Annotated in this window: 52 protein-coding genes and 1 pseudogene (2 of these 53 cut by a window edge); 27 read left to right on the forward strand and 26 right to left on the reverse strand. The window is 41.0% G+C overall.

Annotation, left to right across the window (positions count from 1 at the left end):
• On the forward strand, positions 1-579 hold the final stretch of the coding sequence (locus FK004_RS12845; protein ID WP_108737615.1) for an amino acid permease. The gene continues 1,368 nt to the left of window position 1, outside the view; the window shows 579 of its 1,947 coding nt (coding positions 1,369-1,947); its start codon lies beyond the left edge, outside the window; it ends in the stop codon at positions 577-579.
• A gap of 191 nt (positions 580-770) precedes the next feature.
• On the opposite strand, the gene FK004_RS12850 is transcribed toward FK004_RS12845, so the two are convergent.
• Positions 771-2,948 carry a S9 family peptidase gene (locus FK004_RS12850; protein WP_108737616.1) on the reverse strand — a complete coding sequence of 726 codons (2,178 nt, stop codon included), beginning with the start codon at positions 2,946-2,948 and terminating at the stop codon, positions 771-773.
• 173 nt (positions 2,949-3,121) lie between these two features.
• Positions 3,122-4,345 carry an aminotransferase class I/II-fold pyridoxal phosphate-dependent enzyme gene (locus FK004_RS12855; protein WP_108737617.1) on the reverse strand — a complete coding sequence of 408 codons (1,224 nt, stop codon included), beginning with the start codon at positions 4,343-4,345 and terminating at the stop codon, positions 3,122-3,124.
• A 228-nt stretch (positions 4,346-4,573) separates the two neighbouring features.
• Here FK004_RS12855 and FK004_RS12860 point away from each other — a divergent pair, with 228 nt between their 5' ends.
• The 3 genes from FK004_RS12860 to lpdA all read left to right on the forward strand — a co-directional run bounded on the left by FK004_RS12860 (position 4,574) and on the right by lpdA (position 8,058).
• On the forward strand, positions 4,574-5,032 hold the full coding sequence (locus tag FK004_RS12860; RefSeq protein WP_108737618.1) for an Lrp/AsnC family transcriptional regulator: 459 nt from the start codon (positions 4,574-4,576) through the stop codon (positions 5,030-5,032).
• A gap of 116 nt (positions 5,033-5,148) precedes the next feature.
• On the forward strand, positions 5,149-6,495 hold the full coding sequence (gene nhaA / locus FK004_RS12865) for a Na+/H+ antiporter NhaA (protein ID WP_108737619.1): 1,347 nt from the start codon (positions 5,149-5,151) through the stop codon (positions 6,493-6,495).
• 156 nt (positions 6,496-6,651) lie between these two features.
• Entirely contained in the window at positions 6,652-8,058 is a 1,407-nt protein-coding gene (gene lpdA, locus FK004_RS12870; RefSeq protein WP_108737620.1) for a dihydrolipoyl dehydrogenase, read from the forward strand.
• Positions 8,059-8,132: 74 nt separating this feature from the next.
• On the opposite strand, the gene FK004_RS12875 is transcribed toward lpdA, so the two are convergent.
• A complete protein-coding gene (locus FK004_RS12875; protein WP_108737621.1) occupies positions 8,133-8,681 on the reverse strand; it encodes an N-acetyltransferase in 549 nt (182 codons plus the stop codon).
• A 170-nt stretch (positions 8,682-8,851) separates the two neighbouring features.
• On the opposite strand from FK004_RS12875, the gene pabB reads away from it, so the two are divergent.
• Genes pabB through FK004_RS12890 form a run of 3 tightly spaced genes read left to right on the forward strand, consistent with a single transcriptional unit; the run spans position 8,852 to position 13,508 of the window.
• Positions 8,852-10,150 carry an aminodeoxychorismate synthase component I gene (gene pabB / locus FK004_RS12880; protein WP_108737622.1) on the forward strand — a complete coding sequence of 433 codons (1,299 nt, stop codon included), beginning with the start codon at positions 8,852-8,854 and terminating at the stop codon, positions 10,148-10,150.
• A gap of 23 nt (positions 10,151-10,173) precedes the next feature.
• Complete coding sequence (gene tilS / locus FK004_RS12885) at positions 10,174-11,490, forward strand: tRNA lysidine(34) synthetase TilS (protein WP_108737623.1); 1,317 nt, start codon at positions 10,174-10,176, stop codon at positions 11,488-11,490.
• On the forward strand, positions 11,490-13,508 hold the full coding sequence (locus FK004_RS12890; protein WP_108737624.1) for a protein-disulfide reductase DsbD family protein: 2,019 nt from the start codon (positions 11,490-11,492) through the stop codon (positions 13,506-13,508). The genes tilS and FK004_RS12890 overlap by 1 nt, the downstream gene beginning before the upstream one ends.
• Positions 13,509-13,541: 33 nt before the next feature.
• On the opposite strand, the gene FK004_RS12895 is transcribed toward FK004_RS12890, so the two are convergent.
• The 4 genes from FK004_RS12895 to FK004_RS12910 all read right to left on the reverse strand — a co-directional run bounded on the left by FK004_RS12895 (position 13,542) and on the right by FK004_RS12910 (position 18,048).
• Entirely contained in the window at positions 13,542-14,615 is a 1,074-nt protein-coding gene (locus FK004_RS12895; protein WP_108737625.1) for an alanine/ornithine racemase family PLP-dependent enzyme, read from the reverse strand.
• A gap of 21 nt (positions 14,616-14,636) precedes the next feature.
• Positions 14,637-15,071: a GNAT family N-acetyltransferase gene (locus tag FK004_RS12900; protein WP_108737626.1), complete on the reverse strand. Its 435-nt coding sequence runs from the start codon at positions 15,069-15,071 to the stop codon at positions 14,637-14,639.
• A gap of 355 nt (positions 15,072-15,426) precedes the next feature.
• On the reverse strand, positions 15,427-16,782 hold the full coding sequence (locus FK004_RS12905; RefSeq protein WP_108737627.1) for a CoA-disulfide reductase: 1,356 nt from the start codon (positions 16,780-16,782) through the stop codon (positions 15,427-15,429).
• A 12-nt stretch (positions 16,783-16,794) separates the two neighbouring features.
• Entirely contained in the window at positions 16,795-18,048 is a 1,254-nt protein-coding gene (locus tag FK004_RS12910; protein WP_108737628.1) for a cation:proton antiporter, read from the reverse strand.
• A 245-nt stretch (positions 18,049-18,293) separates the two neighbouring features.
• Here FK004_RS12910 and FK004_RS12915 point away from each other — a divergent pair, with 245 nt between their 5' ends.
• Positions 18,294-18,728 carry an META domain-containing protein gene (locus FK004_RS12915; RefSeq protein WP_108737629.1) on the forward strand — a complete coding sequence of 145 codons (435 nt, stop codon included), beginning with the start codon at positions 18,294-18,296 and terminating at the stop codon, positions 18,726-18,728.
• 5 nt (positions 18,729-18,733) lie between these two features.
• Positions 18,734-19,531, forward strand: coding sequence for an META domain-containing protein (locus tag FK004_RS12920; protein WP_108737630.1), 798 nt, complete (start codon positions 18,734-18,736; stop codon positions 19,529-19,531).
• A 60-nt stretch (positions 19,532-19,591) separates the two neighbouring features.
• Here FK004_RS12920 and FK004_RS12925 read toward each other — a convergent pair whose 3' ends face one another.
• The gene (locus tag FK004_RS12925; protein ID WP_108737631.1) at positions 19,592-19,993 is read right to left on the reverse strand and encodes a glyoxalase; all 402 of its coding nucleotides are present in this window, start codon (positions 19,991-19,993) and stop codon (positions 19,592-19,594) included.
• A 72-nt stretch (positions 19,994-20,065) separates the two neighbouring features.
• The gene (locus FK004_RS12930; RefSeq protein ID WP_108737632.1) at positions 20,066-21,328 is read right to left on the reverse strand and encodes an OmpA family protein; all 1,263 of its coding nucleotides are present in this window, start codon (positions 21,326-21,328) and stop codon (positions 20,066-20,068) included.
• Positions 21,329-21,453: 125 nt separating this feature from the next.
• Here FK004_RS12930 and FK004_RS12935 point away from each other — a divergent pair.
• The 3 genes and pseudogenes from FK004_RS12935 to FK004_RS12945 all read left to right on the forward strand — a co-directional run bounded on the left by FK004_RS12935 (position 21,454) and on the right by FK004_RS12945 (position 23,663).
• Positions 21,454-22,806 (forward strand): annotated as a pseudogene (locus tag FK004_RS12935) (NAD-dependent succinate-semialdehyde dehydrogenase).
• A gap of 11 nt (positions 22,807-22,817) precedes the next feature.
• Positions 22,818-23,255, forward strand: coding sequence for an NUDIX domain-containing protein (locus tag FK004_RS12940; protein ID WP_108737633.1), 438 nt, complete (start codon positions 22,818-22,820; stop codon positions 23,253-23,255).
• Positions 23,256-23,270: 15 nt separating this feature from the next.
• Positions 23,271-23,663 (forward strand): acyl-CoA thioesterase, encoded by a 393-nt coding sequence (locus tag FK004_RS12945; RefSeq protein WP_108737634.1) that lies wholly within the window; start codon positions 23,271-23,273, stop codon positions 23,661-23,663.
• Positions 23,664-23,668: 5 nt separating this feature from the next.
• Here FK004_RS12945 and FK004_RS12950 read toward each other — a convergent pair whose 3' ends face one another.
• The 3 genes from FK004_RS12950 to nhaA (FK004_RS12960) are packed head-to-tail and all read right to left on the reverse strand — an operon-like array spanning position 23,669 to position 26,562.
• On the reverse strand, positions 23,669-24,931 hold the full coding sequence (locus FK004_RS12950; protein ID WP_108737635.1) for a mechanosensitive ion channel family protein: 1,263 nt from the start codon (positions 24,929-24,931) through the stop codon (positions 23,669-23,671).
• Entirely contained in the window at positions 24,932-25,201 is a 270-nt protein-coding gene (locus tag FK004_RS12955) for a DUF3817 domain-containing protein (RefSeq protein ID WP_108737636.1), read from the reverse strand. It lies immediately after the preceding gene.
• Positions 25,202-25,227: 26 nt separating this feature from the next.
• The gene (nhaA, locus tag FK004_RS12960) at positions 25,228-26,562 is read right to left on the reverse strand and encodes a Na+/H+ antiporter NhaA (RefSeq protein ID WP_108737637.1); all 1,335 of its coding nucleotides are present in this window, start codon (positions 26,560-26,562) and stop codon (positions 25,228-25,230) included.
• An 86-nt stretch (positions 26,563-26,648) separates the two neighbouring features.
• Here nhaA (FK004_RS12960) and FK004_RS12965 point away from each other — a divergent pair, with 86 nt between their 5' ends.
• On the forward strand, positions 26,649-27,161 hold the full coding sequence (locus FK004_RS12965; RefSeq protein ID WP_108737638.1) for a DUF6155 family protein: 513 nt from the start codon (positions 26,649-26,651) through the stop codon (positions 27,159-27,161).
• On the opposite strand, the gene nfi is transcribed toward FK004_RS12965, so the two are convergent.
• From nfi to FK004_RS12980, 3 genes are read right to left on the reverse strand one after another with little or no spacing between them, the layout of a single operon-like run.
• A complete protein-coding gene (nfi, locus tag FK004_RS12970; RefSeq protein WP_193844340.1) occupies positions 27,162-27,878 on the reverse strand; it encodes a deoxyribonuclease V in 717 nt (238 codons plus the stop codon).
• Positions 27,878-29,101, reverse strand: coding sequence for a DUF763 domain-containing protein (locus tag FK004_RS12975; RefSeq protein WP_108737639.1), 1,224 nt, complete (start codon positions 29,099-29,101; stop codon positions 27,878-27,880). Before FK004_RS12975 ends, nfi begins: the two co-directional genes overlap by 1 nt.
• A 58-nt stretch (positions 29,102-29,159) precedes the next feature.
• Positions 29,160-29,840 carry a Crp/Fnr family transcriptional regulator gene (locus FK004_RS12980; protein WP_108737640.1) on the reverse strand — a complete coding sequence of 227 codons (681 nt, stop codon included), beginning with the start codon at positions 29,838-29,840 and terminating at the stop codon, positions 29,160-29,162.
• 106 nt (positions 29,841-29,946) lie between these two features.
• On the opposite strand from FK004_RS12980, the gene FK004_RS12985 reads away from it, so the two are divergent.
• From FK004_RS12985 to FK004_RS13020, 8 genes are all read left to right on the forward strand, one after another.
• Positions 29,947-32,376: a heavy metal translocating P-type ATPase gene (locus tag FK004_RS12985; RefSeq protein ID WP_108737641.1), complete on the forward strand. Its 2,430-nt coding sequence runs from the start codon at positions 29,947-29,949 to the stop codon at positions 32,374-32,376.
• Positions 32,377-32,474: 98 nt separating this feature from the next.
• Positions 32,475-32,654, forward strand: a complete 180-nt coding sequence (gene ccoS, locus FK004_RS12990) for a cbb3-type cytochrome oxidase assembly protein CcoS (protein WP_108737642.1) — start codon at positions 32,475-32,477, stop codon at positions 32,652-32,654.
• 8 nt (positions 32,655-32,662) lie between these two features.
• Positions 32,663-34,861 carry a cytochrome-c oxidase, cbb3-type subunit I gene (gene ccoN / locus FK004_RS12995; protein WP_108737643.1) on the forward strand — a complete coding sequence of 733 codons (2,199 nt, stop codon included), beginning with the start codon at positions 32,663-32,665 and terminating at the stop codon, positions 34,859-34,861.
• Between the two features lie 2 nt (positions 34,862-34,863).
• Entirely contained in the window at positions 34,864-35,043 is a 180-nt protein-coding gene (locus FK004_RS13000) for a CcoQ/FixQ family Cbb3-type cytochrome c oxidase assembly chaperone (protein WP_108737644.1), read from the forward strand.
• Between the two features lie 24 nt (positions 35,044-35,067).
• Positions 35,068-35,988 (forward strand): cbb3-type cytochrome c oxidase N-terminal domain-containing protein, encoded by a 921-nt coding sequence (locus FK004_RS13005; protein ID WP_108737645.1) that lies wholly within the window; start codon positions 35,068-35,070, stop codon positions 35,986-35,988.
• 6 nt (positions 35,989-35,994) lie between these two features.
• Complete coding sequence (gene ccoG, locus FK004_RS13010) at positions 35,995-37,413, forward strand: cytochrome c oxidase accessory protein CcoG (protein WP_108737646.1); 1,419 nt, start codon at positions 35,995-35,997, stop codon at positions 37,411-37,413.
• Between the two features lie 27 nt (positions 37,414-37,440).
• Positions 37,441-37,890 carry a FixH family protein gene (locus FK004_RS13015; protein ID WP_108737647.1) on the forward strand — a complete coding sequence of 150 codons (450 nt, stop codon included), beginning with the start codon at positions 37,441-37,443 and terminating at the stop codon, positions 37,888-37,890.
• Positions 37,891-37,897: 7 nt separating this feature from the next.
• Positions 37,898-38,602 (forward strand): sulfite exporter TauE/SafE family protein, encoded by a 705-nt coding sequence (locus tag FK004_RS13020; RefSeq protein WP_108737648.1) that lies wholly within the window; start codon positions 37,898-37,900, stop codon positions 38,600-38,602.
• A gap of 4 nt (positions 38,603-38,606) precedes the next feature.
• Here FK004_RS13020 and FK004_RS13025 read toward each other — a convergent pair whose 3' ends face one another.
• From FK004_RS13025 to kdpB, 5 genes are all read right to left on the reverse strand, one after another.
• Positions 38,607-40,328, reverse strand: coding sequence for a HAMP domain-containing sensor histidine kinase (locus tag FK004_RS13025; RefSeq protein ID WP_108737649.1), 1,722 nt, complete (start codon positions 40,326-40,328; stop codon positions 38,607-38,609).
• Between the two features lie 108 nt (positions 40,329-40,436).
• Entirely contained in the window at positions 40,437-41,564 is a 1,128-nt protein-coding gene (locus tag FK004_RS13030) for a histidine kinase (protein ID WP_108737650.1), read from the reverse strand.
• 18 nt (positions 41,565-41,582) lie between these two features.
• Entirely contained in the window at positions 41,583-42,674 is a 1,092-nt protein-coding gene (locus tag FK004_RS13035) for a porin (RefSeq protein WP_108737651.1), read from the reverse strand.
• A gap of 2 nt (positions 42,675-42,676) precedes the next feature.
• On the reverse strand, positions 42,677-43,237 hold the full coding sequence (locus FK004_RS13040) for a K(+)-transporting ATPase subunit C (RefSeq protein WP_108737652.1): 561 nt from the start codon (positions 43,235-43,237) through the stop codon (positions 42,677-42,679).
• Positions 43,238-43,418: 181 nt separating this feature from the next.
• A complete protein-coding gene (gene kdpB, locus FK004_RS13045) occupies positions 43,419-45,488 on the reverse strand; it encodes a potassium-transporting ATPase subunit KdpB (protein WP_108737653.1) in 2,070 nt (689 codons plus the stop codon).
• Between the two features lie 149 nt (positions 45,489-45,637).
• On the opposite strand from kdpB, the gene FK004_RS13050 reads away from it, so the two are divergent.
• Positions 45,638-45,994: a four helix bundle protein gene (locus FK004_RS13050; protein WP_108737654.1), complete on the forward strand. Its 357-nt coding sequence runs from the start codon at positions 45,638-45,640 to the stop codon at positions 45,992-45,994.
• A 124-nt stretch (positions 45,995-46,118) separates the two neighbouring features.
• On the opposite strand, the gene kdpA is transcribed toward FK004_RS13050, so the two are convergent.
• From kdpA to FK004_RS13065, 3 genes are all read right to left on the reverse strand, one after another.
• Positions 46,119-47,810, reverse strand: a complete 1,692-nt coding sequence (kdpA, locus tag FK004_RS13055; RefSeq protein WP_108737655.1) for a potassium-transporting ATPase subunit KdpA — start codon at positions 47,808-47,810, stop codon at positions 46,119-46,121.
• A 36-nt stretch (positions 47,811-47,846) separates the two neighbouring features.
• On the reverse strand, positions 47,847-47,924 hold the full coding sequence (locus tag FK004_RS19705) for a potassium-transporting ATPase subunit F (protein ID WP_108738841.1): 78 nt from the start codon (positions 47,922-47,924) through the stop codon (positions 47,847-47,849).
• Between the two features lie 84 nt (positions 47,925-48,008).
• Entirely contained in the window at positions 48,009-48,290 is a 282-nt protein-coding gene (locus FK004_RS13065; RefSeq protein WP_108737656.1) for a DUF7674 family protein, read from the reverse strand.
• Between the two features lie 269 nt (positions 48,291-48,559).
• Here FK004_RS13065 and FK004_RS13070 point away from each other — a divergent pair, with 269 nt between their 5' ends.
• The 3 genes from FK004_RS13070 to FK004_RS13080 are packed head-to-tail and all read left to right on the forward strand — an operon-like array spanning position 48,560 to position 51,111.
• Positions 48,560-49,120, forward strand: coding sequence for a TetR/AcrR family transcriptional regulator (locus tag FK004_RS13070; protein WP_108737657.1), 561 nt, complete (start codon positions 48,560-48,562; stop codon positions 49,118-49,120).
• A gap of 51 nt (positions 49,121-49,171) precedes the next feature.
• Entirely contained in the window at positions 49,172-49,987 is an 816-nt protein-coding gene (locus tag FK004_RS13075) for an oxidoreductase (protein WP_108737658.1), read from the forward strand.
• Between the two features lie 32 nt (positions 49,988-50,019).
• On the forward strand, positions 50,020-51,111 hold the full coding sequence (locus FK004_RS13080; protein ID WP_108737659.1) for an MBL fold metallo-hydrolase: 1,092 nt from the start codon (positions 50,020-50,022) through the stop codon (positions 51,109-51,111).
• A 1-nt stretch (position 51,112) separates the two neighbouring features.
• Here FK004_RS13080 and FK004_RS13085 read toward each other — a convergent pair whose 3' ends face one another.
• Positions 51,113-52,468 carry a sigma-54-dependent transcriptional regulator gene (locus FK004_RS13085; RefSeq protein ID WP_108737660.1) on the reverse strand — a complete coding sequence of 452 codons (1,356 nt, stop codon included), beginning with the start codon at positions 52,466-52,468 and terminating at the stop codon, positions 51,113-51,115.
• A gap of 210 nt (positions 52,469-52,678) precedes the next feature.
• Entirely contained in the window at positions 52,679-54,103 is a 1,425-nt protein-coding gene (locus tag FK004_RS13090; RefSeq protein ID WP_108737661.1) for an L-serine ammonia-lyase, read from the reverse strand.
• Positions 54,104-54,468: 365 nt separating this feature from the next.
• On the opposite strand from FK004_RS13090, the gene FK004_RS13095 reads away from it, so the two are divergent.
• Together FK004_RS13095 and dnaK are read left to right on the forward strand one after the other, a co-directional pair.
• Positions 54,469-55,449 carry an endo alpha-1,4 polygalactosaminidase gene (locus tag FK004_RS13095; protein WP_108737662.1) on the forward strand — a complete coding sequence of 327 codons (981 nt, stop codon included), beginning with the start codon at positions 54,469-54,471 and terminating at the stop codon, positions 55,447-55,449.
• A gap of 139 nt (positions 55,450-55,588) precedes the next feature.
• On the forward strand, positions 55,589-57,481 hold the full coding sequence (dnaK, locus tag FK004_RS13100) for a molecular chaperone DnaK (RefSeq protein WP_108737663.1): 1,893 nt from the start codon (positions 55,589-55,591) through the stop codon (positions 57,479-57,481).
• A gap of 68 nt (positions 57,482-57,549) precedes the next feature.
• Here dnaK and FK004_RS13105 read toward each other — a convergent pair whose 3' ends face one another.
• Positions 57,550-57,671, reverse strand: partial view of an alpha/beta hydrolase gene (locus tag FK004_RS13105; protein WP_108737664.1) — the 3' portion only. It continues 733 nt past the right edge of the window; 122 of the gene's 855 nt are visible here — the last part of the coding sequence; its start codon lies off the right edge, out of view; the stop codon is at positions 57,550-57,552.

The following is a 57,671-nucleotide window of genomic DNA, read 5'->3' on the forward strand; positions in this document are numbered from 1 at the left end:
ATCAATTCGAAATTCATCGTTCCGGTTGCATTGATTCTGGGGCTTGTATTTGCGTTTAGCTATAACAAAACAACAACCATGGCTTTTATCAATAATGAACGCCAGGTTTTTGATCCTTCCGCGATTGTAACGTCACTCGATAAAAACCAGGCCGATGCGGTATACCAGCATTTGGTAAGCCTGGACAACGATAATACCACTGCTACCACACCCGATTTAGAGCATATTTTAAGCCGTTACAAGCAGAGTGGGGAATATGGAAGTGTCGTAGATTCATTACCGATTACCGAACAGCAAAAATATGAAACAGGATTTAGCCTGTTCAAACATAAAATTCCAATGTGGATATTCCTGATTTCCCTTATTGGTATCTCCTATTGGGCTATCCGACGCAATCTTTCCCTGATTCCACTTTTAGGGCTGATCTGCTGCCTTTATATGATGGCGGAACTCAGTGTATGGAATTGGATTTATTTCACCATCTGGCTGTTGATCGGACTGGTCATTTATTTCAGCTTTAGCCATAAAAACAGTAAACTGAATACCATTGCTGTTGATGTTACATCCTTTTCTTTATAAAACAAGTAGCAATGATCAATACAAAAAGAACCCGCCAATAAGCGGGTTCTTTTTGTATCCAAGCAGATGTAAGGGGAGCTGCATGTAATTGCAATTGATAATGTGCAAGCTGTTTAAAGGTTGGATTACAGGATCACAGCATATAAAAAAAATCCGTTTCGGTGAGGAAACGGATTTTTTAGGATTGCAAATTACTTTTTCAAATGCAGGTCAAAATAATTGGCTATTTTTTGGTTCAGGTGTACTCTGTCTTTACCTCTAACATTATGTTCATGGGTAGGGTACAGGAAGTAATCAACCTGTTTTCCTGCTTTGATACAGGCTTCTATAAATTCCATACTATTTTGTTGTACCACTACATTATCCTGGGCACCGTGAATTACCAATAGGTCTCCTTTTAACTGGGCAGCCTTTTCGATAACATTTGCTTTTTTATACCCTTCCGGATTCTCCTGAGGCATATCCATATAGCGTTCGCCATACATTACTTCATAGTAATCCCAGTCACATACCGGACCACCTGCAACACCTACTTTAAAAGTGTCGTTTTGGTTCAGCATCAGGGAAATAGTCATGAATCCACCAAAACTCCATCCGTAAACACCAATTTTATCCGGATTTACAAAGCTTTTGGATTTTAGGAAATCAATCCCTTTCATTTGATCTGCCATTTCATTCTGGCCGAGGTTACGGTGAATTACATGTTCGAAATCACGGCCTCTGGCATCGCTACCACGGTTGTCTAACGTGAAAACCACATAGCCATTTTGTGCCATATAATAATCAAATAGCGTAGCTCCTCCTAATAGGTTGTTGGTAACCAATTGTGCATGTGGGCCACCGTATACGTAAACCATTACAGGATATTTTTTTCCTTCTTCATAATTTGCAGGATAGATCAGTCGTCCGTTCAGGGGCGTTTTTCCATCTGCGGCAGTAATGGTTACCAGTTCCATTTTTGGCAATACCGTTTTTCCGGCATACGGATTATCAGCTTTAACCAGTACAGTAGCTTTTTTGGATTTGATATCAATGATTGCTACTTCATTTGGTGTAGTTGTACTCGTGTAGGCATCTAAAATCAATTCACCATCACTGCTTACAGTGGGAGCATGGGTTCCAGAAACTGTGGTAAGTTGGGTTGTTTTTCCCGATTTAAGGTCTACTTTATACAACTGGCGGTCCAGTCCGTTATTGGCAGTTCCGATGTAAAATACATTTTTAACCGCCGTATCAAAGTCCAGCAGTTTTTTCACTACAACCTCATTATAACCCAATTTGCGTAGCTGTTTTCCATCGGTATTGTACAGGTACAATTGCTCATACCCATCTTTTTCAGTACGGTATAGGAATTCTGAGTCACGATTTGGTAAAAAGGTAAGGTCATGCAGCGGTTCTACATAAGTAGTTGCTTTTTCTTCAAACAGCGTTTTAACGAGTTCCCCGGTTGCTGCATCATATTTGTTCATTTTCAGGTGATTCTGTTCCCGATTCAACACACCAGTGTATACATATTTTCCGTTGGGATCCCAGGTTACTGTAGTCAGGAACTGCTCTTTTGGTTCGCCTGTTTTCAAAGTGATTGCTTTGCCGGTTTTTACATCGTAAACGACCAGGGTCACTTCTTCACTTTTCATACCCGCCATTGGATATTTAATATCCTTAACTTCTGCCATCCTTTGCCCAAAATCAATCAGCGGATAGTTTTTTACCATTGTTTCATCCTTACGGTAATACAACAGTTTGTCATTTTTTGGGCTCCACCACATTCCTTTGTCAATACCAAATTCCTGGCGGTGTGTGTAGTCACTTCCATTGACAATACCGGCATCCGTATCCTGGGTTACAGGCGTAGTTTTTCCCGTTTTATCGGTAATACGGATATTGTTTTTCTCCAGCCATGCTGCATAGTTCCCATCGGTAGAAATACTTTGGTTTGCTGCTTCCTGTGGAAATGCAAAAGCATCGGTAATTGTTTTATTCGCCACATCAAATGCGACAGTATAAGCTAAATTTTTACCGGTAACCTCTAAGAGTAGCGTGTTTTTATCTTTCCACTCGTACGTGTAAGGAAACATCCTCAGATTGAATTCATCGGAAGGGAATTTCTTTTTTAGTAAGGCTTGCAATTCATCTTTGGTTACCAATACACTTTCTGTCCATTGGTTGTCCTGGCTTTTGGTGAGCAGGCTGGAATAGCGGCTGTCTAAGTAGGTGATGGCTTTGGTGTCCTTGCGCCATTTCCCGGCAACCAGGTTTTTTGGTGCAAATGCCTGGTATTGTCCTAAAGTGGCCTCTTCAATGGTTAAGTTTTTTTGTGCAAAAGTTACTGAACCAAGGAGTAGGAACAGTAGTGATATTTTTTTCATAATAAAAATTTAATGGGCTAATTTACTCAAAAGATGCAAGGCGGCAAAACCCCATTACTCAAATAATTGCCAATTGTTTTTGGGGTTCGTAAATTGATCCAGAGGTTACAGTACTGAAAAAGCCCATTGGAATTTTCCAAATGGGCTTTAGAGATAGTGGTTGGGTTAGGGTACTACGAGTTTGTTTTTTCTAAACTGTGTAATACATTAAGTTCTGTCATGCATTGTTTCATCATGTCATACGTACGTTGAATGTCGTTGTCAAGGCCGATAGAGAAACGGATCAATCCATCTGTAAGCCCCATTGCTTCCTGTTCTTCCAAAGGAATTTCACTGGAAGTAGAGGTACCCGGTGCGCTGAATAATGTTTTGTAGAATCCTAAGCTTACGGCAAGGTAGCCCAGGTTGCGTTCCTGCATTAATTCCATCAGTTCATTGGCTTTGTCAAGGCTGCCCACATCAATTGTCATCATGCCGCCAAATCCGTATTCCGGATTGATCATGCTTTTGTATAATTCATGGCTTGGGTGACTTTTCAAGCCTGGATAAACCGTTTTTAAACCGTCTTTTTCAAATTTCTCTGCCAGGAATAATGCATTGTGGCTGTGTTGTTTCATTCGGATGTGCAAGGTCCTCATGTTTTTCATGACACTGGCAGAGCGAAGGCTGTCCATAGTTGGGCCTAATAACATACTGGCTCCGGAATTTACATTCTTCAGGTCATTGATGAATTCCTGGCTTGCACAGGTTACACCGCCTACAGTATCACTGCTGCCGTTGATGTACTTGGTAAGGCTATGGATCACGATATCAGCACCCATTTTTGCCGGTGCTACAGATAAAGGTGAAAAAGTATTGTCTACAACCAGTTTCAGGTTGTGTCTTTTGGCAATTTTTGAAAGGCCTGCAATATCAGCTACTTCCAAAAGGGGATTACTCACGGTTTCACAATACAAGACTTTAGTTTGCGGAGTGATCGCAGCTTCCACTATATCCAGCTTTGTAATGTCTACAAAAGATGTTTTGATGCCGAAACGAGGCGTGAAATTTTTCAGGAAAGCATAAGTACCGCCATAGATTGTCCTACTGGAAACAATATGGTCTCCCGAGCTGCACAATTGTAATAATACGGGTGTGATCGCACCCATTCCCGAAGCAGAAACATTAGCGGATGCGGTACCTTCCATTGCAGCCAGTGCTTTATCTAAGTAAAGGTTGCTTGGGGAAGAATGTCTGGAATAGAGATAACAACCTTCTGCATTTCCTTCAAAGGTATCAAACATGGTTTTTGCCGAAAGAAACGTGTAAGTGGAAGAGTCAGAAATGGAAGGGTTTACTCCGCCAAATTCGCCGAAGTACTGCAAATCCTGAATATTATCTGCTGGATTGAATTTCATAAGTATAGTCGTTTAATAGTTTTAGTATGAAAATGCAGGAAACCGTTAATGGGATATTTCCTGATTTAATAATCAAATTAAGCCCTTATCCGTTAAAAAATCAATGAGTAGGTAATTATTTAGATTATAAAACAGCTAAAATAGTTTATAATAGATATTTTTACAGTCTACGTTTCAAATATGGACTAAAAACCGAAAATATTTCTAATCCCTAACTTGTTAAAACTTATGGCACTTGACCCTATTGATGTTAAACTGCTAAACCTGTTGCAGTCTGATAGTAAAATGACCAACAAAGAATTGTCCGGATTGTTGCATCTTTCCGTTACAGCAGTATATGAGAGAATAAAGAAACTCGAGCGGGAGAAAATAATTGATAAATATGTCGTCCTGCTGAACCGCAATAAAATTCAAAAGGGATTTGTGGTGTTTTGCCATGTCAAACTGATGCAGCATACCCGGGAGTTCATTTCCCATTTTGAGGAAGAAGTAGTCCGGCTGACGGAAATCCTGGAATGTTTTCATGTCAGTGGTGATTATGATTATATCTTAAAAATATGTGTGGAGAATATGGAGGAATACCGGGAATTTATGGTCACAAAGCTTACCACGTTGCAGCATATTGGCAGTACACACAGTACTTTTATGATTAGTGATGTTAAAAATACGACTGCATTTACGCTTTAATTGCGGATAATGAATCAAAATGGAACGATAACCTTAAAAAAAACATAACTTAACCACTTAGAATGGGATAAATGATTGCTAATCGCTATTTTTGGGAAAACCCCTAAAAATACTGAATGGAATATCAAGTAAAAACAACTCCCGTTGAAAAATGGGTCATCAATCCCCTAAGTGCTTTTATCAGCAACTCGATTATGGGGGGAATCGTACTGCTTATCGCTGCAGTAATTGCGATAATCCTGGCAAATTCCCCCTGGTCCGAATGGTTCCTTGGATTTTGGAAAAACAAAATTTCTATTGGAATCAACAGTGAGCTTTTCCTGAATTACGATTTACAACATTGGGTCAACGACGGCCTGATCTCCATTTTCTTCTTTGTCCTTGGACTTGAACTCAAACGTGAAATCGTAGGAGGGCAGTTATCCGGATTCAAAAATGCCTTCCTGCCTGTAGCTGTCGGAATTGGCGGTATGGTTTTTCCCGCATTGATCTTTTTATTCTTTAACGGAGGCCAGGATACCGAAGCCGGTTGGGGAATCCCCATGGCAACCGATATTGCTTTTGCACTTGGTGTACTCCATTTATTAGGGAAAAAAGTACCTACTTCGGTAAAAATCTTCCTTACTGCTTTTGGGATTGTAGATGATCTTGGTGCTATTTTGATCATTGCACTTTTTTATACTTCTGATATTTCCTTTGTAAGCCTTGGCGTTGGCCTTGGATTTTTAGTCGTGCTGATGCTGGCCAATAAGGCAGGAGTGCGCAATACATTGTTTTATGCCATTGTCGGTATTTTGTGTGTATGGCTGCCCTTCCTGATTTCGGGCGTACATGCTACTATTGCGGCAGTTTTGGTTGCTTTTACCATTCCGGCGAATACCAAATTCAACGAATTGCAATTTTTATCTAAAAATAAAAAATACGCCAATAAATTTGACCAGGCCACTGTGACCGATTCGTCCACCGTGACTAAAGAACAGTTGCACATACTGAAGGACATGAAAACTTCGGCAAAACATGCGATGACTCCCTTACAGCGACTGGAGCACTCCATGCATCCCATTGTGTCCTTTATTGTAATGCCCATATTTGCATTAGCCAATGCAGGAGTAGTCCTTACGATGGATATGGATACCTTGGTCTCCAATAATATTTTTGTCGGAATCATTTCAGGATTGCTGATTGGGAAGTTGATTGGTATTTTTGGTGTTACCGCATTATTAGTCAAGCTAAAAATTTCCAATTTGCCACGAGGGATGACCATGAGTCACCTCTTTGGATTGAGCATTATCTCCGGTATTGGTTTTACTATGTCTATTTTTATTACCAGTCTTGCCTATACCAATGCCGAAAATATAGTCCAGGCCAAAATTGGTATTTTTGTTGCTTCGATAATTGCCGGGGTAATAGGGTTTATGGTACTGAGCAGAAATGGTTCCAAAGCAAAAAAAGAAACAGCTTAGACAGTACAGGATACTTCATTTTGACAGCTCTGGAAAGAAGTGTTTTGAATAGAGGATTTTGTCAAAACTGAAAAGTTTAGAGTGTAAATTATAATGGAAACAAAAAAACTTCCGTAATTTTGTACTGCAAAAATTAAACATACAAAAAAATATATCATGAGTTCATTTGACGTAGTCGTTATTGGTTCTGGTCCTGGTGGATATGTTGCCGCAATCCGTTGCGCACAGCTGGGTTTTACTACCGCTATTATAGAAAAATATACTGCATTGGGCGGTACCTGTCTTAATGTTGGCTGTATCCCTTCTAAAGCACTGTTGGATTCTTCCCACCATTATTATGATGCCATTAAGCACTTTGAAGAACACGGAATTGAAATCAGCGGCGAGGTAAAAGTTAACCTCGAAAAGATGATTGCCCGAAAAGCAGCTGTAGTAGAACAGACTGTTGGAGGGGTTAATTTCCTGATGAATAAAAATAAAATCACGGTTTTTGAAGGTATGGGAGCATTTGAAGATGCAACACATATTACCATTACCAAAAATGATGGTAGTACAGAAACGATCGAAGCAAAAAATACAATTATTGCTACGGGATCAAAACCCTCCAACCTTCCTTTTATCAAAATTGATAAAGAAAGAATCATCACTTCTACTGAAGCCCTACAATTGAAAGAAGTTCCAAAACACCTCATCATTATTGGTGGTGGCGTAATTGGATTAGAGTTAGGTCAGGTTTATCTTCGCCTTGGGGCTCAGGTATCTGTAGTGGAATATCTGGACAGAATTATTCCGGGTATGGATGCTGCACTATCAAAAGAGCTGACTAAAGTATTGAAAAAACAAGGCATGAAGTTTTATACTTCCCATAAAGTAAAATCAGTACAACGCAATGGAGATGCTGTAGAAGTACAGGCTGAAAATGCAAAAGACGAAACCATTACGCTGGAAGGCGATTATTCTTTGGTAGCCGTTGGACGTCGTCCTTATACGGAGGGATTAAACGCTGAAAAGGCGGGTGTAACCATTACTGAAAGAGGTCAGATCGAAGTAAACGATCATTTACAGACTACGACAGCTAATATCTATGCTATCGGTGATGTTATCAAAGGTGCCATGTTGGCGCATAAAGCAGAAGAAGAAGGTGTATTTGTTGCGGAAACATTAGCCGGACAAAAACCACATATCGATTATAACCTGATCCCGGGAGTGGTATATACCTGGCCGGAAGTTGCAGCTGTTGGAAAGACAGAAGAGCAACTGAAAGAAGCAGGTGTAGAATATAAAGTTGGAAGTTTCCCTTTCAAAGCATTAGGTCGTGCCCGTGCCAGTATGGATACTGATGGATTTGTAAAAATCTTAGCCGATAAAAAAACGGATGAAGTATTAGGAATCCACATGATTGGTGCGAGAACAGCTGATTTAATTGCCGAGGCCGTAACAGCAATGGAGTTTAAAGCGTCTGCAGAAGACATTGCAAGAATGTCACATGCACACCCAACCTATGCGGAAGCGGTGAAAGAAGCGGCATTAGCAGCGACTGATAACAGAGCTATACACGTATAATACTATTGAAATTATTATTTCCAAAAAAAACCGTTTCGAAAGAAGCGGTTTTTTTGTGCGCATTATTTTCGATTTTAAGATTCAAAAATAAGATACCCCGGGTGGATAGGGGATAAGCGACGGAGTATATTGTGATGTGCTTCGGATACATTCAGGATGATAATATCGTCATCATCGGTCACATTATTCCAGTCCTGTTGCTCTTTTTCCAAAAGGTATTTTGCTTTGTCATATAATAGGGGAACAGTACATTTCTCATAAAACGCACGGACTTCTGAGCGGCAAAAGCCAATACATTCCATATTGCGTCTCTTCAGTTCAGCAATAATGTGCCCGATTAATGTTTTGCCATATCCTTTGTTTTTAGAAATAGCAGCCAATCCGACAAATTCAGGAAAAGGATAAATGGTGGCCGCAATGCGGATACTGAGATCAAAGTTAATGCGGGCAATGCAAAGCAATCCGGAGGAATCGCTCAACAGGTGGAATTCCGACTGTGAAAAAGCTTCCCGGAACTGTAACGTATCCATTGTGTTCCATGCTGTAACATCCCATGCCTGCAGGATTGCCCTGATTTCGGTAGCGGTAAGGCCATGAGAATTTTTAATGCGATAGGATGTCATAAGCAATTCGTAGTTTGGGGATAATACAAGCTATTTTTAGCCTGCCAATGTACTAAAAAAATCAGTTGAAAAGAGTGTGACTTTTTAAGAATAACATTTGTATCTAATGAGTGCTACCCCCTGCAATCCGATTTTTTTATTGTAATTTTACTGTTCTAAAATTATTTTTTTTGAGAACTTCCGTTAGGCTGCCATTACCGGACAGCAATTTATTAAAATCCAAATTAATACAATGGGCCCAACAGTTCCGGGAAGTTGTTTTTCTGGACAGTAACAATTACCCACAGCAGTATGGAAGCTATGATGCTGTCTTGGCTGTGGATGCTTTGACGGCAATTCAAACGGATGCCCATAATGCTTTTGAAGACCTGAAGCAATACCAGCAAACAACTAAAGACTGGATTTTTGGTTACCTTTCTTACGACCTGAAAAATGATACTGAAAATCTCCAGTCAAGGAGTTTTGACGGATTGAAATTTCCGGAATTGTATTTCTTCCAACCTAAAAAGATATTCCTGCTAAAAGGAAATGAACTTGAAATCCGCTATCTCAATATGTGTGATGACGAGTTAACGGAAGACCTGAAGGCGATCGAAAGTATAGTGATTTCAACATTTGAAGATAAACCCCTGCAGCATATACCTGTGATCAGGCAACGCATCAGTCGGGAGGAATATATAAAAAAAGTAACAGGAATGTTGGAGCAGATTCAGCGCGGTGATATTTATGAGGCGAATTTTTGTATGGAATTTTATGCAGAAGACAGTAGTGTAAATCCACTGGAATTGTACCGAAAGCTCAATGCGATTTCAACGCCTCCTTTCGCAGCGTTCTTTAAGAACCATCAGCAATTTATAGTATCGGCATCACCAGAGCGCTACCTTCGTAAGGAAGGGGAGCACTTGATTTCCCAACCAATTAAAGGGACAGCCAAACGCGATACCGACCCTGTGGCCGATGCAAAAATAAAAGAGGAGCTGCTCCAAAATGAAAAAGAGCGATCGGAGAATATTATGATTGTAGACCTGGTCCGTAATGATTTGTCCCGCACCGCAGCGAAAGGATCTGTTGCCGTACCGGAATTATGCCAGGCGTATACGTTCCGGCAGGTCCATCATTTGATATCAACGGTCACAGCAACGTTGGCACCCGGCTTTTCAGCCATTGATGCGCTCAGGACGACTTTTCCTATGGGAAGCATGACCGGTGCTCCAAAGATTGCAGCAATGAAAAGTATCGAATCATTCGAGGAAACCAAACGAGGTGTTTATAGTGGAGCATTGGGATATTTTACCCCGGAGGGTGATTTCGATTTTAATGTAATTATCCGGACCATTTTATACAATCAGGAAAACCAATATGTTTCTTTTTCGGTAGGAAGTGCGATTACTGCTCTATCCGATCCGGAACAGGAATATGAAGAATGCTTGCTGAAAGCCAAAGCCATGCGGCAAGTTTTAGCAGATTAAATTAAAAATACTATTTTTGGGCTATGCTTACACCATTCAAAAATCACCTGTCGAAACATTTCGCTTTTCTTGAAGGAAAAAAAATCCTTTTGGCGATAAGCGGTGGATTGGATAGTATGGTGATGTTACACCTGTTTCAGCAGTTGCCCTATGCGATAACGATTGCACATTGTAATTTCCAGCTGAGGGGAATAGAAAGTGATGGGGATGAAGAATTTATACGGGAATATGCACAAAAACATACCATTCCAATAGCTGTAAGCCGGTTTGATACGGAGGCTTTTGCAACAGACAGCAAACAATCCATACAGTTAGCAGCCAGGGAACTGCGGTACACTTGGTTCCAGGAACTTTTACGTGAAAAGCAATTGGACTATTGTGCTACAGCACATCATTTAGATGACAACCTGGAAACGTTCCTGATTAACCTAACGCGGGGTACCGGATTGGAAGGATTGACCGGAATACCAAAACATAACGGGGCTATAATCCGGCCATTACTGCCTTTTAGCCGTGATGCAATCCTGACGTATGCAACAAAACACGGAATTGAATGGCGGGAAGACAGTAGTAATGCATCGGATAAATACCTGCGTAATAAATTACGGCACGATGTAATTCCTACTCTTAAAAGCCTTAACCCTTCTTTTCTGGATTCTTTTCAGGATACCTTACTGCATTTACAACAGTCACAATCGTTGGCTGATGATGCTTTAGCTATTGTAGGTAAGGAAATTCTACAGCGGGAAGGAGACCAATATAAGATTGACATTGTACAGTTAAGACGGCTTCCGAATTATAAAGCTTATTTATATCAAATTTTAAAACCATTCCATTTTAAAGCTTGGAATGATATTTGCAAGTTGCCGGAAAGCCAGTCCGGTAAAGTAATTTATGCTAAAGAGTACCAATTGCTAAAAGATCGCGATTTTTTAATCTTAAGCTTACGAAATAACGTAAATGTAGGTGAGGAGGCAGCAATACTGGAAGACGATACGATTTGTAATATTGACAACCATAAATTGCAACTGATGGATTCGGTAGCCTATACTCCGGTGAAACAAAAGGAAATTTTTCAGGCCGATAAAGAAAAGTTAAAATTTCCTTTAGTTGTCAGAACATGGAATGAAGGTGACTATTTTTGCCCGGCTGGTATGAAAGGGCAAAAGAAAAAATTAAGTAAATTTTTCAAAGACGAAAAATTTACTATGAATGAAAAACAAAACCAATTGTTAGTTTGCTCGGGCAATGAGATTGTCTGGGTTGTAGGAGTTAGGGGCGATCATCGGTTCGAAGCTACTGCAGACACACCAAAAATATATCAAATACAGTTATTATAATGAGAAAAATTCTTAGTGCTATTGTACTTTTCTTAGCGTTTGTAAATGTTCATGCACAAATTATCGCTCCGGTAAAATGGAAGTCCAAGATTGAAAAAAAATCCGATACTGAATATATCCTGCAATTTGATGGTGTTATTGAAGATGACTGGCACGTCTATTCTCAATTTACCCCGGATGGAGGGCCACTTGCAATGGAAGTCCTTTTCAATAATCAGAAAGATAATTTTGAAGTTGTTGGAAAAGCGACAGAGAGTAAAACGAGAACTGCATTTAATGATGTATTTGGGGTAAATGAAACCTTTTTTGAGCACAATGTACAAATTCGGCAGGCGGTAAAAACGAATCCAAAATCCAATGGCATTTTCCAGGTGGAATTGTCCTATCAGGTTTGTAAGGAAGTATGCATACAGGAAAATAAATATTTCCAGCTGGATACTAAAACCCTGAGAGGTAAAGAAGTGGAAAGTTTTGAAGAGTTGAGCTTAGTACCATCTTTGCAATCCGGTTTAGTTGCTGCCGCCGAGAATGACACTATCGCCAGTAAAACGGCTGATGTCCCTGCCGGAGTAACGAAAACCGCAGATAAAGAGAAAACCGACCCATGGACTATTTTCCTTGGGACTTTACTGGCGGGAATACTGGTTACTTTTACACCTTGTGTATTTCCGATGATTCCAATGACCGTAAGTTTTTTCATTAAACAAAATGCCAATAAGGCAAAAGGTAAATTCAATGCTGTATTTTATGGTATTTGCATTGTCGTTATCTATGTATTGATATCCCTTCCTTTCCATTTATTTGAAAGCCTGAATCCGGATATCTTCAGCGAAATTTCTACCAATGTATACCTGAATCTTTTCTTCTTTGTAGTATTTGTAATTTTTGCAATATCCTTCCTGGGAGCCTTTGAAATTACAATGCCAAACAGCCTGGCCAATAAAGCCGATAATGCGTCTAATTTAGGAGGATTATTAGGTGTTTTCTTCATGGCACTGACCCTGATTATCGTTTCGTTCTCCTGTACCGGGCCTGCCTTGGGATTGATCCTGGGTAGTGTACTGTCTACAGAAGGAGGCGCGATGTTATTGACTATTGCGATGCTTGGTTTTGGACTGGGTCTTGCGATGCCATTTATGCTATTTGCATTGTTCCCAAGCTTAATGGGGAACCTGCCAAAATCGGGTGGATGGCTGAATGCAGTAAAAGTATTTTTCGGATTTGTAGAATTGGCACTGGCTTTCAAATTCCTTTCCAACGCTGATTTAGTATTGCAATTGCATTTCCTTGAGAGAGAAGTATTCCTGGCTATCTGGATTGCTATTTTTGCAGCCCTTACCTTATATCTCTTTGGTAAATTGGTATTGCCTCATGATTCGCCGGTGACCAACCTTTCAGTAGGAAGGTTATCCCTTGGATTGCTGGTTTTATCCTTTACGATCTATCTGATTCCGGGCTTATGGGGAGCACCGTTGAAACTGATTAGTGGTTTCCCGCCACCAATGACTTATAGTGAATCACCATTAGGATTTGGTGCTGCACCTGCTTCAGCTGTGACTGAACCATTACCAGAGGGGGCAAAATTAGCCGTACACGGTATTGTAGCTTTTGAAGATTATGATACAGGAGTGGCTTATGCAAAAAAAGTCAACAAACCAATATTGCTTGATTTTACAGGTCATGCCTGTGTAAACTGCAGAAAAATGGAAGAGTTTGTATGGTCAGATCCTAAAGTGCTTTCTGTGCTTAAAAATAATGTGGTACTGATTTCCCTGTATGGTGATGACAAACGGGAGCTTCCGGAGAATGAGCAATATGTTTCTAAAAAAGGAAATAAAATTAAAACGATAGGAGCAAAGTGGAGTGATTTCCAAATCACCAGATATGAATCCAATGCCCGTCCATTGTATGTTTTAATTGGTACCGATGAAAAGAAACTTAACGAACCAATCGCCTACACACCCGATATTGATACGTATGATGCCTGGCTAAAAGAAGGTATTTCAAAATTTAAATAAAAAAATCCACTCGAAAGAGTGGATTTTTTTGCTTTAGGCAACTACCTTTTCAATATAATTGGAATTCAGGAGGTACAATGCCCCCATGTAGCGCATCTTAAAGGAAATGAGGTCACCAATTTTATAATTGGCCGTGGAATGGGTAATATCCATAACCAGCATATCCGAGCTCGCATCTACTATGGTGATGTTGGGATCATCCGGTTCCAGGTATTGTGGCTGCATATCGAGTAAGCCCACATCTAAAATAGCCCGTAATGACGATTGGCTCAGATCCTGGTTGTCGGAAACTTCAAACGTATGTCCTGCCACATTTTCTCCCAGTTCACCAGTAGGGGTATCTGGCTTTTCGGTAATTTCGATAACTTCAGCATACAATTTAAAGACGTCGCTTTCCATGCCTTTGATCAGTTTCCCTGTAAAGAGGTCGTTGGCAAAAAATAAAGCTTCTCCAATACGGAAATGATTAACTGCCATTGGCCTTGCATTTTTCAGGATTAGTGGGATGGCAACAGAAGTACCCCCAGAAACCCATTGGATGGAAATATTAAATTTTGCTTCGATCAGCTGTTTATAGAGGCTCAGTTGTATCAGTTTGTCCTGAGTAGGCATCACGCCACTGAGGCAGTTTAAATTGGTTCCGATACCCGCAATTTCGATATTAGGCAGGTGTAAGATGGTGCCGTAAAATTCAATAAGGTCTTCGCCCATTACGCCTTCACGTAAGTCACCCATTTCAATCATAACGATGATTTTATGGATTTTTTTTTGCCTTCCTGCTTCTTCGGATAACATTTTGATCGTATCGATTTCAGTATTGAAGCTGACATCAGCATATTTTACGATCCTTCGAATGCTCCTTTGGGCTGGAGGCTTGATATAAACCGTCTGTATATCGGGCTGCAGGGTTTTGACTATTTTTAAATTGCTAATTCTCGAATCGTGTATTTCTTTGACACCTAAAGCGATAAGCTCTTTGATAAAAGGGATATTGCCGCAAAGTACCTTGGAAACGACACCCCATTCGATATTCCGGGATTTAAAAAGGGTATTAAGATAGTTGTAATTGTGTTGTAATTTATGTCGATCTAATTGGATAAAAGCCATTATTGGTTTTTTAGTTACTACTTATTTTATGAGTCGCATTTCCAGGTATTTGCTGGTAAAGCCTAATTTCTGATAGAGATGGAGTGCCGGATTATTGGGTTCGCAGTGCAGTGCAATAGAACCGGTTGAAATACGGATGGCTTCCTGCATTAGCTGCTTACCGATACCTTTTCCACGGTATTGGTTATTCACCGCAATATAAACCAGTATATTTTCCGGAATATAACTTCCCATTCCGGTAGTATTCAGGATTACGGCACCGATAATTTTTTCCTGCTCCAGTCCTAATATGATATTTCCTCCTTTGTCCGGATTCATGGTGTAGTCAATGCATTGTAATATATCCTGTAGGGTATCGCCATATTCTTCCAGGTGTTCGTGAAGGAAATTAGCGATTGCAGTTGCGGTATACTGATTGTCTTTGCCGGTAGTGGCATTAATTATTTTAAATTCCATATTGTGATTTTTTGTTAATTGTATAAAGCTCTCAAAAGTCCCTGAACGAAACTTTATGGAAAAGAAAGATATACATGAGAAAATGAGAGTTGCAGAACTTTCAATTTTTCTGTATTTAGGATTAGTGCCCGTATAATTTTACAGGGAGAATGCGGTACTTTACCGCAATGATTATTTTAATTACGCAATAAAATGATAAAGGGCAAAAGCTTTGATCTATGGTAAAAATCAGCAGTTAAGTTTTTTTAAAAGATGCCTTTTTAATATTGGATAATTGCTAAAATACAAAAAATAAAGGAGCTATCCAAGAGAAAGTCCTTTATTTTGTTTTTGGGGAGTGGTATAATGTCCTGTATTACAGTTCTTTAATAAGCTTTCGAGCCGCTACCTGAACAGGATCCCATACCGGAGAAAAGGGGGGGGCATAGGATAAATCCAGGTCAATTATATTTTGCAGGGTGAGTTTATTGGTGAGGGCTGTTGCCAGTACATCAATTCTTTTTGCAGCGCCTTCTTCTCCTATAATCTGTCCGCCTAATAATTTTCCAGTACCTTTTTCGGCCAGTAATTTTACATATATGGCTTTGGCTCCGGGATAATAGCCCGCTCTTGATTTTGTTTTAATCATTGTTGCGGTATAGTCGATTCCCAGTTTTTTAATTTGTTTTTCCAGAAGTCCGGTTCGGGCTACTTCATACACGCAAATTTTACATACGGCTGTACCTACCACACCAGGAAAAATGGCTGTTTTTCCGGCAATATTGGTACCGGCAACTAATCCCGTTTTGTTCGCTACAGTCCCTAAAGCGATATAAAAAGGCTGTTTGCTTACCAGATGTGTTGTAAGGGCGCAATCTCCTGCAGCCCAAATATTTTTGATATTGGTGCGTTGCCTTTTAGTAACAATGACCGCTCCATTCTCACTAAGTGCAATTTTTGAATCCTGGAGAAATAATGTATTTGGACTGACGCCCATACCTAAGATAACTATATCGGCAGGCAGTGTTTTTTTATTCGTAACCACACCAGTGACCCTGTTATCGGTTACGGCAAAGCTTTTGAGTTCTTCTTTTAGGTAAATCGTTACCCCCAGATTTTTCATTGTGGTGTGAACCAGCGCGCCCATATCCGGGTCGAGTGTATTCATGATTTCTTCCGAACGGTCGACGAGGCTTACTTTTAGCCCTTTGAGGAGAAGTGCTTCCGCCATTTCTAAGCCAATATATCCGCCACCAATGATCACAGCGGTTTTGGGTTTGTATTTTTTCAAATAGGCCGCTACTTTTATGCCGCTGCGTAATGTAGAGATCCCAAAAATCCCTTCGGCATCTTTATGAGGTACCTCCGGGCAGAACGATTTTCCACCTGTTGCAATCAACAGTTTATCATAGGATTCCCAAAAAGTAGTTTCCTTTTTAAGATCTTTGACCAATACCTGTTTCTTGCTGCTGTCTACTTTTATAACCTCGTGACCGGTAAAAGCATCAATATTGTATTCTTTTTTGAAGTCTTTCGGAGTCCGGACAATGAGTTCTTCATAAGTTGCCACTTTTCCGGAGATGAAATAGGGAATCCCACAGGCAGAATATGAAGTATATTCCGATCGCTCATAAACGATAATTTCCCAATCTTTATGTTCGCGGCGTACTTTTGAAGCCGCCGTCATTCCGGCAGCATCACCACCTATTACAATCAGTTTTTCTTTTTTCATTTGTTTATTACTTTATTCAATGTCATATTTATCCAGCTTTTTCTGAATAGTGGCTGCTGATATGCCATGGATGAATACAGAGGCAATTATAGTAACTGCAGTGAGTTGTGTCAATTTTTGGGCATCATCAAATTGTGTTACGCTCAGGGCGAACATGAGATAGTAGATCGAACCTACACCCCGAATTCCGTAAAAAGATAGCACAAATTTCTCAAACCTGCTCAAATCGGTGTGGAAAAGCGCAATCCATCCGCTTATTGGCCTAATGACCAGTATAATAACTAAAGCGGTTATAATGAGGTGGTAATCCCATAATGCGGCTGCGTTGGCAGCCATATAAATTCCTATAATTACAAAGAGCAGTGCAACAAATATCCGTTCAATTTCTTCGGTAAAAGAGTGGAGGCTATCCATGTGCAGGCTGCTTTTTTCGCTTTTGCTGAACATACTGGCTGCTACAAAAACGGCAACGAAACCATAACCACCAAAAAGTTCGGTAATTCCATACGGAATTAGGGTCAGTGAGATCGACAGTATTCCTCTGGTAATTTTAGTTTGCTGATTTTTGGAGGTGAGTGAAAAAATAAGTTTATAGAGCGTCCAGCCCGATAGCAGGCCAATTCCCAATCCTGCAATTAATTTATAGATCAGGTCAATCCAAAGCCATTCGACAAACCACTCGGTATAGTCCATAGTCCTGCTTGCCATGAAAATGGCGAAAAAGGTAAACGGAAATGCCAGTCCATCATTAATTCCGGCTTCTGATGTTAATGCTAATCTTGTTCTCGAGCTGTCATTTTTACTCGGTTTGGTCGTTTGAAGATCGGAGGCCAATACCGGGTCTGTCGGAGAAATTAAGGATCCGAAGAGTATGGCTGCTGCGGGAGCAAAGCCTAGGAACCACCAGCTCAGGTATGCTGAAGCTATTATAGTAAGTGGCATAGTAATTACCAATAACCAAAAGGAATATTTCCAGGTGTTCCAGATAAAAGGCTTCCTGATTTTAAGCCCTGCATTGGTTAATGCGATCAATACCACAAATTCTGCGATTTTGCGAATCACTTCAACATTATTCAGGACTGCAATGGAAGAATAATTATTGCTGAAACAATAGAGTACAACGCCAATCAACACATATAATATTGGTGCTGTAATATTCTTATTATTCAGTAAATTTGGAATAGTAGCTGCTAACAGGGTAATGATTCCAATGATTACAAGATGGAAATTATAAATGTCAAAAGAAAATAACGGAATCGAACCCATAGTAATAGATATTGCAATAATTGATGCTTTGCTCTTAAAGCAGTATAAGTCTTAAGTAAAATGAAAAATTACTAAAACAATACCTTAAAACCAAGTTAATTAGAAATATGATAACATATTTTGAAACAAATCTGCTTTAAAATACCCTTTTATAAGGTTTGTAAAAAACAAATTAACATTTTTATAATAAGAAAGTGTTACTAATAAACCTAAATTTGATTGCATAATCTTAAATAAAAACCAACATGAAAAAAAGTATTATTAATTCCATCGTATGTGTATTCCTATTGGCCATTACTTCTTGTAATATGGCAAAAACGGGGGATAAAAGTGAAAATGCTACAGGTATGCTAACTCCTGGAAAATGGATTGTGACTACAATAGAAGGAAAAAATATCATTGCTGATGATTTTAGCAGGGATCTCCCAAATCTTACTTTTACAGTTGACCATAAAGTATATGGGAACAGCGGCTGTAACAATTTGTCTGGTGAGTACACTACTACTGCCAAAGGTTCAATTGATTTAGGGCATTTGGCCAGCACCCGAATGGCCTGTCCAGGTAACGGGGAAAATAAATTTTTAGCAGCTATTAATAAAGTAACCCATTTTAAAGTGAAAGGCGATAAGCTGATTTTACTTAATGGGACACAGGAGGTGCTGACATTCAACCGTAATTAGTGGCTATGAAAGCAATCCAACGTATGATGGCAGTTGGTATGGCAAGTATTGGCCTGCTTTCCTGCCAGAGCAAATTAAAAAATGAAGACATCAACCCTAAGTTTAATCCGGCACATTATGTGGCAGAAAAAGAGAAGGATACATTGGCTGATTTTTTTAAGGCTACCGGTAACGAACCGTTTTGGGCTATAACTATTTCAAAAGAACAGATAACCCTTAGTATTCTGGGTAAGGGGAATGAAGAATTTGTTTTTCCATATGCAGAGCCTATTCGTGTAGCCGATGCCAATATCAAAAGATACCGGCTGACTTCTGCTACAGCAACATTAGATTTTACAATTGCCCAGGGGAAATGTACTAATACTATGTCCGGCAAAGAATCTCCCTATACTGTAAAAGCAGATTTCAAAAGAAATGCAGACACAAAAGTTACTGCATTAGAAGGATGTGGGCATTATATCGTTAATTACAGGCTGCATGATATCTGGGTTTTGGAAAGTTTAGGAAACCAAAAGATCACAGCAACTGATTTCGATACTGCCCCAACGCTTGAAATAAAGGCTGCTGAAGCAAGTTTTATGGGAAATGGCGGGTGTAATACCATTCGGGGGAAGTTATTCGCTGAACAGGATCTTTTGCGCTTTACAGATATTATCAGTACCCGCATGATGTGTGGAGCAACTAACAAAGAACCACAGTTTCTAAAAGCACTTGAAAGCAGTACAAAATATGAAATTAAAGACAACAGGCTTTTCCTTTCCAATCCGGGAGGCATACAATTGATATTTAAAAAAGTAGACTAAAGTTATTTCAAATAGCTATGTAAACAAAAAAAGAAGGCTTTTATGGCCTTCTTTTTTTGTTTATGCTTCAGTCTGTTCAAATAATTGTACCTGGCTCTTCAGGCGCTCAATTAAAAGATTCATCATCCGTTTGTTGAGGGCAGAAGAATTCTTCGTGTACGTTTGAAATTCAGCAATTGTAAAGAGGCTGATCACCATTCCTTTTAACGCATTCCGGAACTTGATATCCCGCTGAATAGCATTATCGATATAGTGTAATTTCTTCTCTACGGTAAGGCTGTAAAAGTCGTTTTTGTATTTGGTAATGTAGTTTTTGAATGATTCAATGAAGAGGTCATTCTGTAATTTTAAGATTGGTCGCAGGGTTTGGTTTTGAAATAGTTCTTCTGATGATGATTGATAATTCGTTTCTCCGATTGTTCCTCCTCTTAATTCCAGGATTAAGTTGTCTCTGTCTCCCATTTTTATTTTAAAGGTACAAAAAAACCTCTGTATGACTACAGAGGTTCTAAAATTTAAAAATTTAAATTTTTATTATTTTACCATAAAAGTAACTCTTCTTACCAGTTTACGAGCTGCAGCAGAATCTTTATCTACTGAAGTATCTTCACCTTTAGAAACTACGTTTAATCTTGATGCAGGGATACCCGCTTTCACTAAAACAGCTTTTACGTTCTCAGCTCTTTTGTTTGCTAAATTGTAGTTGTATTTAGTAGCACCAATTTCATCAGCATTTCCGTAAATGTCTACAGAAGCAGTAGGATTGTTTCTTAAGTACGTTAAGATAAAATCAATTCCCTGAGTAGAAACGTTTGTTGGTTGTGTTTTGTTGAAATCAAAATATGTTGTTACATAACCACCGTTGATTAAATCTTTAACCAATTGGTTGTTCGTCATATTGTTAGTTTCACCTTTTTTACCGTAAGTTTTTTCTAAGTATGATTCTAATTCATCTGGAACACCATTGTTATTTCTGTCAATAGTTCTTCCTTTAGTATCTACTGCAACTCCAGTAATAGTGTTTGGTTCAACATCTAAGTAATCCGGCACACCGTCTTTATCAGAATCATTCATCATTGTTTCGATGTCACCAACTCTTTTGTCAAGTGCTTCGATTTCTAATGATTTTTGCTCAGAATACCAGTCAGCATGTTTTTCATGTTTACCTAAGTAGAACGTAAGACCTACAGAAGCATTTAACAATACACCGTCAAAAGCTCCGGTTGTAGTTCTGGACTGTCCGTCAAAATTGTTATTTTGTTTTCCGTTTACAATACCGGTAAGATCTGCAGTTAAAGCAATACTGTTTGATAATCTTAATTGTCCTGTAAGACCTAAAATTCCATGACCCATGTAGTCTTCACCGTCAAATCCATTATCAGTAGATAATTGAGATACACCGAATCCACCATGTGCTAATAATCCAAAAGTATTAGTCCATTCTTCAAAGTTCATTACTCTACCTAAGTTAACAACCCCTTGAAGGCTTGTTCTCAAGTATGTACTTTTAAAAGGTGCACTATCATCATGATCTTTCAATTCATCATAACCAAAGTCTAATTTCAAACCAAATTTTGGGTTGAACATGTATCTTACACCCAAATCAGCGTGAAAAGGGCTGATAGTAGAAGTGTAATACCCCGGAGTCATTGCTCTGGTTGGTTTATTAACCCCACCATTCAATTCAATAGACCATCTGTCATAATTGGCTGTTGGCTTGGTGTTCTCCGTTTCCTGCGCATTAACCGAAGTTATTGCAAAGGTTAATAAAGCTAAAGGTAGTACGATTTTTTTCATAGAAATAATGTTTATTAATTTTAGATTCAACAATGTTTAAGTGTTAAAAGTTCTGCAAATGTAGGGCAACGATTCCAAAAAGTCTTAAATTTCAACTAATTTTATAATTTTAATAACATTTAAAAATGCCGAAAACTATAAATCCCCACGATAACACGTCTGTATTTTCTTACGATACACTTACTGAAAATGAAGTAAGAAATAAACTAATAATGGCAGATAAATCGTATTCAAATTGGAAACTAACTTCTATTAAAATAAGAGTAAATTCCTTATTAAACTTGTCTAAGGTTCTGAAAAACAAAGAGCAGGAGTTGGCTGAAATGATTACGAAGGAAATGGGTAAGCCGATTACACAGTCCCGTGCTGAAGTGCAAAAATGTGCAGTACTATGTGATTATTATACGTAAAATGTTGAGAATTTTTTACAGCCTAAAAAAATAGCCTCTGATGCCCAAAAAAGTTATGTTTTTTATGATTCATTAGGCGTTATTTTGGGAGTTATGCCTTGGAATTTCCCGTTTTGGCAGGTTTTTCGCTTCGCTGTTCCTACGATTATGGCAGGAAACACGGTAGTTGTAAAACATGCTTCTAATGTAATGGGAAGTGCTGCACTTTTGGAGACTATTTTTGCTGCTGCCGGTTTTCCGGAAGGGGTATATCAAAATCTGGCTATTGAAAGTAAGTTGGTAGAAGCTGTTCTTGCCGATCCTATTGTCAAAGCTGTTTCATTAACGGGAAGTGAAGGCGCCGGATCTGCTGTTGCAGCGACAGCTGGAAAATACCTCAAAAAATCACTTTTAGAATTAGGGGGCAGTAATGCTTTTATCATTTGTAAAGATGCCGATTTGAAAAAAGCGGTACCTATTGCCGTTAATGCCAGGATGCAAAATGCAGGACAAAGTTGTATTGCTGCCAAAAGGTTCTTGGTACAGTCTGACGTCTACGATCAATTCATCCAACACTATAAAGAAGCAGTAGCTAAATTGCAACCCGGAGATCCTATGGATCCGGCTACAGAAATTGGACCGATGGCGCGGCAGGATCTCGCTGAAGAGTTGGAAAAACAAGTGCAGGATTCTGTGCGTATGGGGGCTGAAATTGTATCCGGAGGAAAACGAACAGGAACTTTTTTCGAACCTACTGTATTGGTCCATGTCACCCCTGAAATGCCTGCCTTTAAAGAAGAATTATTTGGACCGGTGGCCGCTGTTTCTGTGTTCGAAACTTTAGAAGAAGCAATACAATTGAGCAATACATCCAGTTTTGGGCTTGGAGTCTCTGTCTTTTCGGAAGATACTGCAGCTATAGAAGCCAAGGTACATTTGTTTGAGGAAGGCGCGGTATTTATTAATGCGATGGTAAAATCCGATCCAAGGCTTCCTTTTGGAGGGGTAAAAAAATCAGGATATGGTCGCGAACTTTCAGATACCGGACTAATGGAATTTGTAAATATAAAAACAATTTATATCAGTTAAATAAAATTGAAATGAGAGAATCTAAGATATTTGTTACCGTTGATGCGGTAATTTTTAAAATTGTAGAAGAAGATTATTTTGTACTGCTGATTAAACGTAAAAATGACCCTTTTAAGGACATGTGGGCCTTACCGGGTGGCTTCGTAGATGCTAATGAAGACCTGGAAATTGCTGCACGGCGGGAGCTATTTGAGGAAACACAACTGAAGGTAGATACAATTGCACAGCTGCATACTTTTGGGGCTCCTTTCCGCGATCCGAGAAGCCATACGATTTCAGTGGCTTATACCGGTTTTGTAGAAAACGATGTAGTTCCGGTTGCAGCCGATGATGCGAAAGAAGTGCAGTGGTTTTCCGTAAAAGAACTGCCGAAACTGGCTTTCGACCATTTTGAAATTATTACTTTTGCATTACGAAAGCTTGATTTAACCAGTGCTTTAAAATCCTGATAAACAGAAATAATTATGAAATTTCATTCCCGAAGATGGGTAAAACCTGAAGATCTCAATCCAAACGGCACTTTATTTGGCGGAAAATTATTAGCCTGGATCGATGAGGAGGCAGCGTTGTATGCGATTATCCAATTGGAAAATCAGCGTGTCGTGACAAAATATATGTCTGAAATAAATTTTATGAGTTCTGCACAACAGGGGGATATTGTTGAGATCGGTATTGAAGTCGTTAAATTTGGAACCACTTCTTTAGTAGTCAGGAGTGAAGTTCGGAATAAGATGACACATGAAACAATCATTACCGTAGATGCGATCACTATGGTAGGGCTTGACAGCTTTGGTAAACCTTTGCCGCATGGCAAAACTACTGTTGAATACATGAAAGACCGACTGGGTAAGCTTTAATTCCCTTAAACGACACCACTTGTTCCACTGTCAGAAGAGAGTTCATAGATTTCAAGTCCGAAATAGGGAACTGCTGCAATGATGTGGTCAAAAATGTCTGCCATGATATATTCATAGTTAATCCATCTTTTATCATTTGAAAAAGCATAGATTTCAATGGGAATTCCTTGTGCGGTGGGCTGTAAATGACGGCACATCATGGTCATTTCTTTATTGATCCCGGGATGAACGGCAATATACTGATTGATGTATTTCCTGAAAATCCCCAAATTTGTAAGATTCCGGCCGTTGACAAAAAGGCTTTTATCAGCACCGTTACTTTGGTTAAATTTCTCGATATCGTTTTGCCGGTGTATAATATAGGAGGTAAGCAATTGTATTTTTTTGAATTCCTCCAACTCCTCATTATTGATAAAACGGATCGTTGTTGCTTTGATCAGTATGGATCGTTTGATTCTCCTGCCACCAGAATTGGTCATTCCGCGCCAGTTTTTAAAAGAATCGGAGATCAGGTTGTACGTCGGTATTGTAGTTGTAGTATTATCAAAATTACGCACTTTTACGGTTGCCAGATTAATCTCGATCACATCACCATCTGCTCCGAATTTATCAATTGTAATCCAGTCGCCAATACGCACCATATCATTTACGGATACCTGGATGCTGGCTACAAATCCAAGGATAGTATCTTTAAAAATCAGGATGACAATCGCAGAAACAGCTCCAAATGTACCAACAAGGTACATGACAGGTTTATTGAGCAATAAGGAAACAAGGACAGTTACAGCAAATACCCACAGAAAAATCATAATGACCTGAATGTAGCTGTCAATAGGCTTGTCGCTAAATGCAGGTAGCTTTTTGAGGTAATCCTTCATCGCATTCAATATACTGCGTGCAATCCAGAGTGAAAGCAGTATAATGACAATACTAATGCTCTTTTCGAAGAAATTCTCCCAATGGATAAACCCTTCCAGTGCAATCGGAAGGGTTTCTACGATGAATAGTAATGGAATAAGGTGTGCGATATAGGTGACGGTATTATTCGCCAGTAAAAAATCGTCAAATTCCGTTTTGGTCCTTTTGGCAATCCGTGTTAAGATTGCTGTCAGTATTTTACGAAAAACAAAATCCAATATAAAGGCAATAATGGCCAGGATCAGAATATTGACCAGCAGGTTGATATAACTTGCTGTTATTTTTGAAAAGTCTAAGTCCCGGAGTAATTTATACGCCCAATTGAATAATTTTTCTTTCATCTTATTGATTTAAAGCATTTTCTTCTCTACATAAAAAGTTCCGAATGGAACGATAGAAGCAAGGCAAATGAGTAAGTATTTTTTTATTGGCCAGCCATCTTCAAATTTAAGCATGGTTGCCATTATGATGTATCCTATGAATAATAAGCCATGTGCCATTCCCACTGGTCGGATATATTCGGGATTATCCCAGACGTATTTTAAAGGCATAGCAACAAAAAACAAGAGCAGGAGAGAGATTCCTTCTAATAAAGCGATGATTTTGAAAAACCGGATCATATTGAATTAATTAAATTGATTTAGTGTTATTGTACAGTTGTTTTCTTTTTGTTTAAGATGAAGTAGCCTGAAATCCCTCCGATCAAAGAAGCGATAAAAATCCCCAATTTGGCCTGTAATTCGTGTTCCGGATTGTCAAAGGCGAGGCTCGTTACAAATAACGACATGGTAAAGCCTATGGAAGCCAGCATACCCGCCCCAGCAAGATGGCGTATTGAAACCCCCTCCGGAAGGCTGGCAAACTTTAATTTGATCATCATCAGTGACACGCCCATTACCCCAATTAATTTTCCGAGACAAAGCCCCAATACCACACCCAGGGTAATCATACTCGCTGCATTCGATCCTGTGTCTCCCGAAAAAGTAACTCCGGCATTAGCAAGCGCAAACAGGGGCATAATGATAAAACTAACGGTGGTGTGCATGTTGTGTTCCAGTCGTTGTAAAGGTGGAATTGCATTTTTGGTAGTTGTCCGTATTTCTTCCAGAATATGAAGCTGGTCATTTGTCAGGGTAGGAGAGTCAGTTGTATCTGCTTCCTGAAATTTACCAAGGTATTTTTTGATCCTGCTGACGAATAATTGTTCATTCACAACAGAATTCGCGGGAATGGTAAACGCTACTAAAACAGCAGCAATGGTTGCGTGGACTCCGGATAATAAAAACGGAAGCCATACCCCAAAAATACCAATGATGATATAAAAAAACATGTTCCGGACACCAAGATATTTACTAATCAGCAAAAAGGCAACAAAACCGATTCCGGTGAGTAATGCAGTAAGGTCAATTTCGGCAGTATAGAAAAAAGCGATTACCAAAATGGCGCCCAAATCATCTACAATAGCCAAGGCTGTAAGAAATACTTTTAAGGTATTGGGAATCTTATCGCCCAATAAATACAATACCCCTAAAGCAAAAGCGATATCGGTTGCCATTGGGATACCCCAGCCATGTTCTGCTTCAGTTCCGGCATTGAGCCCTAAATAGATTAAAGCGGGAAATACCATACCACCTACAGCAGCAACGATGGGTAATAATGCTTTTTTAGGTTCCGAAAGATCACCACCAATAATTTCCCGTTTCAGTTCCAGTCCTACGACAAAAAAGAAAACAGCCATCAGCCCGTCATTTATCCAATGGTGTAGTGTAAAATTCAGATAGGTTTCATTATTCAGCGTAAAACCAATTTTGTACTCCCATAAATGATGGTACCACTCCTGTAGTGGTGAATTGGCAAGTACAATGGCAACCACTGCAGAAACAAATAAAATAATGCCGCCAGTAGTCGATTTGCTTATGAACTGATTCACAGGTTTAACAATCCATTTCTCTACTGGCGTAATTTTTATAGTATCTTCCATAAAAGCAAATTTAAGGATTCTTATTTAATTTGTTAGGAAAGTCACACATTGTTTACCTAACTTTATGCTTTAATCTATAGCCGGAAATGAGTAAACGCGATTTAAAGAAATACCTGAATGGTTTGTCCAAAGAACAATTGGAGGAACAATTATTGGAATTGTATGATAAATTTAGTGAAGTGAAAGTTTTCTATGATTTTATATTCAATCCCAAAGAAGAAAAGCTACTTCAGGAGGCTAAAGTAAAAATATCCAATGAATATTTTCCGCTGAAGGGGAAGCGTCCCAAATTGAGGCGTTCTACTGCCCAGAAGTACATCAAACATTTTATTACACTGGGAGTGGATCCTTTTGTAGTAGCGGATATTATGCTTTATAATATTGAAATTGCCCAGACCTATTCGGCCAAACGCGAAATGCGGTATACTTCCTTTTACAAAAGTATGCTGAATTCGTTCCAACAGGTAGTGCAATTTTCAATTGAAAACGGTATCCTGGCAGATTATAAAAAAAGAATCTATAGCGTTTACGAACAGGCGAAGGAACAAAAGTGGGAGAACTATAAAGAGTTTGAACGTATTATCGATAACATCGAATAGTTACCAAAGCGTCTGTTGGGTATCGCAGCGGTGGTAACCCGGTACTAATTTTCCGGTTCGGAAGAGGTTCACATATTCGTGAGCCAATCGGGTAGGTTCCGGTATCCGGTGGGTCCTGACACAATTTTTCATAATTTCCAGACTATCCGGCACACTCACATGGTTTCCGGGAGAAATGAATACCGGAGCAGTTTTGTTTTTGGTCCGTAATACATAGCCAATTTCTTCCTGCACACGATTGTATAACAATACTGTACTGAATTTCTTTTCTTCCAGGTCTTTTTCCAGTGTGCCGTAAAGTTTATTCTTGGCACAACCGATTGTCATAGTATCCGTAAGCACTCCAAAATGGGAGGCGATTCCCATACGTCTGGGATGTGTGATACCCTGACCGTCCAGTACGGTAACATCCGGTTTTACGGGCAATAATTCCCAGGCTTTTAATAGGGCAGGAACTTCCCGGAAACCTAAAAATCCGGGGATATAGGGAAATGTAGTTTCGGCTTTAGCGAGAGCATACGATACCAATTCAAGCCCAGGATAACTCAGCACAACTATTCCCGCATATACAGTGTTCTCATTTTTATTATGGGAAATGTCAGCACCGGCAATGGTGGTAATCTCCTTGGAGAGTGTAAGTCCCGATAATTTCTGACAGAGCTGATTTTGCAGTTCTGTAGCCTGTTCCAGAGTTATTATATCGTAATTCAGCACCATTAGAATAATTTAAGTTGGGACGAATCGGTTATTATTTTTGGCTTTTTGGCTGGCCCAAAAACGGTTTGTCCCCCATATTTATAGGATTCGGCTCTTTCTTTTTCGATTACTTTTTCAAAACTGTAGCGGTCGTCGTTTGGCGTAAAATTCTTTTCAGCATTGATGGCTATTTCGGATAGTTTCCGGATGGCCTGCAGTTTATCGCTATTTCCGATTTTAGCTTTATTAATAGCGCTTTGCAGTGTGCTGATAGTTTCGTCAAAGATGTTTACAGGGACTGGGAAAGGATGCCCGTCTTTTCCGCCATGGGCGAAAGAAAACCGCGCCGGATCTTCAAACCGCGTAGGTGTCCCATAAATTACTTCACTCACCAGGGCAAGGGATTGCAGTGCTCTCGGCCCCATTCCTTTCAATAAGAGCAATTCCTCAAAATCTTCGGGTTTATTTTCATGGGCAAGCCAAAGCATAGCACCAAGCCTTTTGGTGTTCACATCTTCAATCCGGACATCGTGGTGATTGGGCATTTTGAGGTGCATAATTTCACGCATGATTTTATCCGGATGCTCTTTACAGATTTCCAGTGTTTTGTCCCGTACGATTCCAGCATTTTCAGCGGTAAAGTTCAGGATGGGCCCTTGGTTTTGGCCGTAGATAAAAGTATGGGGTGTGCTGACAAAAGATTGTAAATTTTCGGAATGCCAGTGGTAACGGCGCGCTGTGGATGAATTATTATTCATGCCCTGCTGGATAACGGCCCATTCTCCTTTATCATTGACTACAAAACTGTGCAGGTACAATTGGAATCCATCCTGTATGGCAGTATTGTCTACTTTTGCAGTCAGGCGGCTGTACAAAGCCAGTTCATCGCCATTCAGTCCTGTTTTATTACCCACAGTGCGCAATTCATTTGGTGTTTGCAGGGAATGTTTGCCTTTGCCGCCACAAATATAAATGCCAAGCTCTTTGGAATGTGGATTTACGGCACGTTTTAAGGCGCCCATAACCGAGGTGGTAATTCCGGAAGAGTGCCAGTCCATCCCCATGACGGCTCCAAAACTCTGAAACCAAAAAGGATTGCTCAGCTTACTGATGACTTCGGAAGTGGAGAACTCCGCTGCTATCGTTTCGACTATGGCCAGGCCTAATTTGGACATGCGCTCTGCCAGCCACATGGGAACATGGCCATTGTGCAGGGGAAGGTCAGCAGAACCGGAACGTTTCATAGGCGAGTGCTTGAATAAAAGAATCAGACTTGAAGTTATTACATTCCGGAAGCAAAAATCATTCCGTCATTTTACGCAGTTTAGCTAAATCCCGGAGGATGATTTTTTTACCGGAAATTTCGATGAGCCCTAATTTTTTATAATCGGATAAGAGGCGGATACAACTTTCGGTAGCTGTACCGATAATGCTGGCCAATTCCTCCCTGGAAAGCTGGATATGAAGGGAATCGTCAGGATTATTGCCGAAGTTCTCGTAGAGATAGATTAAGGTGTAGGCCAGTCTTTCTTTTACGGTTTTCTGTGCCAGGTTCACCATCAGGTCATCTGCTTCTTTCAGGTCACCACAGATGGTTTTCATCACATTCATGGAAAAGGCATTGTTTTTTTCAAAGAAACCCATAACCTCATTTTTAGGTACAAAACAAACCTGCATGTCTTCCAGCGCTACAGCACTTAAATTCACCGGTTCATCGCTGATCATCGATCGTTGCCCTAATAATTCGCCTTTGGCAACCAGTTTTACAATGTGGTCTTTACCGTTGGAACTGAGTTTTGTGAGCTTGCAGACCCCTTCTTTGATACAGAAGATGCCGTTTACATTTTCACCTTCTTCAAAAATGACTTCCCCTTTTTTAATGGTTTTCGTCGTCTTACATTCGGCCATACGCAATAGCTCGTCCTTGGTCAATGCTTTCAATGAGCTGAATTCTCTTACAATGCATTGTTCACATTTACTCATAGTCATATTAATTACGTGATGCCGCAAATTTACTGATAATATGACAAATATCATATTTTAATTTGGGAGATCGCCCAAACTTTGCATCAGGTAAATTAGAGCAGGTATGGACAGGAATAATTGTTTCCATTGTGGATTGGAAGTTGCAGAAAATGATACAATCCTTTTTGATCAGAAAGCATTTTGCTGTAGCGGATGCAAAACGGTGTATGAAATTTTCAGCGCGAATGATCTGACGACATATTATGATTTTGAAAAATCGCCGGGAGCGACACCGCTTCACACAAAAGGGAAATATGACTTTTTGGCTCATGAAGACATAGTGTCGAAATTGCTGGAATTTCACGAAAAAGAAACGGCGATCATTTCCCTCAATATTCCGCACATCCATTGCAGTTCCTGTATTTGGATTTTAGAAAATCTACACAAATTGCTGGATGGGATTGTAACCTCGCAGGTAAATTTTGGCAGGAAGACCGTTCGGATTATCTTCAATCCTGAAAAAACAAATGTACAGGAAATTGTGCTTTTGCTCTGTTCTGTCGGATATGAGCCTTATATTAGCCTGGAAGACTATGAGGCTGTAAAAACAGGTACCGACAGGAGCCTGATCTATAAAATTGGGGTGGCCTTTTTTTCTTTTGGAAATGTGATGCTGTTGTCTTTTCCGGACTATTTTGATGTAGGGGAATATTGGCTGGATCATTACAAGGGTTTTTTCAGATGGTTGATTTTTCTATTGGCATTGCCTTCGTTCTTTTATGCGGCAAATGGCTATTATACCTCAGCTTACAAAAGCCTGCGGTCCAAAATGTACACTATTGATATCCCGATTGCCCTGGGTCTCATCGTGATGTTTATCCGGAGTACTATCGATATGTTTTTTGATTATGGCCAGGGTTTTTTTGACAGCCTTACCGCTTTGGTATTTTTCATGCTCCTGGGCAAATTATTCCAGCAGAAAACCTATAATTTCCTATCTTTTGAACGGGATTTTAAGTCCTATTTCCCCATTGCGGTGACCAAAATTGAATCGGATTTAACGGAATTTTCTGTTCCGGTCTACGAAATAGAAAAAGGCGATCGCCTGTTAATCCGAAATCAGGAATTGCTCCCTGTAGATGGCATACTGATTAGTGAGGCCACCGAAATTGATTACAGTTTTGTAACAGGAGAGGCGGTGCCGATTCCGAAAAAGTCCGGTGACAAATTGTATGCAGGAGGGAAGCAACTGGGAAACAGTGTGGTACTGGAAGTCCTGAAACCGGTATCCCAAAGCTATCTTACGCAATTGTGGAGCAACGAAGTATTCCAGAAGAAAGTAGACCGGAAACACAAAACAATCACCGATACCATCAGTCATTATTTTACACCTATTTTATTAATCATTGCTTTGGCGGGTTTTACGTTTTGGATCTTTCGTGATGTGACCACAGCCTTTAATGTTTTTACCGCAGTATTGATTGTAGCCTGTCCGTGTGCTTTGGCCTTAACAGCTCCATTTACGCTGGGAAATGTCTTACGGATCATGGGAAAGAAAAAATTCTACCTGAAAAACGCAGTGGTGATTGAGCAACTGGCCCAGGTGGATACGATTGTATTTGATAAAACAGGAACGATTACCTCCGGTCAGGCAGCTGCAATAAGATTTGAAGGTGGTTTAATTTCAGCCGAGCATGCGGTATTCATTAAAAATATACTTCAGGGATCCAACCATCCCCTGAGTCGTAAACTTTATGACTTTCTTCCGGCTACCGCCCATAAAAAAGTAACAGGTTTTGAAGAACTTCCGGGTAAAGGCATTTCCGGATATATCGAAGGGCATAACATTCGTATCGGTTCGGCAGCTTACCTGGGCAAGCCAGCAGAAAAAGGATTTTTGAAAACCAGTGTCCATTGTATGATTGATGGTACCTATGTGGGAGCTTATATTTTTGAAACCCGCTACCGGGAAGGATTGCAGGCACTTTTTACACAACTCCGGAATCAGCAGTATACGATTAAAATCTTATCGGGGGATAATGAAGGCGAGCGTTCACTGCTGAAAGATTTATTACCGGAACATACGGAATTGGTGTTTAACCAGAAACCGGAACAGAAATTAGCCTTTATCGCCAAATTACAGGAGGAAGGGCGCAATGTGATGATGATCGGAGACGGATTGAATGACGCCGGAGCATTGGCACAAAGTAATGTCGGTATTTCGATATCTGAAAATGTCAATGTTTTTTCCCCGGCCTGTGATGGCATATTGGATGCGGCGCAATTTTCGAATATCGGCCGCTTCCTGGAACTATCAAAAAAAGCCATTTTCACGATTAAAATGAGCTTTACCCTGTCGCTTTTATATAATGTGGTAGGACTGGCATTTGCTGTTAGTGGGAAGCTTTCGCCTTTGGTCGCTACGATTATTATGCCTTTGAGTACCGTAACCATTGTCAGTTTTGTTACGTTGCTCAGTAATTATTACGCTAAAAAGGCCTTCCGCAGTAAGAAGAAGCCTACTGCTACCGATTATGAAATGGCAGCGGTATAAAAAGAATCGAAAAGATGGCTAAATCTGCTTCGGCATGATAAATATCATATTTTAAGAAATGGACCAAACCTACTTTTGTCCTATAAATTTAACAGGGTATGAGCGTCATTTATCTATTAATCTCCATTAGTGTCGTCGTATCGATCAGTTTTTTTATCGCTTTTGTCAGGGCTGTCCGATCGGGGCAGTATGACGATGACTACACACCTTCGGTCAGAATGCTTTTTGACGATGAACTAAAAGAAGAAACACCAAAACAAGAAAATAAAGACAAATAATTTGAACTATGGAAATGCAACAATTTTATTACGATAACAAAATTGTCAAAAAATTCCTCTATGCCACGATTGCGTTCGGGCTGGTAGGAATGATCGTCGGCCTTTTACTGGCGGTACTTTATCTCTTCCCGAATATGACAGAGGGAATTTCCTGGCTGAGCTTTGGGCGGCTCCGGCCATTGCATACCAATGCGGTCATTTTCGCATTTGTAGGAAATGCTACTTTTGCAGGGATTTATTATTCACTGCAGCGTTTGCTTAAAGCCAGGATGTACAGTGATTTTTTAAGTAATGTGAATTTCTGGGGATGGCAGCTGATTATTGTTGCTGCCGCAATTTCATTGCCATTGGGCTATACCTCATCAAAAGAGTATGCCGAGCTGGAATGGCCTATAGACATTGCTATTGCGGTAATCTGGGTGGCTTTTGGGATTAACATGATCGGTACCATCCTCAAAAGGAGGGAGCGCCACCTGTATGTTGCCATCTGGTTTTATCTGGCCACATTCATTACGGTTGCGGTATTGCATATTTTCAACAGCCTTGCCCTTCCGGTAAGCGCAATGAAAAGTTACTCCGTATATGCTGGTGTACAGGATGCCTTAGTACAATGGTGGTACGGCCATAATGCAGTAGCATTTTTCCTGACCACACCATTCCTTGGGCTGATGTATTATTTTGTTCCCAAAGCAGCAAATCGTCCGGTGTATTCCTACCGGTTGTCCATTATCCACTTTTGGTCGCTGATTTTTATTTATATCTGGGCAGGGCCACACCACCTTTTATATACTGCATTACCCGAATGGGCACAGAATCTTGGAGTGGCTTTTTCCATCATGCTGATCGCACCTTCCTGGGGAGGAATGATCAACGGATTGCTGACATTGCGTGGCGTTTGGGATAAAGTGCGTACCGAACCGGTATTGAAATTCTTTGTAGTAGCGATTACAGGATATGGTATGGCAACTTTTGAAGGGCCAATGCTTTCCCTGAAAAATGTCAATGCGATTGCACACTTTACCGACTGGATTATTGCCCACGTACACGTTGGTGCCCTTGCCTGGAACGGATTCCTGACATTCGGTATGATCTACTGGCTGATTCCGAGACTGACCAAATCAAAATTATATTCTACCAAACTGGCCAATTTCCATTTCTGGATCGGTACTTTAGGAATCATCCTGTATACACTTCCAATGTATGTTGCCGGGTTCCTTCAGGCTTCCATGTGGAAACAGTTTAATCCGGACGGTTCATTAGTATATGGGAACTTCCTGGAAACAGTAAAAGAAATTATGCCGATGTACACCATGCGTGCTATTGGAGGAACATTGTACCTGATTGGTCTTATCGTATTGGTTTATAATATTATACAAACAGTTCGTAAAGGACATGAAGTAACCGATGAACTGGCTGAAGCTCCAGCTTTACAAAAGATAAGTAAAAACAGGATCCAGGGTGAAGGATTCCATCCCTGGCTGGAACGTAAGCCGATTCAGTTGACTATATTGGCAACGATCGCGATTTTAATAGGTGGCGTGATTCAGATTGTACCTACCATTATGGTAAAATCCAACATCCCAACGATTTCCAGCGTAAAACCCTACACACCTTTAGAACTGGAAGGACGTGATCTTTATATCCGTGAAGGCTGTGTAGGTTGCCACACCCAGATGATACGGCCTTTCCGTTCTGAAGTGGAGCGTTATGGGGAGCATTCCAAAGCGGGTGAATATGTATATGACCACCCATTCTTATGGGGTTCCAAACGAACCGGGCCGGACCTGCACCGGGTAGGAAAGAAATACTCCGATAACTGGCATTTCAATCACATGTGGAGCCCACAAAGTACATCTGCAGGTTCTATCATGCCATCCTATACCTGGCTTTTTGATAATAAGCCACTGGATATTTCCGATACACAGAAAAAAATGGAAGTGATGGCGACCTTGGGCGTACCGTATTCCGAAGAGGATATTGCCAACGGCCCGGAAACGTTACGCCAACAGGCGATAACGATTGAGAAAAACCTAAATACCGACCCGGATTATGTAAAAACCTATGAAGCCAGTAAAAAAGCAGCAGCAGCGAAAGGCGAGCAGTTTGTCCCAATGAACGAAAGGGAGATTATAGCCCTTATTGCGTACCTGCAGCGCCTGGGAACCGATATTAAAGTGAAAGACATTCAAAAAATACAAAACCAATAGTTATGCTAAAGTTTATCAATCAACACATGGCCACGATTGCGGGAATAGAGATTTTCCCAATCATTTCCCTACTGATTTTCTTTACCTTTTTTGTAGGTCTTGGGCTTTGGGTATTCTCGTATAAAAAGGATACCATCCGGGTATTGAGCGAAATGCCTTTAGAGGAAGATACAACAGCATAAACCGTTATTTTAATTACAATTACGATGAACAAACTAATCCCAGTATATGTCAGGGTTCCTGCAATTTTCTTTACCGTTTTTGCAGCCATGGAATTTTTTATCGATTCCGGAGACCGGCCCGCTTTTATAAAATATCCTATTGTCCTGTTATTTCTTTTCCTGGTGCTATTCCTGATTATCGCCATAGAGATTTGCATGAGTGCGATTGAGAATGTGAGTTACCTTTTATTATCAGAGGAACAGAAAAAAGAACTGGAAAACAGAAAACCGGTTCGGTTACAGGATACAAAGTGGTATCAGAAAATCAGGGGATTTTTTATCAAAACCCGGTCTGTAGATGAGGAAGGTGCCCTCTTAATGGATCATGATTATGATGGTATCAAAGAACTGGACAATGATTTACCACCGTGGTGGGTGTATCTTTTTTACGGATGTATCGCTTTTGCATTGATTTATATGGTTCGTTTTCATGTTTTTGGGGGCGAGAACCAAATGCAGGAGTTTGAACGGGAGATGGCTGATGCGAAAATTGCAGTAGAAGAATATAAAAAAACAGCCAAAGACCTGATCGATGAGAAAACGGTAGTCTTATTGACTGATCCTAAGGACCTGGCAAACGGGAAGGCACTTTTTGAAAATAACTGTGCCGTATGCCACCGGGCTGATGGTGGAGGTGCTATCGGCCCGAACCTTACGGATGACCACTGGTTATTGGGAGGCGGAATTAAAAATGTATTCCATACGATTACTAATGGTGGTCGCGATGGCAAAGGAATGGTGGCCTGGAAAGGGACACTAAAACCCTCTGAAATACAACTCGTAGCCAGTTATGTACTGTCTTTACAAGGCAGCAAGCCAGTAGAGGGTAAAGCACCCGACGGGGAACTATGGACTGAAGCTGAGGCCGGAAATGATACTAAAGCGGAAATAGCCGCTGAAAAATAAAAAAGGATGTCAAAAATTTCAGATGAGAAGTTCAGGGATACCATCGGCACGCTGACCGAAGACGGGAAACGTGCCTGGGTCTATCCCAAAAAGCCTTCGGGACGTTTTTACCAATACCGTAAATATGTCAGTTATTTTCTGTTGGTCTTTTTACTGTCTGCTCCATTTATAAAGGTGAATGGGAACCAGTTCTTAATGTTTAATGTACTGGAACGACGATTCAATATTTTTGGATTCGCATTCTGGCCACAGGACTTCTATTTATTTGTGTTGTCAATGCTGGTCGGTATTGTGTTTGTGATTTTGTTTACGGTAGCTTTCGGCCGGATTTTCTGTGGCTGGATTTGCCCGCAGACTATTTTTATGGAGATGGTATTCCGAAGGATTGAGTATTGGATCGACGGGGATCGTGGCGCACAACTGCGGTTGGAAAAACAAGCTTGGAATGGCGAAAAAATACGCAAAAGACTTTTCAAATGGATCCTTTTTTTCCTCATTTCCTTTCTGATTGCCAATGTGTTCCTGGCCTATCTCATCGGTAGTGATGCCTTAATCCAGATGGTTACCGATAATCCGTTGAATCACCTCAGTAACCTGGTCGCATTATTGGTTTTTACAGGCGTATTCTATTTTGTATTCGTATGGTTCCGGGAGCAGGTTTGTATTATAGCCTGTCCGTACGGGCGGTTACAGGGTGTATTGCTCGATGATAAATCGATTATTGTTGCTTATGACCATGTTCGTGGTGAAAAAGAGAAGGGCAGGGCCAAACTGAATAAAAATGAAGACCGGGCTCTGACCGGTAAAGGAGATTGTATCGATTGCAAGCAATGTGTACATGTGTGTCCTACCGGGATCGATATCCGGAATGGTACGCAACTAGAATGCATCAATTGTACCGCCTGTATCGATGAATGTGATACGATCATGGACAAAGTAGGCTTGCCAAAAGGACTGATCCGGTATGCTTCCGAAGCGGAGATCACCCAAAAAACACCTTTTGAATTTACGCTGCGAATGAAAGGTTATACTATTGTGCTATGCCTGCTGACGACTATTTTTATCGGGATGCTGTTTCTACGGAAAGACCTTGATGTAACAGTACTAAGGCTTCCGGGACAATTGTACGAACATAAAGGAGCCAACATCAGCAATGTTTTTACGTATAAGATTGTCAATAAATCGGCTAAAGAATTTAAAGCTGTACACTTTGAACTGGTATCTGATAAAGGAAAAATAATCCCGGTGGGGAAGAGCAGGTTTGCCCTGCAGAAAGAAGCCATCACACAGGGGACTTTCTTTATAGAAATCCCGGAGGTAGCCTTGGAAAAAGATAAAACGACGATTACCATTGGCGTTTATAATGGTGAAGAACTATTGGAAACCACCCAGACGAATTTTCTGGGGCCAAGGAGGTTTAACTGATACAAAAACGAATAAATACTAGAGATCATGAAAATAAATTGGGGAACAGGAATTTTTATAGCATTTACGTTATTTATGGGGTTCATACTCTTCTTTGTAATGAAAGTCCAGACACAATCAAAATATGATAATGATCTTGTAGTGGAAGAATACTACAAGCAGGAGCTGAAATTCCAGCATCAGATCGATCAGGAACAACATGCAACTGACCTGAAACACAAAACAACCATAACTGCTACTGATAAAGGCGTGGAAATTAATTTTCCTGAAAATTTTGATGCCCATAATATTACTGGAAAAGTGTCCCTCTACAGGCCATCGGATAAACGTTCAGATTTCGATACTGCGATTTCGATTTCTGAATCCCATCTGCTCATACCTAAAAAAGATTTGTCCGATGGCCGTTGGGACATTACTATCGAATGGAGCTATGAAGGTGTTGACTACCGCGATAAAAAAGCCCTGTATCTCAAATAATACGCTTATGTTACTTTCAGCACTACTACTCGGATTGATCAGCAGTTTTCATTGTATGGGTATGTGTGGCCCAATCGCAATGATGCTGCCATTGGACCGCACCAATCAAGCCCGTAAGATTACCCAGCTCTGGTTGTACCACCTGGGTAGGATCACGGCTTATACTACGATAGGTTTGTTATTTGGCCTTTTGGGACGTGGATTATTGATGGCCGGTTTTCAGCAACACTTATCCATTATCATCGGGCTGATCATGATTATAGTCGTGGTGGTTCCCGAAAAACAACTGGTGCGGATCAATGGTTCCGGACCCATTTTAAAACTATTATCTTCCGTAAAGACAAAATTAGGAAAGCAATTCCAAAAGAAAACCTATACGTCGCTGTTTACCATTGGCCTGCTAAATGGTTTTCTGCCCTGTGGAATGGTTTACATGGCTTTATTCGGTGCTTTGGCCATGCAGGATCCACTGCTTGGTATGGGGTATATGGTATTGTACGGACTTGGTACAGTGCCATTGCTAAGCCTTGTCGTCTTTGTACCGGATATTTTCTCCGCACGGATGCGCAACAAAATACAGCGTATCATTCCTTATGCAGCGGTGTGTATCGGGATTCTTTTTATATTGAGGGGGTTGGGGCTCGGTATTCCTTATGTTTCCCCTTCCGATATGAACCTGTTTGTCAAAGCAATGCCCAATTGTGGGATGTAATCCGTTATACTTTTAGCGTAATTATAAAAGTACTGCCTAAACCCAGTTCACTTGCTACCGTGATACTGCCACCCTGGGCTTCAATAAATTCTTTACTAATGGCAAGCCCCAGTCCGGTGCCTTCTTTTTCGGATCCCGGAATTCGAAAATACTTATCAAATATTTTGTTTTTATACTGTGGTGCGATGCCCATTCCGTTGTCCTGTACACTGATTTGTACCGTATCATTTTGCAATACGGCTTTCACCAGGATACTACTGTTCTCATAGGAATAGCGTATCGCATTTGAGATCAGGTTAGATACAATCCAGGTCGTTTTTTCGAGATCGGCATGAATTTCCGGTAGGTTTTCCGGCAATACAACTTCTAAAGAAATTGCTTTTTGGGCGGCCAGTAGGTGTGTGGCTTCCACGGCATTTTCGACAATTGTATGAATGGGGCAACTTTCTATTTTAAGCTGGGTATTTCCTGTTTCTACCTGGGTGATGTTGAGCAGTTCTCCAGTAGTGCGCAATAGCCTTTTCGTATCATCTTTAATTCCGGATACCAATTGTTTCTGCTCTTCATTCAGCATGCCGATACTTTCGTTTTCCAATAATTGCAGGCTCATTTTCATGGAGGCAATCGGGGTTTTAAATTCGTGGGAAACCATCGCTATAAAGTTGGTTTTGGCTGTGTCCAATTCTTTATAGGCTGTGATGTTGCGTAATATGATAAAAGCACCCACAGCTTTTTTCTCTGTTTCTCCGGTCGGGGTAATCAGGATAGGGACGAGCTGTTTTTCAAAATAACTCTCTTTGCGGTCGGCGTATATTTTTAGCGGCTCTTTGTTTTTTAGTGTACTGTCTTCAGAAATATACTGGAGCAACATCCGGATAAGGTCATTAGAAATAGCAATTTCCTGTGCCGATTTCCCAATGACAGCTTCTGCCTGTAAGCCTGAAATCTTTAACGCTTCTTCATTGGCAAACAATATGGTATGCTGGGCATCCAGACCGATAACCGGATCGTGGAGGTTATTGATCAGCGTTTCAATGCGTTTTTTCTCCATCATTAGCTTTTCCAGGTTGCTGTTGCTGTATTCCTGCAATTTCTCAGCCATCGTATTAAAAGACGTAGCGAGGTCTCCAAACTCATCATGGCCTTCAAAATGTACCCGTTGCGAATAATTTTTCGCTGCAATTTGCCGTATACTTTCGGTGAGTGCTTTTATAGGGTTGGCAATGTTACCGGGAAGATTGATCAGAAGGGTAAACGCAATGACGAAGCAGAGGGTTCCTGTGATGGAAATCCAGAAGATACCGCTATCCGCAGTTTTGGAAGCCACAATACTTTTGCGGTTGATGGCATCCATATTCAGCTTCATAATATCGTTCAGGTCTTTCCGGATCTGTATGCTGTTTTTGGGGTTTGCCGGATCTTTCTGAAATAGCACAACATCTTCGGTCAGGTTGCGTGTCAGTTCCTTTTCTCCGATTTCGGTAATATTTCGGTTTTGTAATTTCAGGTATTCGAAAAATTGTGTTGGAGACTGTTGTTCGGTTTCGATTTTATCGAGTTCCTTCAGCATATTCCGCGAATAATCCATGGAGTTGTAATTGGCTGTCAGGATATTTTCGGTATCATCGGCCAGGGAATGGATCTGTTTTACGCCAAGCGCAACCAGGAGTACAATCAGGAAAAACAACAGGCCGACACCAAGCGTAAGTTTTGTTTTTATTTTCATTGCAAAAATGAAGGGTTTTAATTGCTTTTTAAAATACCACACCACTGTAAAAAGAGATCGTACCATAGCGTGGTAATTAGGGTAAAGATAAATGTTTTCTGCCGGAAATTAACTCAGGATGATCAGGTCAATATCACTACAGGAGAGCTTGTTCAATAATTCTTTGAATACATTAGTAGCACGGATAATCTGGAACAGGTTCATTCGGGGTTTGCCAATGCAGATCGTGGTGATGTTGCGGCTTTCGGCTTGCTCCATCAGTGCTTTTGCAATACGCGTATGCTGTATGTTCAGTACTTCGGCGCCCAGTTCTGTAGCCAGTTTGAAATTATTAATCAGGTGGCGTTGTTTGTCCAACGGAATCCTGTCGGCACTTTCATGGGGCAACTGGACGTAGAGGACAAACCATTTGCTGTTGTAATAGTTGGCCAACCGTGCCGTTTTACGAATTACTTTTTTGGCGGTCTTTTCATTACTGCTGATACAGGCCATAAATTTTTCATGTCGCATGTTTTTATTCCGCGGTACCTCGGTAGCGACTTTTCGTTCCACGAGGCTTGCCACTTCTTTTAGTGCGAGTTCCCGCAATTGCAGGATATGTTCACTTTTGAAGAAATTCCGCAGCGCCATTTCGATCTTATCCTGCTGGTAGATTTTACCTTCTTTCAATCGTGTAATGAGTTCATCGGCAGTAAGGTCAATATTCACAACTTCATCGGCACGTGCCAGGACGCTATCGGGAATGCGTTCCCTGACTTCTACTCCGGTAATGTGCTTGATCGATTCATTCAGGCTTTCGATGTGTTGTATATTAACCGCACTGATAACATTGATTCCGGCTTCCAATATCTCCATGACGTCCTGCCAGCGCTTTTCATTTTTGCTGCCTTCAATATTCGTATGGGCGAGTTCATCTACAATCACTACTTCCGGACGCAGGCTGATAATGGCTTCGACATTCAGTTCTTCCAGTTCTTTTCCTTTATAAAATAATTTCCGTCTCGGGATAATGGGAAGCCCGTCCAAGAGCTCATGGGTTTCCGTACGGTTGTGGGTTTCGATAAAGCCGATTTTAATGTCAATTCCATTTTTTAATAGTGAACGGGCTTCCTGAAGCATGCGGAAGGTTTTGCCCACACCGGCACTCATGCCGATGTAGACTTTAAACTTTCCCTGCCTGGATTTCCGTATCAAATTCAGGAAATGCTGTACATTCTGATCTCTTTCGTTTTCCAAGGGTAGTTTTATTAGGGGTTAAAAGGAAATAGCCAATGCTGTGGTAATCGCACAATTTTGTTTTACAGGCCGTGTGTTTTCAGTGAATATTTGGTCTTTACTGTTCAGGTTCCGTGCTTCAATACGCCACACCACATTATCATAGATGGCATAATCAAAATTGAAGGAGTACCCATACGTTTGAAATCCGTTAGGTGTGGTGGTTGCAATAATAACCCCATTTTTATCCGAATAGTATTCCGCACGGGCTGCAAGGCTGATGGTTGGCGTGGCTTTATATTGTACAATGACTACCGGGGAATACCAACTGTTATAGCGGTGGCTGTCTTTACTTTTTTGTTCGGCCCCAATGTCAAATCCTGTGATGAGTCCCCATCGGTCTGTGAGCAGGAATTGGCCATAGAGGTTATGGAAATAACGCATCTGCTTGCTATTATCAGGTTTGTCATTTCCGACAAACGAACTGCTGTTCAGGGTTACCCTTGCGTTGGGCTTATAGGTCAGCTGATGGCCGAAACCCAGGGTTTTGTTCCCATCAACCCGTTGGATGCGCTGCCACCCATTTAAAACCAATCCGCTGATAAACCATTTTCCACTATCGGAGGTATAGGACAACTTGGCGCCGCTTTCGTAATACGGGGAATTTTCAGCCAGCATACTGCGGGTGAGTGTCCAGCAATCTTTACTGATTGCACTTTCAAAACCGATATGGGAAGCAAAGATTCCGGCATCCACCCACAGGTTTTTGGTAGGGGACAGGCGTACACCGGCGTTGGCTTCATAAATATTTTTCAATACTCCAGGTTCCGCAGCGAGATTGGCATTGCTATAGGTTCCTGCCATAAAAGAGAGGTTGGCCCGTACATTGTCTTTCTCATAGCTGGCCCGGATCAGTCCAAGATTCAGGGCGACTTCATTATGGCGGTTGTGGGAATACAGGAAAGCCGGCCGCTGGTTGTTTTCCGGTTGCCCGAAATCATACGCATAATAGGTTTCAACATAACCACTTATTTTCAGGGGTGATTTAACCGATTTCAGGCTGTCGGTTTGTGCCTGTAAGCCATAAGAGGCGAAAGCGGCTATTGTGGAGAGGAATGTTTTTAAGTACATGGCTATTTTAAATTATCTAAAGCGATATTAAGTTGTAATACATTTATTTTTTCCGGACCAAAGACCATTAAGACGGGTTTTTCGGTATTAACAGCGATCAGGTTTTGCAGTTGGGTTTCCGTGATATTCCGGATTTTAGCAATACGGCTTACCTGGATTTTAGCGGCAGCAACAGAAATATTAGGATCGAGGCCGCTGCCACTGGCGGTAACCAGATCGGCAGGGATATCTTTGCGGGCAGTACCCGGATTCAGGATCAGAAAGGTATCGATACGTTGTTGTACTGTCGCCAGATATTCGGGATTCGATGGTCCTTTGTTGCTACCTCCGGATCCCGCAGCATTATAATCCACTGCAGAAGGGCGGGAATTGAAATATTTTGCCTCGGTAAATGATTGCCCGATATTTTTATAGAATTTCACGCCATTACTTTCAATGGTAATGCCTTTTCCCTGGTTGGGTGCGAATTGTGCCATTCCCCAGATGAATAGTGTATAGGTTCCTGACAAAAACAAGATGCACAATACGGTTAGCTTTAAGCCTGATAGAAAATTTGTTTTCATTATTTATTTTTTTAGATGTAAGAGGTCTTTTAAGTGAGAAGTGATACGTAAAAGGTAAAAGGTTTTGTAAGTAAATGGAAAGAAGTTACTGTGTGAGAATAGGACTAACCTGTTTCCGCTGATTTTCACTTCTTAGAGCTCACTTTTTGCCTCTTACCTTTTACTGCTCACTTGTACAGATTTAAAGAAATAGGGTTACGATGAGATCAATAATTTTAATTCCGATGAATGGGACTATAATGCCGCCCAATCCATATAGCAACAGGTTCCTCCTTAGCAATGCTGAAGCCCCGATAGGTTTATAGGTTACTCCTTTTAAAGCCAGTGGAATCAGGAACGGAATGACAATCGCATTGAAGATTACTGCCGATAATATAGCACTCTCGGGACTATGAAGCCTCATGATATTCAGTGCCTGTAGGGCAGGGATCGCGGTGATAAATAAAGCCGGGATGATGGCAAAATATTTCGCAACGTCATTGGCAATACTAAAGGTAGTTAATGTACCGCGGGTCATCAGCAACTGTTTCCCGATTTCTACGATCTCAATCAGTTTGGTAGGATCATTGTCAAGGTCTACCATGTTCCCGGCTTCTTTGGCTGCCTGTGTTCCACTGTTCATGGCTACGCCCACATCGGCTTGTGCAAGGGCAGGAGCATCATTAGTACCATCACCCATCATCGCCACCAGCTTACCGGATAATTGTTCGTTCTTGATGTAATTCATCTTATCTTCCGGTTTGGCTTCGGCAATAAAATCATCAACACCGGCTTTTTCAGCAATGAATTTTGCGGTAAGCGGATTATCACCGGTGACCATTACTGTTTTAACCCCCATTTTGCGCAGGCGCTCAAAGCGTTCCTGAATCCCCGGTTTGATAATATCCTGCAGTTCGATCACACCCACCACTTTTTCATTTACGGCGACGACTAATGGCGTACCACCATTGCTGGAAATAGCAGTTACATGCTGGGCACTTTCTTCCGGGAAGTTATGTCCCGCCTGAACGCTCAGGTTGCGGATCGCATCAAAAGCCCCTTTACGAATGACCGTACCATCGGGTAAGTTAACACCACTGCTGCGGGTTTCTGCTGAAAACTTTATCGTCTGCAGGTTTTGGCCGGCATACGTTGCCAATGTCGTTTTTAGCACACCCTGTGTGTCCTTTTTTTCACCCAGTTCGATGATGGATTTTCCTTCGGGAGTCTCATCAGCCATAGAAGATAGCAGGCAGGCTTTGATGAAATCATTTTCGGAGATGCCGGGTGCCGGATAAAAATGAGTGGCTTTTCTGTTTCCAATGGTAATCGTACCGGTTTTATCTAATAGAAGGACGTCAATATCTCCGGCAGTTTCTACGGCTTTTCCTGATTTTGTAATCACATTCGCACGCAGTGCCCGATCCATTCCCGCAATACCGATGGCCGATAATAATCCCCCAATTGTGGTAGGAATCAGGCAGATAAACAGGGAGATAAAAGCGGCGATAGTGATTGGGATATTAGCATAATCGGCAAAAGGTTTTAAGGTCACACACACAATGATAAAAACCAATGTAAATCCTGCCAGTAATATGGTTAAGGCAATTTCATTCGGTGTTTTCTGGCGGGAAGCTCCTTCTACCAAGGCAATCATTTTGTCGAGAAAGCTTTCGCCTGGCTCTGTGGTTACCATCACCTTGATTTTATCGGATAGTACTTTCGTTCCTCCGGTAACGGAACTTTTATCCCCTCCTGATTCGCGGATTACGGGAGCACTTTCTCCGGTGATAGCACTTTCATCGATGGTGGCAAGCCCTTCCACGATTTCACCGTCAGTAGGGATGGTATCTCCGGCTTCACAGATGAACATATCGCCTTTCACCAAAGTGGAAGAAGGTACAATCTGGATTTCATTGACATACAATTCGCCCATCGGGACTATTTTGCGTGCAGGCGTTTCTTCCCGTGTTTTGCGTAGGCTGTCTGCCTGGGCTTTTCCACGGGCTTCCGCAATGGCTTCCGCAAAATTGGCGAATAGCAACGTCAGGAATAATACAATAAAGACGGTGAAATTGTAGGCAAAACTGCCCTGTGACTGTTCTCCGGTTGCAATCCAGAGGCATACGCCCAGCATGATCACCGTACCGATTTCGACCGTAAACATAATCGGGTTTTTCGAAAGCGATACCGGATTGAGTTTCACGAAAGAGTGTTGCAGGGCTTCCCACAGCAGTTCTTTCTGAAACAATGATTTATTTTGAGTTTTCATTTTTTAAATGTTTGTTATTGAATTGAAAAGTGAAATGCAAGAGGTGAAATGTAAAAGGTGCACACTGAACTGCATACGCAATGAAAAAAGATTGAGGCTATGTTTTTGTGTGTATTTTAATTTTGTATTTTGTTGTCAAATAATTTTTTATGAAGCCACATAAGAATTTACTATGTTGGAGGAAGAGTTTTGATCTTGTTAAAGTCATATATACTACCACTGCTAATTTCCCTGAAAATGAAAGATATGGTCTTGTATCACAAATGCGACGTGCAGCGGTATCTATACCTGCCAATATTGCTGAAGGTGCCGCAAGGCGAAATCCAAAAGAGTTCCGGCAATTTTTGTATATCGCATTGGGCTCTATGTCCGAATTGGATACTTTGCTATTATTGTCAGCTGATTTAGGATTTATAACTACCGAGACAATACTACCACTCATTGAAACACTTGAAGACATTGGAAAATTGATTTATGGTTTGATAAAAAAACTGGATCTCACATGACCCTGACATATTTATTGGCTGTTATTGCCCATTGCGCTAACATTTTTTATTGTTTGATGTAGTGCAATAGACCACTATTTACGTCACATTTTACGTTTCACATTTTACTTTTTACCTCTTACTTTTACCCACGTAAAGAAAAATATTCAGCTATAGGTCCGAGTGTAAGGGCTGGGAAAAACGATAAGGCCGCTATGATGGCAATTACGGCAAAGACCATCAGTCCGAAAGTCGAAGTATCTGTTTTTAAAGTGCCAGCACTTTCCGGAATGTGTTTTTTTCCTGCTAATAATCCTGCAATCGCAATTGGCCCTATGATAGGTAGAAAACGGGAAAGCAGTAATACAACACCGGTAGTGATATTCCACCACGGATTATTATCACCCAAGCCTTCAAATCCACTTCCATTGTTGGCTGCGGAAGAGGTATATTCGTACAGGATTTCACTGAATCCATGGAAACTAGGGTTGTTGAGTGTACTCGCGCCCTGTTCTGGAAAAGCTGTGGATAAGGCCACACCGCAAAGGATCAGGAAAGGATGTAAAAGCGCAATGATCATTGCGATTTTCATCTCCCGGGCTTCGATCTTTTTCCCAAGGAATTCGGGAGTTCGGCCGACCATTAGTCCGCTGATGAAAACGGCGAGGATGATAAAGATGTAAAAATTGAGCAGTCCCACACCACAACCGCCATAAAAGCAGTTAATCATCATCCCGAGCAACTGGTTCATTCCCGATAGTGGCATTGCGCTATCGTGCATGGAGTTGACAGAACCCGTAGAAATTACCGTAGTGGCAATACTCCAGTATCCTGAGGCTGCTGCCCCAATGCGTACTTCCTTACCTTCGGTAGCTCCGGCAGTCGTATCGATTCCCATTGCGGTGATGGCAGGATTGGCTTTCATTTCTGTGATGACCGTTGGAATAACCAGCAGGAAGAAGCCAATGGTCATGACACTGAAAATCATCCAGGAAAGCTTACGGCGTTTCAGGTAAAAGCCCAGGGCAAATACCATCGCAAACGGAATAACCATCTGTGCGATCATTTCCACCATATTGGTGATGTAAGTCGGATTTTCAAATGGATGTGCAGAATTGGCTCCAAAGAAACCACCACCATTGGTACCCACATGTTTAATTGCTGTAAAAGCAGCAACAGGACCTGTGGAAACTTCGACCGTATCACCCTGTAGGGTTTTCATAGGGCTTTTGCCTTCAAAAGTCATGGGTGTACCGTTGAAAAGCAAGATTACAGCCACAATTATGGAAACAGGAAGCAGGATTCGGGTGCAGGATTTCAGGAAATAGTTATAGAAGTTCCCGAGTTTTTCTGTCGTACGCTCCCTGAGGGCGTTGAATAATACTGCTGCAGCTGCCAGGCCGATAGCGGCGGAAACAAATTGCAGGAACATCAGGTACAACTGGCTGAGGTAACTCACACCGGATTCTCCGGAATAGTGCTGTAAATCGCAATTCACCAAAAAGGATATGATACTGTTAAAGGCGAGATCGGGTGACATATTCGGATTATTATCCGGATTCAGAGGTAAGGATGCCTGGCAGAGCAGGAGCACCATCCCAATAAGGAACCAAAGTGCATTGAGCGAAAGCAAGGCAAACAGGTGCTGCTTCCAGTTCATTTCCTTTTTGCTGTCAATACCGCTGATTTTAAAAAATAGTTTTTCCAGAGGAGCAAAAAGACCATCCAGGAATGTTTTTTCCCCGGAATATACTTTTGCGATATAACGCCCCAATGGAATACTCAGGAGTACTGTGATAAGGAACATGGCAACAATACCCGTAATTTCTGTATTCATAATGGTAGATGTAAAATTTGTAATTGGATAATAGTTTTAAAATTTTTCCGGTTTTATCAGTACATAACAGATGTAGGCAAAAACCGCAAGGGCTATAAAAAAGAGTAGTAGCATAAGTTTAGATTTTATCAAAATATAAAACGGATTTAAACAATAGGGCAAAGAGCACCAGCCCGACGAAGGTTAAGAGTAGCGCTATCATACCCCGGAACCATTTACCTGTTTTACATATTCGCTGTGCAATGTCACGGGTAACAGTTTCGAAACTGGATAGTGATGCAATTCTAAGTACCCCGATACCGTATACAGATAAATATTGGTAATGGCATTTTTCATCTCGAGGTTCCCCCGTTGTAATAAATCTTCGGCCAGCAGCAGGGAACGTTTTGCACTGGCTAATTTTCCCGATCTGAGGCTGCAGATTGTAATGTTGGCCAATCGTTCCATTTTTCGGATCAGGCTGTCATTAAATGTTTTCATGTGATATCTATTTTTCTTCCTTTATGCCAAATTAGAGACCATTCTCCCAGTGTCTCTTCTAAAGGCTTATGAATGTTCGTTTTAGCGCTGAAGCTTATTTTCAAAGTATTGAAAACCCTTTCAAAACGATAGGGTTGGGGCTATCATAATGATAGGATTATAAGGCTCTTTTATATTCCCATTTTATAGCAGTTGCAAAATAATTTTAGGAAGGGTGTTGGCGTAACCTAAAAAGGATTACTTTTGTAGAGTGATTAGTCAGTCTTATTATGGATAAACAGCAAGATATTATAGCAGCAGCCCTGAAGCTTTTTGTGGAATACGGTTTTCACGGAACGCCTACCAGTAAGATTGCGAAAGAAGCCGGAGTAGCCAATGGTACCTTATTCCATTATTATAAAACCAAAGAAGACCTGATTGTATCGCTGTATATTGATATTAAATTAAAAATGGCATGCCATGCCGAAGCTATTATTGCTACTGAAACTGATTTCAAGACACGGCTGGAAAAACAGTTTGTCGCTGTATTGTACTGGGCAATGCAACATGACGATGAATTTCGGTACCTGCAACAATTTTACAGTTCACCTTTTGTCACCAAAATCCAATCCGAAGCCTTACTGGAGATTACAGCAAAAAACTGCGGGGAATTCCTGAAGGCTATACAATCCAACACCATAAAAAAAATGCCGGTAGATTATATTATGGCACTATTGACGAGCCATACTTTTGGCCTGCATCAATACCTTCGGACAGCGGCTTTAAACGAAGCCAAAAAGAAAAAAATGATCCAGTATACGTTTGATTTATTGTGGAATATGTTAACCTGATTTTTTTAACCAATATAGAGTGATCAGTCAATCAGAATCAATACAGCAGTTATGGAAAAAGTAGTTTTAATTACCGGGGTTTCTTCCGGTATCGGTAGGGCGACAGCACTTCGGTTAGCCGGAAAGGGATATACGGTGTATGGTGCCGCAAGGCGGGCCGATACGATGCGTGGACTGGAAGGAACCGGAATACGTCTTATAACAATGGATATTACTGATGAGGCTTCGATAGAAGCAGGTATTACCACAATTATCAATACCGAAAAGCGTATTGACATATTGGTGAACAATGCGGGATACGGTTCTTTTGGCGCACTGGAAGATGTACCAATGTCCGAAGCCCGGTACCAGTTTGAAGTCAATGTTTTTGGTATGGCACGGTTGATACAGTTGGTTTTGCCCTACATGCGGGAACAGGGGAGTGGAAAGATCATCAACATATCCTCTATAGCCGGGAAACTCGGGCAGCCACATGGTGCCTGGTACCATGCTACAAAATATGCAGTGGAAGGGTTGAGCGACAGCCTTCGCATGGAGTTACGCCAGTTTAAGATTCCTGTGGTCCTTATCGAACCCGGTGCCATACAAACTGAATGGAATGGTATTGCCCGCGACAAACTGTTACAGGTTTCCGGACATACTGCTTATAAAAACAGTGTACAAAAGCACTATAAAATGTTTGAAAAAGCCGATCTGTCTTTCAGTTCACCTCCGGACGTGATTGCAGCCGTCATTGAAAGGGCAGTACTTGGCCAAAATCCCAAAACCCGTTACGTGGCAGGTTCCGGCGCACATGTCCTGTTATTCCTGCACAGCATCTTACCCGACAAGTGGTTCGATAAATTAGTTTTAAGCCAGTTAAAATGAATACTAAAAGAAGAATATTAAAGAAAATCCTAATGATATCAGTAATTGTAATCGGAGTGCTCGCTATCGCACTGTTTATTTTTTTGCAACAACCTCAATTCGGGCGCATGCCATCCGGGAAACGCCTGGAACGGATCCAGCAATCCCCGAATTACCGCGAGGGTAAATTCCAAAACCTGAGCCCAACGCCTGATCTGGCAGAATGTGCGACCTATTATTCCGTATTAAAGGAATTTTTATTCCAGCGCAGTAAGCGCATCCAGCCTGTGGATAGTCTACCTTCGGTAAAAATCAACTTGCACGATTTGGATCGCAATGGAGACCTGATCGTCTGGTTTGGGCATTCTTCTTATTTTTTACAGGCCGATGGAAAACGGTTTTTAGTGGATCCGGTATTCAGCGGCTCGGTTTCTCCGCTGGGATTTACCAACCGTAGCTATAAGGGAAGTGATGTGTACTCAGTAGCTGATTTCCCGGATATTGATTACCTGCTGATTTCCCACGACCATTGGGATCATCTCGATTACGAAACTGTAATGGCATTGAAATCCAAGGTGGGTAAAGTAGTGACTGGCCTCGGCACAGGGGAGCATTTTGAATATTGGGGTTATAGTCCGGATAACATTATCGAAATGGACTGGAATGAAGGCGTAACGCTGGAACCTGGTTTTGTGATCCATGCTACTCCGGGAAGGCATTTTTCCGGCAGGTCATTCACGCGCAATAAAGCGATCTGGGTTTCCTTTGTCCTGAAAACGCCAAACCTGAACCTGTTTATAGGTGGGGACAGCGGTTACGATCACCACTTTAAAACCATCGGAGATACGTATGGTCCTTTTGACCTTGCCATACTGGAATGTGGACAATATGATAAAAACTGGAAATACATCCACATGATGCCGGAAGAAGTAGTGCAGGCCGCAGCCGGTCTGAAAGCCACGAAATTTATGCCGGTACATTGGGCTAAATTCTCGTTGGGACTTCATGATTGGGATGATTCGATACTACGGGTGACCAAAGCCGCTGCCGCATCACAAATGCCAATACTGACGCCAATGATTGGGGAAAAAGTACCCTATACCAAAGTCAGAAGTTATACAGAATGGTGGAAAGGCCTGGAATAAATCAGCTGATTTTATATTCCTCCAGCTTGCGGTACAATGTCGTCAGTGCGATGTTAAGCAGCTTTGCAGTTTCCGTTTTGTTGCCGTTGGTATAATTAATCACTTTCTGGATGTGGATTTTCTCTGCCGAAGCTAATGAAAAGGCAGAGAGTGTCCCGGCAGTACTATTGTCAGTGCCATCAGGGCGTAATTGCCTGATTTCTGTAGGAAGGCTGTCAGTCGTTAAGCTATTTTCAGTTTCTAAGATGACACTGCGCTCCAGTACATTTTTAAGTTCGCGGATATTTCCCGGCCAGGGATGTAATTTTAAAAGTTGCAGGAAATCATCGGAAAGGCTTTTTATTTTCTTATTGGTTTTTAACGCGAAAAATTTCAGGAAATGTTTTGCCAGCAGTTCAATATCGGTAACGCGTTCCCGCAATGCCGGGAGCTGGATCTGAAATACCGAAAGGCGGTAATATAAATCCTGGCGGAAATGCCCGGCTTCAATTTCACGTGCCAGATTCCGGTTGGTCGCCGTTATAATTCGTACATTGACTTTGGTGACTTTGCTTTCACCTACTTTCAGGAATTCCCCGTTTTCAATCACCCGCAGCAATTTGGCCTGCAGGTCCAGTGCCATTTCGCCTACTTCATCTAGGAAGATAGTCCCATTATCGGCTTCTTCAAACAATCCTTTCTTATCTTTTGTAGCTCCCGTAAAAGCTCCGGCAGTATGGCCGAACATTTCACTTTCCAAAAGGTCATGGCTAAAAGCAGAGCAGTTGATTGCGACAAAATTGCGCTGTTTCCGATTGCCGGATTGGTGGATCGCCTGGGCAAAAACTTCCTTTCCCGTTCCTGTTTCGCCGGTTAAAAGGACAGTAGTATCGGTAACCGCCACTTTTTTTGCCAGGTCAATGACTTCCAGTAATCTTTTGGACGTACCGATGACACCTTCAAAAGAAAACTTGGTATCCAACTGGGCTTCAAGTTGGGCAATACGCTGGGTAAGGCTTCCTTTTTCGATAGCGCGGTGGAGTAGTGGAATAATTTTATTGTTATCATCCCCTTTTACGATATAATCAAAAGCACCGTTTTTTATAGCCTGCACACCATCAGGAATATTACCATAAGCGGTGAGCAGTATAACTTCGGTTTGCGGGTACTGCTGCCGTATGGTTGCCGTGAGATCTACGCCACTGCCATCGGGTAATTTGACATCACAGAGTACTACCGCAATGTCCTGTTGCTCCATTTTTTTAAGTCCTGATTTGCAATCGCCAGCCTGTAGGACTTCAAATCCTTCAAGGCCAATTATTCGCGCAGTAAGGGCACGCAGCTTTTCTTCGTCGTCAATGATAAGGATCTTTTTCAAGGGAATGGTATTTAGGGCAAAATTAGAATTTTCCGGTATTCAAAATGATTTTATTTACAGTAGCGCAACAGAAATATTCCGTAGCGGTTCTATAGTACAGCGCAAAATGAAACACGACTATCTTGCCTTTTCAGGAGATAGTCGTGTTTATACGAGTTTGGGAACTGTCAGCGGGTGACAGGCAGAAATCATTATCCGATAGGTAACGGTTTAACAATCGGCCATATTCACGGCTACTGCCAGCCCTCCTTCGGAGGTTTCCTTGTATTTATTGTTCATATCCTTAGCTGTCTGCCACATCGTATCGACAACTTTGTCCAAAGGCACTTTGGCATTTTTCGGATCGGTTTCCATAGCGAGTTCAGCGGCATTTATGGCTTTGATGGCGCCCATAGTATTGCGTTCGATACAAGGAATTTGTACCAGTCCGCCAATAGGATCACAGGTAAGCCCCAAATGATGTTCCATTGCGATTTCGGCAGCAATGAGTACTTGTTCCGGAGTTCCACCCATCAGTTCGGTAAGTGCTGCAGCTGCCATAGCAGAAGACACCCCGATTTCAGCCTGGCACCCACCCATTGCAGCAGAAATGGTTGCTCCTTTTTTAAAGATACTTCCAATTTCGCCTGCTACCATCAGGAATTGCTTGATATGGCTTTCATCCGCTTCATGGTTTTCGATTACGAGGTAATACATCAATACGGCTGGAATAACGCCTGCGCTACCGTTGGTAGGTGCCGTTACCACACGCCCTAAGGCAGCGTTTACCTCATTTACGGAAAGTGCAAAACAACTTACCCATTTAAGGATTTGACGGAATTTCACTTCAGTCTTGCGAATAACTTCCAGCCACGATTGTGGATTGTCATAAGGAACGACACCAATAAGGTTTTTATGCATGTCATAGGCACGTCGGCGTACATTTAGTCCGCCTGGTAGTATGCCTTCCGTATGACAGCCGATATACATGCATTCCAGCATGGTATTCCAGATGCGCATAAGTTCATGGTGGATCACTTCTTCAGAACGCATCGATTTTTCATTCTCGTATACGATTTCCGATATTTTTTTGTTTTCCTGTTTCGTATACTGCAATAACTCATCGGCTTTTGCAATCTGGAACGGGAACGCGCATTTTATTTTTTCTTTTTCAGTAGCCAGTATCCTTTCTTCTTTGACTACAAATCCACCTCCAATGGAATAAAAGGTGGCTGTATATTCCGTAGCATCAGTGTAAGCTGTAAAGCTAAAACCGTTGGCATGGAAAGGCAGGAAATTTTTATTGAAAACAATATCAGTTTCCGTATCAAAGGGGATAATGAGTTCATTACCCAAAAAGAGTTCCTTTTTATTTTTGATCGCGGTGATGATCACATCGATACTTTCAACAGGAATATATTCCGGATCCGCTCCGCTCAGGCCGAGCATTACGGCAAGATCGGTCGCATGCCCTTTTCCCGTTAATGACAGTGATCCATACAGGTCAATCTGTACACGCTTTACATCTGCCAATAGGTTTTCTGTACGGATTTCGGCAAGAAACCGCTCCGCACCACGCCATGGCCCAAGAGTGTGTGAACTGGAAGGCCCGACACCAATTTTAAGCATATCAAAAACAGAAATACATTCTTCCATAATAAACAAATCGATTTATACTGCAAATATAATTTACTTATAGCATTTAAACGTAAATAAATTAATAATACTATAACGATTGAGAAGAAAAAATAGTGAATGCGGAAATTTAAGCAAGATTATATTGCCACAATTGCGATTCTTTCAGTATTTACGATTATGCGGATCGCGGTAAATCAATAGGATACTCCATAATATAGGGCATTGTCAGGAATCCTTATCAATTGAATATTCTTTATTATTATGTTTAAGAATCAGGAACGGTATTATAATATTGTTATTTTGAAGGATGGTGATCGTCATGCAAAACGCTACTGTGTGGATTTATTATATATTTGACTCATTAAATACAATAGAAAAAGTTTATGAGAATATACTATTGCATAGTAGCCACAATTATAGCATGGGGAACTATTGGATGTGACAGTTCAGACGACACTGCTTCGGAGATTGAAAAAGGAGAGTACCGGCAGGAGATGAGAGAGCTGGTAATTGGAATTAGCCGTACTGCTAAGGCAACCAGGGCCGATTTTGCAATTATTCCGCAAAATGGCATTGAGCTGATAACACAAAATGGGGAGCCTGATGGGATTCTGGCAGAATCATACCTTGCTGCGATTGATGCACACGGGCAGGAAGACCTGTTTTTTGGTTATGACAATGATAATGTCGCCACCCCTTCGGAAGCTTCCAATTACCTGAAAGCATTCCTGGACCGTTCCAAAACCGAGGGTAAAAAAATCCTGGTGACGGATTATTGCAACAATCCCGACAAGATAGCGGTTTCCTATCAGTTAAATGCGGCGAAAGGATACACCTCTTATGCAGCACCCGAGCGTAACCTGAACGCCATTCCTGGCACGGCACCAAGGGAAGAAAGTGAGGCCATCATTACACATCTGGGGCAGGTAAAGAATTTCCTGTATCTGATCAATCCGGAAAATTACAATTCGAAAGCAGCGTATATCACTGCTGTGACATCGACCAATTATGACCTGCTGATCATGGATCTTTTTTTTAATGACGAAGCGTTTACTGCGGCAGAAGTGAATCAGCTCCGGCTAAAAGCTAATGGTGGCAGGCGCATGGTGATTTGCTATATGTCAATTGGGGAGGCCGAAAATTATCGCTATTACTGGGATCCTTCCTGGAATACGACAAAACCGGACTGGATAGTGGCAGAAAATCCAGATTGGCCAGGGAACTATAAAGTACAGTACTGGAATGAAACCTGGCAGGCACTACTGTATAAAAATCCGGATTCCTACCTGAATAAAATAATGTCTTCCGGATATGATGGCGTTTATCTTGACATTATTGATGCTTTTGAGTATTTTGAAAACTAAAAAATGTCAACTTGTCATAGTTGTTTTTGGCATAAAAGATAAAAACTGACAATTTTATAGTTGTTTTTTGCTTGGCATAAAGATTGTCTATGACAGTTCAGGTTTAAAAAATTGTATATAAAAACAAAATATAAAAAAGATGAGTAAAATAATCGGAATTGACTTAGGAACAACGAACTCCTGCGTTTCTGTAATGGAAGGTAACGAACCAGTTGTTATTCCTAATGCTGAAGGAAAAAGAACAACGCCATCAGTAATTGCATTTGTTGAAGGTGGCGAAATCAAAGTTGGTGACCCTGCAAAAAGACAAGCAGTAACAAATCCAACAAAAACTATTGCTTCGATCAAACGTTTCATGGGAAATAAATTCTCTGAAAGCACTAAAGAAGCAGGCAATGTACCTTACAAAGTTGTAAAAGGAGATAACGATACCCCTCGTGTAGATATCGATGGTCGTTTGTATACTCCACAAGAATTGTCAGCAATGACACTTCAAAAAATGAAAAAAACAGCTGAAGACTATTTAGGTCAGACAGTTACAGAAGCGGTTATTACCGTTCCTGCTTACTTTAATGACGCGCAACGTCAGGCTACGAAAGAAGCTGGTGAGATTGCAGGTCTTAAAGTAATGAGAATTATCAACGAACCAACTGCAGCTGCTTTGGCTTACGGTTTGGATAAAGTTGGTAAAGATCAAAAAATTGCAGTTTACGATTTAGGTGGTGGTACATTTGATATCTCTATCCTTGAATTAGGAGACGGAGTTTTCGAAGTATTGTCTACAAATGGAGATACACACTTAGGAGGTGACGATTTTGACCAGGAGATCATCAACTGGCTTGCAGAAGATTTCAAATCGGATGAAGGTATTGACTTACGTCAGGATCCAATGTCATTACAGCGTTTGAAAGAAGCTGCTGAAAAAGCTAAGATTGAATTATCATCTTCTGCTCAGACAGAAATCAACCTTCCTTATGTTACGGCTACTGCTTCAGGACCGAAACACTTAGTGAAAACATTAACAAGAGCTAAATTTGACCAATTGACTGAGACGTTAGTAAAACGTTCTATGGAGCCAGTGGCAAAAGCACTTAAAGATGCTGGATTAAAAATTACGGATATTGATGAAGTAATCCTTGTAGGAGGTTCAACACGTATCCCTAAAATCCAGGAAGAAGTAGAGAAATTCTTCAACAAAAAACCATCTAAAGGAGTTAATCCTGATGAAGTAGTAGCAATTGGTGCTGCAATTCAGGGTGGTGTATTGTCTGGAGATGTTAAAGATGTATTGTTATTAGACGTTACACCTTTATCTTTAGGAATTGAGACTATGGGTGGTGTTATGACAAAATTAATTGAGTCAAACACAACAATCCCAACTAAAAAATCTCAGGTTTTCTCTACAGCTTCTGATAGCCAGCCTTCTGTTGAAATTCACGTATTACAAGGTGAGCGTGCAATGGCTACAGACAACAAAACTATTGGTCGTTTCCACTTAGATGGTATTCCACCAGCAGGTAGAGGTATACCACAGATTGAAGTTACTTTTGATATTGATGCAAATGGTATCATCAAAGTTTCTGCTACTGACAAAGGAACTGGAAAATCTCACGATATCCGTATCGAAGCTTCTTCAGGTTTGACTCAGGAAGAAATCGAAAGAATGAAAAAAGAAGCAGAAGCAAATGCTGATGCTGATAAAGCTACAAAAGAAAGAATCGAGAAATTAAACGAAGCTGACAGCATGATTTTCCAAACGGAAAGCCAACTGAAAGAATTTGGTGAGAAATTATCAGATGCTAACAAAACAGCTATCGAGTATGCCTTGACAGAATTGAAAATGGCTTACGAAAATAAAGATGTTGCTACAATCCAACCCGCTTTGGACAAAATCAACGAAGCTTGGAAAAACTCTTCTGAAGAGATGTACAAGCAAGGTGATGCTCAAAGCGCTCCACAAGATGCACAACCACAAGGTGACGCTCAAAACGGAGATAACGTTCAGGATGTAGATTTCGAAGAAGTCAAATAATTTCTTTTGATACAACAAGCGTATGTAAAAAGCGCCCCGGTTTCGGGGCGCTTTTTTTATGCCTTATTTTAATTGAAGTGCCGTTGGAAAAAAGCAGTCATCCGTAGCAGTTTCTCTGCATTGCTTTCCGCACTCCAGTCACCATGAGCCTCATTGGGATATACATAGGTTTCATTAGCTACTCCAAAAT

It is taken from the genome of Flavobacterium kingsejongi (genome assembly GCF_003076475.1).
GTDB lineage: Bacteria > Bacteroidota > Bacteroidia > Flavobacteriales > Flavobacteriaceae > Flavobacterium > Flavobacterium kingsejongi.

Bases quoted from the DNA above. Each gene is read 5' to 3' on its own strand.
- FK004_RS12945 (WP_108737634.1), top strand. From the start codon at position 23,271: ATGAAATTTCATTCCCGAAGATGGGTAAAACCTGAAGATCTCAATCCA.
- FK004_RS12965 (WP_108737638.1), top strand. From the start codon at position 26,649: ATGAGTAAACGCGATTTAAAGAAATACCTGAATGGTTTGTCCAAAGAA.
- FK004_RS12900 (WP_108737626.1), bottom strand. From the start codon at position 15,071: ATGGAATTTAAAATAATTAATGCCACTACCGGCAAAGACAATCAGTAT.
- FK004_RS13015 (WP_108737647.1), top strand. From the start codon at position 37,441: ATGAAAATAAATTGGGGAACAGGAATTTTTATAGCATTTACGTTATTT.
- FK004_RS12940 (WP_108737633.1), top strand. From the start codon at position 22,818: ATGAGAGAATCTAAGATATTTGTTACCGTTGATGCGGTAATTTTTAAA.
- FK004_RS12910 (WP_108737628.1), bottom strand. From the start codon at position 18,048: ATGGGTTCGATTCCGTTATTTTCTTTTGACATTTATAATTTCCATCTT.
- lpdA (WP_108737620.1), top strand. From the start codon at position 6,652: ATGAGTTCATTTGACGTAGTCGTTATTGGTTCTGGTCCTGGTGGATAT.
- FK004_RS13070 (WP_108737657.1), top strand. From the start codon at position 48,560: ATGGATAAACAGCAAGATATTATAGCAGCAGCCCTGAAGCTTTTTGTG.
- FK004_RS12985 (WP_108737641.1), top strand. From the start codon at position 29,947: ATGGACAGGAATAATTGTTTCCATTGTGGATTGGAAGTTGCAGAAAAT.
- FK004_RS12930 (WP_108737632.1), bottom strand. From the start codon at position 21,328: ATGAAAAAAATCGTACTACCTTTAGCTTTATTAACCTTTGCAATAACT.
- FK004_RS12850 (WP_108737616.1), bottom strand. From the start codon at position 2,948: ATGAAAAAAATATCACTACTGTTCCTACTCCTTGGTTCAGTAACTTTT.
- FK004_RS12920 (WP_108737630.1), top strand. From the start codon at position 18,734: ATGAAAGCAATCCAACGTATGATGGCAGTTGGTATGGCAAGTATTGGC.
- FK004_RS13090 (WP_108737661.1), bottom strand. From the start codon at position 54,103: ATGGAAGAATGTATTTCTGTTTTTGATATGCTTAAAATTGGTGTCGGG.
- ccoN (WP_108737643.1), top strand. From the start codon at position 32,663: ATGGAAATGCAACAATTTTATTACGATAACAAAATTGTCAAAAAATTC.
- FK004_RS12860 (WP_108737618.1), top strand. From the start codon at position 4,574: ATGGCACTTGACCCTATTGATGTTAAACTGCTAAACCTGTTGCAGTCT.
- FK004_RS12895 (WP_108737625.1), bottom strand. From the start codon at position 14,615: ATGGCTTTTATCCAATTAGATCGACATAAATTACAACACAATTACAAC.
- FK004_RS13025 (WP_108737649.1), bottom strand. From the start codon at position 40,328: ATGAAAATAAAAACAAAACTTACGCTTGGTGTCGGCCTGTTGTTTTTC.
- ccoG (WP_108737646.1), top strand. From the start codon at position 35,995: ATGTCAAAAATTTCAGATGAGAAGTTCAGGGATACCATCGGCACGCTG.
- FK004_RS13020 (WP_108737648.1), top strand. From the start codon at position 37,898: ATGTTACTTTCAGCACTACTACTCGGATTGATCAGCAGTTTTCATTGT.
- FK004_RS13095 (WP_108737662.1), top strand. From the start codon at position 54,469: ATGAGAATATACTATTGCATAGTAGCCACAATTATAGCATGGGGAACT.
- FK004_RS12980 (WP_108737640.1), bottom strand. From the start codon at position 29,840: ATGAGTAAATGTGAACAATGCATTGTAAGAGAATTCAGCTCATTGAAA.
- dnaK (WP_108737663.1), top strand. From the start codon at position 55,589: ATGAGTAAAATAATCGGAATTGACTTAGGAACAACGAACTCCTGCGTT.
- FK004_RS13050 (WP_108737654.1), top strand. From the start codon at position 45,638: ATGAAGCCACATAAGAATTTACTATGTTGGAGGAAGAGTTTTGATCTT.
- FK004_RS19705 (WP_108738841.1), bottom strand. From the start codon at position 47,924: ATGCTACTACTCTTTTTTATAGCCCTTGCGGTTTTTGCCTACATCTGT.
- tilS (WP_108737623.1), top strand. From the start codon at position 10,174: ATGCTTACACCATTCAAAAATCACCTGTCGAAACATTTCGCTTTTCTT.
- ccoS (WP_108737642.1), top strand. From the start codon at position 32,475: ATGAGCGTCATTTATCTATTAATCTCCATTAGTGTCGTCGTATCGATC.
- FK004_RS13000 (WP_108737644.1), top strand. From the start codon at position 34,864: ATGCTAAAGTTTATCAATCAACACATGGCCACGATTGCGGGAATAGAG.
- FK004_RS12875 (WP_108737621.1), bottom strand. From the start codon at position 8,681: ATGACATCCTATCGCATTAAAAATTCTCATGGCCTTACCGCTACCGAA.
- FK004_RS12905 (WP_108737627.1), bottom strand. From the start codon at position 16,782: ATGAAAAAAGAAAAACTGATTGTAATAGGTGGTGATGCTGCCGGAATG.
- nhaA (WP_108737637.1), bottom strand. From the start codon at position 26,562: ATGGAAGATACTATAAAAATTACGCCAGTAGAGAAATGGATTGTTAAA.
- FK004_RS13035 (WP_108737651.1), bottom strand. From the start codon at position 42,674: ATGTACTTAAAAACATTCCTCTCCACAATAGCCGCTTTCGCCTCTTAT.
- FK004_RS12890 (WP_108737624.1), top strand. From the start codon at position 11,490: ATGAGAAAAATTCTTAGTGCTATTGTACTTTTCTTAGCGTTTGTAAAT.
- FK004_RS12955 (WP_108737636.1), bottom strand. From the start codon at position 25,201: ATGATCCGGTTTTTCAAAATCATCGCTTTATTAGAAGGAATCTCTCTC.
- FK004_RS13075 (WP_108737658.1), top strand. From the start codon at position 49,172: ATGGAAAAAGTAGTTTTAATTACCGGGGTTTCTTCCGGTATCGGTAGG.
- FK004_RS12925 (WP_108737631.1), bottom strand. From the start codon at position 19,993: ATGGGAGACAGAGACAACTTAATCCTGGAATTAAGAGGAGGAACAATC.
- FK004_RS13080 (WP_108737659.1), top strand. From the start codon at position 50,020: ATGATATCAGTAATTGTAATCGGAGTGCTCGCTATCGCACTGTTTATT.
- FK004_RS12855 (WP_108737617.1), bottom strand. From the start codon at position 4,345: ATGAAATTCAATCCAGCAGATAATATTCAGGATTTGCAGTACTTCGGC.
- kdpA (WP_108737655.1), bottom strand. From the start codon at position 47,810: ATGAATACAGAAATTACGGGTATTGTTGCCATGTTCCTTATCACAGTA.
- FK004_RS12975 (WP_108737639.1), bottom strand. From the start codon at position 29,101: ATGAAACGTTCCGGTTCTGCTGACCTTCCCCTGCACAATGGCCATGTT.
- FK004_RS13005 (WP_108737645.1), top strand. From the start codon at position 35,068: ATGAACAAACTAATCCCAGTATATGTCAGGGTTCCTGCAATTTTCTTT.
- FK004_RS12915 (WP_108737629.1), top strand. From the start codon at position 18,294: ATGAAAAAAAGTATTATTAATTCCATCGTATGTGTATTCCTATTGGCC.
- nhaA (WP_108737619.1), top strand. From the start codon at position 5,149: ATGGAATATCAAGTAAAAACAACTCCCGTTGAAAAATGGGTCATCAAT.
- nfi (WP_193844340.1), bottom strand. From the start codon at position 27,878: ATGGTGCTGAATTACGATATAATAACTCTGGAACAGGCTACAGAACTG.
- FK004_RS13065 (WP_108737656.1), bottom strand. From the start codon at position 48,290: ATGAAAACATTTAATGACAGCCTGATCCGAAAAATGGAACGATTGGCC.
- FK004_RS13040 (WP_108737652.1), bottom strand. From the start codon at position 43,237: ATGAAAACAAATTTTCTATCAGGCTTAAAGCTAACCGTATTGTGCATC.
- kdpB (WP_108737653.1), bottom strand. From the start codon at position 45,488: ATGAAAACTCAAAATAAATCATTGTTTCAGAAAGAACTGCTGTGGGAA.